This is a genomic window from Yersinia similis (assembly GCF_001053095.1).
GTDB classification, from domain to species: Bacteria; Pseudomonadota; Gammaproteobacteria; order Enterobacterales; family Enterobacteriaceae; genus Yersinia; species Yersinia similis.
The window spans coordinates 1-57,671 of the sequence record NZ_CGBP01000015.1; the positions used below are offsets into that span (position 1 = coordinate 1).

The following is a 57,671-nucleotide window of genomic DNA, read 5'->3' on the forward strand; positions in this document are numbered from 1 at the left end:
TCAGTGACAACTATACGGTTGGCGGCACAATAGGCGCACGGGTTAGCTGGTAAGTTGTTCCGGCAATACCTCCACGATCTGGTATCTGATTTGCTGGATTTCCATTGCGCCGTATCGATTCAGAATCTGTTTGAAATGCTACGTCCGGTAAGTAAAGACGAAACACTCAAACGGTGGGGTTTTTACGGCGAAATAGGCTCTTTTAATGTGAAAGACTTCACTCCGAGGTTATTGACAAAGTGCCCGCGACGGAGAGAACAGGCAGATCGTAAAGACGCCGTAAATACATCCATGTAGGCTCGAGCCGCGCCATCCCTGGCGCGGACGCTTTACTCCTCTGCCTATCCTCACCGTTCAAGATCACGTCATCGGGGTTTGTCAGCAGTCTGACTCCGCTTTTGTTTCCCGAACCTGAAAAATTCCGTAATGGTGGCTTCCCCAGTGATCTTGGCAAACGATCAGCCCGTCATTCAGTCCTCATCCAAATCCTCTTGGGTAACCGTAGTCAACCGCATCAAACGTGGCTCCAACTAACGGCGCAGGTCGTCAAGGTAGGCGGATCCTACAGGCACGCAGATCAGGCTGAGCAACGTGGACGTCGCCAGGCCACCGATCACCGTAACTGCCATGGGGATACGGAATCCTGAGTCAGCACCAAAACCAATAGCCGCTGGGATCATACCCGCCACCGTAGCCACCGTAGTCATCACGATCGGCCTGGCTCGGGCTGCACCCGCAGCCATTAGGGCAGTCTGACGGTCAAGCCCGTTTTTCATGTCATTCAGGGTGAAGTCAACCAGCAGTATGGCGTTCTTGGTGACGATCCCCATCAGCATCAGCATGCCGATGATCGCCGGTAGGTCGAGTGCGGCGCCGATGAGCCACAGGGCTGGGATCGCGCCGATCAGCGACAGCGGCAAGGTACAGAGGATGGTCAACGGCTGGAGGAAATCCCGGAACAACAGCACCAGAATCGCGAATATCGCCAAGATGCCAGCACTCATGGCGATGGTGAAATTGCTAAACATCTCATCCATGTATTCGGATTCACCATAGTTGATGCGCAGCACTCCCGGTGGCAGCGCGCTGAAGCTTGGTAATGCCTCGATCGCGTTAAGTGCTTGGCCCAGTGAGCCGGATACCAGATTTGCATCAAGGGGGATACGCCGTTGTCGGTCATAGCGTTCAATGCGCGACTCACCCTCAGCGTATGTGATATCTGCCACCGCCGCGAGCGGTACGGTGTTCTCCCCGGAAAGCGTAGGCAGGCGCAGCCCACGGAGCACATCGAGATCGGAACGTGCTTCGTCACTCAGGCGCACTCGCATCGGTAGTTGCCGGTCTGCCAGCAGGTAGCGCGCCGACAGCGAGTCGATATCACCTGTGGTGGCGATGCGTAGCGCATTACCAATAGCTTCGGTATTCACCCCCTGTCGTGCTGGAGCACTAGATGTTCACTGCCGTACAGGCAGCTTAGAAACCAAGGACGTGAACGCCAGATTGGCGAGCAGAGACAGATCGTGGTAATCGGTTAATTTAAAGGATTTATCAAAAATTTTAATGCAATAGGGAGGGTCAATATATTTCACGATGCGAGGGAATACAGAATAGGTATCGGGAAGGTTTTTCACGCTATCTTATCGAATCTAGTTAATAGAGCGATTCGCAAAAATGCCTGAAAATAAGAATTTGGCTCCTCTGACTGGACTCGAACCAGTGACATACGGATTAACAGTCCGCCGTTCTACCGACTGAACTACAGAGGAATCGTGTGAACGAGGCGAATAATAGCGGGGGGCGGTGTGTTTGTCAAAGTAGAAAACCACTTAATAGGATCGTTTGTTGAGAGAGTGAGCTTATTGGCTTGTTTTTCAGCAAAATGACTGATTTTATCTGCAGTTATCTCAGAAACTATGCGGTTTTGAGGGGATGATCGGGTAGCTGTCGTTTGTCAGTGAACGAATAGGCGTGTTTATCATATTTGTTGGGCCGAATGGTGGGGATTAGGGTAAGGCAGTGCTGTCGCTATTGAGTACATAACGGGGGAAGGGGGGAGAATAGGAATCTGTTATAGCGTCACTGTCACTGACTGGCTGTTTTTAACTTGATTACCCGCATCATCAAAATAAATATAACTGACGGTAAACTTGCCTTTGAGTGAGGTGGGAGGCTGTTCAAAATAATAGGGTCGAGTGGAGAATGGGCCGGTCATCATGTCCATTGACTGTGCTATCAGGTAGTTTTTTTGTTGGCTCTGTAACTGAATCTGACCAAAAGAGACAAAATAAGGCGTAGGATTATCAGCAATTACAACGTATTGATTATCAATGTTTTTAAGTGAGAAGCGTATCTTTCTCATGGCATCAGTAGGGGGCGGGGCTAAACCGTTTGGTCGATAAAAAATCTTCATTTGCGTATTCATTGCCATGGCAACTTGTGCATGAGCATCAATGTTACTTCGTTCTCTGGGCGGTATTTCATACAAATTCAACCAATAGACAGACTCCCGGTCACTGGGAAGGCTTTCGCCTTTATTGATGATGCGTAGTGCCTGAACCGATCCTGCCTGCATTTTAAACACGGCAGGCAATACCATAAAAGGGGCCTTAGCCTGATCAGGAGTACTGTCCACATCGCCGTTATCAATCCAGGTCTGCACGACGACGGGATAATTATTAGTATTAGCCAGCATAAGCGTGCGCTCACGTAATTCAGGCTGATAAATAATGCGGGTAGATCCGGCGATCAAACCGGCCAGTGCATCATAGCTGATCGTGAATAACAGTAAAAACAGGCTCAGCAATCTCATTGTATTTTCACCAGAACGTAAGCTGTAGCGTCTATTTTCCCAGTAGTAGGCGTGCCATTAGGCAGTTTTTTTAAGGTGGCGGTGAAGTTATGGACATAATTGTTGTAACCCGCAGAGTGGCTGCCATTAACACTGGCCCCAGTGAGTATCGGGTACCAGCCCGCATCGGCGGTAGTTAGGCAGTCCTGAGTCTGTGCACATCCCCCCCAACCAACAAAATTCATGGCACTGCCATTGCTATCGCTTAGGCTGATACCCACGCCAGTAGCGATACGGCTATCAGTCCCGTAACTGTCTGAGAGCAAGTAGCTCACTCCTCCTGCCGTATTCACCAGGCCTAATCCCAATGCTTTAAGGTAGCCGGCTAACGAGGTTTGGATCCCAATGGCCGTTTGGCCACTGGATGTCCCTGATTCGGTGCCTGATTGACACTCAATATCTACTGTGATTTCAGCACTACGTGTTTGGTTATCATTGAGTTCATTCACTGTAATGATCGGGAAGACTACATAAGGCGTAACATTGCGTACCACACAGGTATTTTTACGCGTCAGGGTAGCGATAGGTGACGTGTTCATACCAAATGCCATATAGCGGCCCGTTCCCCAAGTTTGGTAATTAGTCGCCGAATCATATCCTGCTTCTGGCACCGCCATGCCAGGTCCTTTGAAAACCACATAACCATTAGGTTGATTGCAGGTATAGCCGCCTGAGTAGTTGTCTTCCGCCGGTCCAGCGCAACCCCAACTGGTCGGGCCGGGTGAGCGGTCCACCGAGCCTGTTTTTTTCAACTCTGCTCGGATTTGGCTGAAGTGTTTACCTTTTATCTGGATTTTATTGTCCAAGATGTCGTACTTTTTTAATGGAATTTCTTGCCAGATACGGGTGAATTCAACACCTGAATCGACATGAATCAGTTTCAGCGCAGTATAGGGGAAGAATGTTTGAAAATAGTTATCACCCATATGGGTATAGCCGCCAACATTGCTGTCACCATTGGTAGCAAACACTTCAAATAAGCTGTCTTTATCGGCGATGTCACATTCATAGATAACGGCTTCTGGATCTGGCCACCGATGTGCAGGCACCAAGCTGATGACGTTGGAGGCCAAAATTGAATCGATGGGCTGAATATAATTACTGGTGATATTGATATTGCCTAAATACAGTGAGGCACCGTAGTTATCCCCGCCAATATCACTCCCTTTCCAGACACATTGTGCATGACTGGGTAAGGTAAAACCGAGCAGGCATAGTGAAAATAATACGCGGATTAAACGGCAGAATACCCGCCTATTTTGATTGCATCGATAAAGCGTGGTATTTCGAGTGATAATAGGATGCATGCAGTTTTCTCTGATTTATTGCTGTACAGCGACACACAAGGCATCGAGCTTATACAGCTGTTTATCGTTATCCGTCGGCTTACCTAGGTCGTAATCTAACTGACAGCGTTCTTTGCGACTCTCTCCCCACACTAATGTGAGGGTGCCACTGAGATCTTCCGCCCGTAGATAGGCTTGGCTGGACTGCCCGACCATACCCACGATGTCATTCTTATCGTTAGTACCCTTACCGTTGTAATTATAAACCACGGTTCCCATAGGCAATTGGCTGCCATCGGGCATTTTAATAGTGATTAACGCCGGATAACCGTTGAGGGTCCGGAACGTGACTTTCACCGTAGAGCCAGCATAGGGCGCAATCTGTCGCTCTCCATCCTGCAACTCAGTATTGAAATCCATCCCATCGGGATCGAGAGAAAGTGTGTTGTAGCGATAGGGTGTCAATGTCGGAACCAATGCATAGCCGAAGCGGTCGATACGGGCCCCTTGCCCATACATTACTTTGGCACCACTGGCACCTTTCGCTTCTATCAGTGCGAAAGTGTCGCTTAGGTAAGGGCCAAGCGTCACACCGCCACGGTGAAATGCGACCGATCCACGGGCGCTGGCAGAGCCTTGCCAGTAACCGGGACTACGTGAGGCACTGCCACTCAAACTGGTGGTCGGGAGCTGTTTTTGCAAACTGCCGCTTAGGGTATTTTCGTTGGTTGGCTCGTTGCGGGCAACATCCACACTGTAGCCTGCGGTTTGGTCACTGCCCATGGTTCCCGAAAGTGAGGTTTGATAGCTGGCCCCGCTGGTTCTGCTGTTTACTGCGCCAGCCGAGACGTAAGGTGCATACGAGCTACCCCCTAGTGGGAATGAAATTGACATTTGGGCCACAGTTTCACGGGTGGCTAGTGTATTCGCACCATTTGATGCAGGCATGCCACTGCCTGGGTCAACGAAGTAAATTTCATTTGCTCCTCCGGTTTTCTGCTGTGAAATAGCCAGATTGAAGCTGGTATTGCGCCAGAAGGTGTTGGAATAACCCAGTTGTAACTGTGAATCCCTTGAACGATCATCTCGATAATCTTGTGAGGAGGCAGTCAAATATAATGAACCGTAGCGGTGAAAATTTTGGTTGAGGGATATTTCAGCCCGGCTCTGTTGCCGGTAAGTACTGGAATTCCAGCCGCTGCCATTACTGGCCGCACGCACGCCCAGTACATCGCTTAAATCACGGTAACCGTCGGTTGAATAGCGGTAACCTGCCACGGATAACGTGGTATTGGTGGGTTGAAAGGTACGACTAAAAGAGGCTTTTGCCATCCAGCCTTGCTGTTGTTCCCCATCCGGTAAACGGGCACTAGAATAGGTTGTATTCAGACCTAACGCGCCAATATAGTGGGTGAAAACGCCGCCCAGCATGATGGCCTGATAACCCGAAGCCAGCCGTATCCCTGTGTTAGCTGTGATGGCATTACTGATACCCCTTTGGTAGGTCAACTCGCTAAACGTCTCGTTATTGCCAACATCGCGAACCTGCCCGGCCGCAAAGCTATAACGTGAGTAGCCGGGGCGTAGGGATTCCGGGACAGAGGCGAATGGCACTTGAAAGGTACTTATGCTGCCATCAGCTTCATTGATTTCAACCGTCAGGTCGCCCCCAAAATTGGTGACCGATAAATCATTAAATTCAAATGCGCCCGGTGATACCGTGGTTTGGTAAATCGAACGGTTATTTTGATAAACCGTGACTCGCGCGTTAGTTCTGGCAATACCACGTACAACCGGTGCGTAGCCTCGTTGCGATTCGGGTAGCATGCGATCATCTGTTGACAGCGCGACACCTAGAAAACCAAGACTGGAGAAAAACTGGCCGGAACTGAAGGTTTCACCCAGCGTAATTTCACTACCAATAGTGGGTAGGGCACGCTGACTGTACATACGATTAGATGTCCAGTTAGCCCCCCGGCTAGCGTCATAACGTAGGGACCCTTGCTGACGAAAACGCCACATCCCTATATTGATACCGCTGTTCAGGCTCAGATAAGTTGAGTTTGTGGTGCGCTTAATACCATCTTTGTTGTAATCCACATGATATTGATTCAAGTTGTAATTACTGAAACCAATCGTATCGCCTGCAGTGAGATTTTTCGGGTCAACATAGCCACGGGGCACGTTTTTAACAAACTTCTGAGGGATGGACAGATCAAAACGCAATTTAGCGTGATCAAATCGAAAGTCACTGGCCGGAAGTATGGATTGGAAGGCCAAACATTGCGTTTTAGGATCTGCCGTTTTCAGTGCCTCTTCTTTTACACCCGCTTGTAATAATTGCGCAACAGATAGACAAGGAGCAACACTGTTATGTTTATCAACAAACATCAATTTGATGCGGTCGACAAATTTGTTGTTCATATACATATCAACTTGATACTGGCCCGCGTCGTAGCTGTTTTTTTTATTAAAACGGGCAATCGATCCTAAACCGAGTGATGAACCGCGCACTAACGCATCGTCAAATATATAGTCGTCTTGATTGCTATTATCCGCCGCTGACGAAATATGCGTGACCAGCAAGCTTTGTGTCAGCAAGCATGATAGCCAGGAAGCTATTCTCACCAGCGATCCCTGTGTCTGGTGATATATTGGATTAGCATCAGCGGTAGATTACAGATAATAATTATTAGGAATGGTGGCACCGTAATCATTAACTACGTTCAGCATCAGCAATTCCCCTTTCTTGGCTTTAATCCCAATGGGCAGGGCCAAATCAGTGGTAGAGTCGGGCGCGAACATTTCACTGGTGGCAAACGAAACAGTTTTGCCGTTACTGACAATTTTGGCATCGCGCAGACTGATGTAATAACCTGTTGGGTTATGTACTTTAATTTTGTTACCTGTCGTTGTATCTAGGGTGACGCTTATTTTTTCACCTAGCGTATCGATATTTTCCTTTAACTCTGCAGGGCGGAAAAAGACTTTTAGTCGGTTATTGACGATCAAAACCAACTTATTATCTGGCTGCGTATCGGCTTTTAATGCGGGGATCTGTAAAAAGTTAAGATAAAAAACCGATTCACGATTTTTGGGTAAATTACGCGTAATGTAAGTCAAACGGACAACTTGCCCACTGTTGGCTTCCATCCGGAATATTTGTGGTGTCAGTGCGAAAGGAACATCACTTTTCGAGGGTGAAGATTGATTATTTCCATCGTCCATCCACAATTGGACTAAATTAGGATGGTCATCTTTATTACTCAACTGTAATACTTTTTCCCGCGAGCCTTCAGGATAAATGATACGCGTCCCTGTCATGACAACACTGGCTTGTACCGATAAGGATACGCTGGTGAGCAGCAACATCGAGCAGGCGATAATTTGGCGGGCAATCAATATCATGTTACTCACTTATCCTTGTTTTCTCTGGTCCATTAAGGCCCCGTTACCGGTGGGCCGACATATTCATGAAAATGCTCAGTTGCCATGAACTGTTAGGGGTAGGTGATCGCATATTGCGCAGAGGCAATAACACTGCCTGCGGTTGCCTGGCCTTCTTCTGTTATATATTGGGCTGACAGATCCTGTGATGCCGAAGTTGCGCCGGTGGCCAGGGTAATTCCTGGAACTTCAACACTGCCACCAGACATACGAATCGGGGTGCCACGGGGATCAATTAGTTGAATGGCGACATTTCTTGCTGTGCCAATATTGCCAAGGTTTCCGCCAGACGTGACATTCATGCCCTGAAAAACAGAGCTGATTTGGGTATCTTGAATCGCAATATTGCAGCCAGTGAGATTAATCGTAAAGTTGGTCTTTCCTGCCACCGCGTTGACTTGATTAAGGTTACTGGTTGAGACAGTCGGCAGCAGAACCACCGGGGTGTTGGCGGTACCATTGATATCCACCATACAGGTCTGTTCAGCGACTTCTCCCTGGAACTTTATGGTATTGTTCGCGGTTTCCGCAAAGGCTATACCTGGCAGGATAAATAGCATCAACGGCACTAAAGTTTTTTTCATGTTATTCCCGCTTAATATGGATGTACATTTTGATAACCACGCTATTCAGCAAAATGAATACTCATTGAGAGGAATAACATGGGCCGTTATCTGTATGTTGCTAATTTTGTTTCTGGCCGGAACCAGTCTAGGGGGAAATAGTGCAGAGTAGAATGAGAGACGTCCTTGTTTTATATGAGAAATTTCCCACAATCCCTGTAGGAACTTACCCTGGTAAAAAATAGCATAATTAAAAATCTATTCTATTTCATATAATTGAACGCCTTTGAGCGTTTGATGGGATAAATTATCTTTTTATATATAGTCGGTTATCATCATTGCTGAATCAAAAAGAAACGCCAAGAATACTGGCGCTTTTAATGGGAAAGTTACAATGTAACCTTTATTGTGACGAGTCTTAAGTAGCGGCTTTAGGATATTGAGAAATTAATGTGGCTAATAACTGATTAGATTCAATAAACAATGCCAGACAATCAGCGCCATGTGCAATCGCTGCTTGTTTATTCTGTGCATGCAATTGAGATTCAAATTTTATGCAACTTGCGACCAGTTCTTGGGCATCAATCAGTTGTACGCTGCCTTTAATGCGGTGAACCAGGCTTGCCATCTGTTTATAAATATCTGCGTGAGGGGGGAGGTCACTGCCTACCGTGCCATGACTACCTTCCGTACTACCCGGTCCTCCAGTATCCCCAGTTTCCACAGTATCCCCATCTTCCACAATGTCTTCGTCTTCTATACAGAGTTGGCGATAAAGTTGCGTCAATGCGACAGCATCCTGCAAATTGCTTTCCAGCAATGATTGCAATAATTGCAATTCTACCGCAGGGTTTCCCCCCGATAATGTCCGCAGCTTATTCTGTGCCGCAGATAGCGTATTGATCGGAGAGATTATGGTTGTGCTACGGGTAGCTGGAGTGTTTTCTTGATGATTTGTATCTTTTTTACTCAGATTATTTTCATTGTCGCCGCAGTCATTATCTTCTGTGCTGTGGCTATGATTGGTATTTGCAATCTGGCTCACGATATCTTTGCGCAGTAAGGTCGCCTGTAAAGTATCGATGGCCACGGGTTTGATCATGCAGGCATTCATTCCCGCATCAATGCAGCGTGCAGCACTTTCTTCGCGGGCGTCAGCAGTGCACCCAATCACGATGAGGTCTTTTAATGCTGGATTTTGGCGAATGTGTGCCGCGAGTTCATATCCATCCATCACCGGCATGCTGCAATCGGTTATTACCACATCAAAGTTATTGTGCTGCAATATTTGGCAGGCTTTTGCCCCATTCTCGGCGGTGACTACCCGCTCGATACCTATAAAGGCCAACTGTTGTTGAAGTAACTGGCGGTTTGCTGGTAAATCATCAACGACCAGAATCCGCAGGCTTCTCAGTTGATTCAGTTGTTCATCATCCACATGTGTTATCGCTGCATCTTGGGCTAAATCATCCGCGGTCGCAATATTTAGTGGCAGTGTGATAAGCAGGCTGGTTCCTTTGCCTAATTGGCTTTCCAGCGCTATTTTTCCACCCATTTTATGAATCAATTGGTGGCAGATCCATAAACCTAAACCGGACCCACCGAAGCGTGGTGATTTACCCTCATTGGCTTGACTGAATGGCTGGAATAAGGTCGCTTGGGCGGCAGGGGAGATACCAATACCGGTATCGGTGATATCAATATTCATCACACCATGCTGCTCGTCGCTTGGTTCCCAAGTAATATCAACAGAAACACTTCCTTGCTCCGTGAACTTCAACGCATTACCTAGCAAATTGCCCATCACCTGACGTACTCGCAGCATATCGACCATTAATAACGGCGGGATATGGTCATCCAACCAGCCGGAGAAACGTAACCCGCGCTCATTGGCAATAGGTTGATAGAGCGTAAACATCCGTTCCATTTCCTGATGGAAGTCGACCGCAGTTGGATGAATACTCAACTGACCAGCTTCAATTTTAGCCGAGTCGATGATGTCATCGAGCAGTAGCATCAGCGATTGAGCAGATTTAGACACTGTCACCAGCGTATCTTTTTCGACGGGTCTGTTACTGCGAATTTCCAGCTCCAATAGCCCCATAATCGCGTACATTGGGGTGCGCAACTCATGGCTGATAGTCGCCAGGAAAGTACTCTTGGTACGGTTAGCACTTTCGGCTTCAACACGGGCCGCTTCCAATTGCCGTTCGACAGTTTTGCGCTGACTAATGTCTAGCCAGCCGCCCAACAAACCTTGTTCCGCATTATTAAGAGGAATAATCCACAGAAAAATATCCCGTATCTCACCGTTTATTTCTACGGATAAGTCAACCAGCTGTGGTTTTCTATTGAGTAATACACTGCGGCAATATTTATCAATTTCGCGATCAAGCGGGCTGGTCATAGGCCAATGTGCTGGCTCATGAGTTTGATTGAGCATGTCGTAAAGCTTATCGCTGTGCACATCAGCAAAGAGGCTGTTATAAACGGCTAACTCACCACTCGCTGTGCGAATGAATACGGCAAACGGTAATGCATTGATGATTGACTCTTGTTGCAATAAACGGGCATGCAACAATTTAGCCTGACGGCGCTTATTGAAGACCAAATAGCAGAGATATAAGCCGAAGACCAAGAGCAGCCCCGAACTTATTTTCAGTGCTATCATCAGAAATTCGTTATCCAATGAGCTGTCATCAAAACTGATAGGTTTTGGTTTAAAAGTACTCCACTCACTGGTTAAGTTATCGAGTTCTTCCGGTGGGATAGACTCAATAACTTTATCAATAATAGTTTTTAATTCTGGCAGGTCAGGGCGAATGGCAAATGCCATCATTAATGGCTCTTCACCTGCTACTGCCACTGTTTTGATATTCGGGCTGAAATTTTGTGCTGACAGGTAGTTGGCGGTCATCATGTTTTTAACTACAGCGTCAACTTTCCCTTGCTGCAGCCAACGCACCAACGTCATGGTGTCGGGGGCTTCAACAAAAGTAATTCTTTGTGCTAACAGTGGGTTACCAATAATGCTGTTGGAGGCACTGCCTGCCTGGATCCCAACCCGTTTCCCTGCCAGATCCGCGACGTTATTGATATCAATGCGGTCTTCGCGGGTCATAATCCCCCATAGCGATTGGGCTATCGAAGAGGAGTAGAGATTGTTGCCATACTGACCATTGCGTACAGCAACAATTGGTAATAAATCGACCTTGCCGGCTTTAAAACTGCGAACACCTTCACCGGTATCCTTGGTATAGACCGGATCAAACTTAATCCCGGTACGGCGGGCAATGATATCAATAAGATCGACAGAAAAACCGGCCATTTCTCCGGTCCGGCGGTCACGAAAGATCAATGGTGCTAGATCGAGTGGGGCAATATAGGTCACCACCGGATGATGTTGGATCCAACTGATTTCTTGTTCTGTCAGCAGCAATTTAGCATCGATATTGTAGTGATGCTTGCTACCAAACCAGCGTTGTTGAATATCGCCAGTAGCACGGGTGGGTAATAATTCCAGAATTTGGTTGAGGTAATCGATCAGCTTCTGATTACTTTCCCTGGCCAGGAATGAATAAGGGGCAGGGTGATAAGGTGCAAAATTTCGAATTTGCAGCGTCAACAATTGCAGTTGGTCAATTAAGTAATTTGCCGATGTTGCATTAGCTACAAAGACATCAGCATTACCATAAGCAACGGCTAGCAATCCTTGCAATTGGTTGGGGTAAGCAACAATCCGATCTGCGTGATAATTAAAGAGAAACTCGGGGGATAGTGGTTCGTTATTTACAATAGCCACGGTTTCCGGATGTGTGCGTTTGGTCGGGTCCCAATTTTTGCTACGCACTTCGACATGCCGGTTTGTGAAGAAGGCATGGGAAGCGATTAGTCCCGGCTGGGCCAACATGGGAGTGCCTGCCATTAAATCAATTTGGCCATTCTCCAACGCATTTAATACCAGCCCGTAATCGCAGTAACCGATCATCTGAAAAGAGAGTTGGCTGGCATCACTGATTATCTTCAGATAATCCGCAACTATCCCTTCAATGGCATTATCATCGCGGTTAACCACAAAAGGTGTATTGGCGTCCATGACCACCCCGACTTTAACCGTGCGTCGGCTTGATTGACGGGTATCGGTGGCAGGGGTGAGCAACAAATCTTCATTGTAGCTGTTGGCAATACTGTGGATCGTCAAGGGTTGCCCAGTATCACATCCTTGACGGCCGGTCATTACAGATGCATGAAGCTGCCCGCTAATCAGTAGCAGGCAGCAGAGTACGGTACGCAAAGAAAACCAGCTACGTAAAGAAAACCGGGTACGTAAAAGAAATGGAGTATGCAGTGAATTACACCAAATTATGGGTGTGTGCATAATCGGCTAATTCAATGACAGAGCTGAGTCCTAATTTGGTCAAAATTCGGGTTTTATAGGTACTCACAGTTTTATTGCTGATAAACATTTCGTCGGCAATCTGTTTATTTGACAGGCCATTTACCAGATAACGCAAAACGTTAATTTCCCGCTCTGATAACAAACGCGCCCTATTGACAGGATCATGGCTAGAAGGTTGCCCAGCTAATTGGGTCAAGGTTTCGGATGGGAAGAAAGAATAGCCACGTAATACGTTTTGCGCTGCAAAAAGTATTTCACTGATGTCTTTATTCTTACTGATAAACCCATTGGCACCAGCTTGTAATGCCCGCACTGCAAAAACTTGCTCATTCTTGGCTGACAGGAACAGTGATTTACCGGTAAACCCACGTTGCTGCAATTTTTTTAGCAATGAGAAACCATCAAAATTGGGAAGCTCAATATCGATAATAACCAGATCAACGGGATTATTTTTTAGTTTTTCCAATGCTTCACTGCCATCAACGGATTCACTGATCGTCGAAAACTCTTTGCTTTGTGATAGCAATGCATGGATAGCGACACGAATAGCTGGGTGGTCATCAACTATCATCACTGATTTTGTCATGTACTCTCCGTAAACCGTTATATCTTGGGATTCGCAGAGTGAACTTACTGCTCCTCGCGTGCACCAAGAGACGCTAAATGTTTACCTAAGTGAAGTAAACAAGAACCCCTACTGTCGATGCCAAAAGTACTATTTCGGTGATTCTAATCTCTAATTATAGATTATCAAGAAAAGATTCTTTCTTACCTATCTGCAACATTCACTAAAAGTGACTGCAAGTGCTTCTGCTGCTTAGTTAGTTGATAATAAACGGGTTAGGATTTTTTTTAGCTAAATAAAAATAGACATTTTAGAAAAACCGAAAAGAATAGTTAACTCATTACGCTATGAGTAAATATACCCGATTTTTCAGCGTTTAGTGTAGGAAAATTCCTCACGTTAACTTGGGTGACACAATTGTATATACATATCATATAGATAGTAATTAATTTATTAATGTGTCAATCCGGGGTAACGCGATGAAATGGATTTAATTACATTAAATAGCTTGATGTAATCTGACGATGGCGTAGCACTAAAACTCTTGGAGAGACTTTAATAGGATAGGATTATTTGCTTTATAAACGGGAAGATAACGCCAAAAATGGCGATGTTTTTAAGCTTTGTCATCACGGTTCAGTTGCTCGCTGGCCCTAATGACTGTTTCAGCTACTTGCAATAAAGTTTGCTGGCGCTGCATTGCCATTTGTTGCAGGGTTTTATGGGCTTGCTGTTCGGTCATTTGACCATGTTGCATTAAATAAGCTTCCGCAAGATATTCGGTGCGTAATCGCTTATTTTTATTTTCCAGACGTTGGCGAATTTGCTGACCCTGTAGCACCAACATCAAGGATGAAAGTAATCCAGAAGTCCGGAATGGTGTTGCCAAGACCTGTGCTGCCTCAATTTCCAGTAAGTAATCCAAAATTGTTGGGCTTTCATAGGTCACAATGGCGATTAATGGCATAGGTTGTGGCGAGCGCAGCCAAGGCTGAGGTGTGCGCACCCATTGAGGGGTGGCGGCTAACACCAGCAATTGGCACTCAGGTGGCTCGGGGGGGGGCGGCAAAAAAGCTAACCTGACAGCCTATGCGCCCCAGTTGTTGCATCAATGCCTCATCGTCACGATCAATCTGGGTGGATAACCGCAATCTGCAACCTGTGAAGGCCTTAGTAGAGAAGATAAAGTCAGGCTGGCACTGTTTTACCTCAACCATAATGGCCGCAAAATCTATCTCACTTGCATCTAGTGGTACACAAAAGCCCGACGTAAATAGTGTTTTCCTTGTGGATCCAAGCTTTCGCTCCCTTGAGTTGCAGAGGTAAACGGAAGGAATGGGCGGCTTCAAATTGGGCAACCTCATCCGCAACGGGCATATAGTATGGCCCTTGCTGTAGCCCGATCAATAGATTGAAAGGAGCGCATTCACGGGCTTGAACACGGCCATACAGTGATTATGCATTCACACCAACATATTGGAATGGCTACCTTTAAAAGTCAGATGTCTATGGCAAGTTTAATGAACATTTATGGCTAATCGCCTTCCTACAACTCGAATTATTTAGGCTATAGAACAATACACAAACGTTGGAGTTCGGCTAATAAAATTATTAATTATCCAGGCTGTTGAAATATAACTAATTTTACTAAAGGTAGTAATTAAATGATTAAGAAATTAAATGATTAAATTGCCATGCAATTATAAAAGCCGGCAATGGCAATAAAGAGAATAATACAGGTGCCTTCCAGCCGTTTATTGCGGCAAACTGGCTGACGGTCAGTGGCAATGTAGGGTGGCAGGAGGGGAGTGCTAGCTACAGTGATACTGCGACCAGGCTAGAACTTCTGATTTTCACCGAGTCTTTAGGATGGATGGCGGTACATATTACTGTGTTTGTAAGCAGCGTTTGGGGGCGCTATTTTTATCAAATTAGCAGACCCCCATATTTTTTGATACAAAAATGCCTTAATGCATATGAATTGACGTTGGGTAAATTGTTGTTGGTGCCGATTACCAGAAAATCTTGATTGTCAGCAAGTGCTGTTTGCCAAAAATACTGTTTGCCAGATAATTGGCAGAGGGGTTATCTCAAATCAGATGCATTTTTCTGGCAGCCTGCGTTAGCTCATCCCGGAAATCAGGATGTGCCAGCTCAATGATTCTCAGCGCTCGTTCAGTTGAAGAAAGTCCTTTGAGGTTAACAGCACCAAACTCGGTAACGATATAGTGGGTATCAATACGGGGTGTAGTGACTGGTCCGTCAATGCGGGGAATAATACGTGAAACGGTACCTTTCGCCGCCGTTGAAGGCGTGGCGATGATGGATCTTCCACCTTTAGAGGCGTATGCCCCTCTGACAAAGTCCAATTGCCCCCCCGAAGCGCTGTATTGGTGTCCAAGCATATATTCAGAATTACAGGCACCTGTCAGGTCAATTTGCAGGGTGGCATTAATGGACACCACGTTGTCATTCTGCGCAATGATGCGGGGATCGTTAACATAATCGACCGGCCGGCTGAAAACTGATGGGTTATTGTTAAGGTACTCGTACATTTCCTGTTGCCCCATGGCAAAAGTGAAAACAGACATGCCCCTATCCAGTGTTTTACGCTGGTTCGTCACTACCCCCCTTTGAATTAAATCGACCAACCCGGGGTTTAACACTTCAGTATGGATCCCCAGATCATTGCGCTCTTTTAGTGTCCCACAAACGAGGTTTGGGAGCGCGCCTACCCCCATCTGTAAGCAGGCACCATCAGGTACGAGGTCAGCAATGATGTGGCTGATAGATGTATATTCAGGTATTGCTGAACGTACTGGCAATTCAATCAAAGGGACATGATTTTCTACAATGGCATCAACTTCAGTAATGTGAATCGCCGCTGCCTCCCCCTGAATGCGAGGCATATACCGATTCACCTCAACGATGAATTTTCTGGCTGAACGTGCAATCCGGGATGAATAGTCATTTCCAACACCGAGGCTAAAGTAGCCATGGCAATCCATCGGAGAAACGGTGTGCATGAACGTATCAATACCAATTTCTTCGGCCAGAAGACGTGGTGCTTGATGAAAGTTGGATGGGACATAATTGACGACTTTACGCCCCCCATCCTCTATGCCACGGCGAATGAGCGCCCGCTCCACAGCAGTGACGAACATGCTATAGGGCTTGATGCGGTTATTTAGCTCATAGCGCAGGATACTATCACCGGCAATTTTGGCCGTTTCATAGTAGTAAACTCGTAGATCGCCAACATCCCCCTTTGCAGCCCTGTCTGCCAGCGCATTCAGCAGCGCTGGTGGCTCAGCAGCAAACATCCCCATAGAGAGGTGACTGCCGGATGCAATAGAGGACACTGCCTCCTCAGGCGTGGTGAGTTTCTCGTCATACAATGCACGTATATCCATGATATAACCCTCTCTGTTTTTCTCAGTATCCTGCCACTTCTTCTGGTGAGTGACCGCGGCGATAAACCAGCATCGTGCGTTCGAAGCTCATCACCTCTATGCCATCTTGATTGATGCCACGGGTCTGCACTGTGACGATCCCCTGACCTGGGCGGCTATTTGACAGGCGTTTATGAAGTACCGTACTTTCGGCATAAAGCGTGTCACCGGCGAACACCGGATGGGTTGCTTTCACCTTGTCCCATCCAAGATTGGCCACGACTTTGGCACTGACTGTACGCACACTCATCCCGGTCAACAGCGCTAAGGTGAACGTTGAATCAACCAGTAGTTTCTTCCATTCGGTTTTGCTGGCATAAGCTGCGTCGAAATGAACCTGCTGTACATTGAGTGTCAGTAGGGTGAACCACACGTTATCGGCATCTAAAACGGTACGTCCGGGCCGGTGCTCAAAAACATCTCCGGGGGTGAAGTCCTCCCAGTAGAGGCCTGAAATCTCGCGGTAGCGGCAATCGCCAACTGTTTTATAAGCAGACAATAAAGAATCCATAGCAATTCCCTCCATCAGCTACAGTGAAGTGTAAAATACCGTTAAATCAATAGATAAGTGATATCAGTCAGAGAAACCTGCTCGGGTAAGTACCCGGCGGGCCTGACGCGCAACAGCCTCATCGATCATCATTCCGTTGACGGTCCCTACACCTTTGGTATTCTCGGCGAGCACTGATCGGGCATGGTGTATCTCTGCTACAGTGGGTGTAAATATTGTATTGATTGTGTTGATTTGTGCGGGATGAATGGCAGCTTTTGCAGAAAAGCCGAAATCAGATGCGCGAAGGGTCTCAGACTGTAGGCCTGAAATATCGTGGACATCAAAAAAAGGGGCATCAATAGCGGGAATGCCATTCAGCGCACAGGCGGATACTATCCGGGCACGCGCCAGCGCTAGCGGTTCCCAGGTGGGGGCTGCGCCAATATCGGCGGCCATATCCGCAGCACCAAATATCAATCCGGCCAGTTTGGGGGTGGCAGCAGCAATAGACTCAACAGCGTTGAGGCCACGTGCGGATTCAATGATGCCGATAAGGCGTGTATCAGAACCTGCGAACATCATTAGGCGATCCAGAATCTGCAAATGAGCCGCGGACTCCGTTTTGGGAAGGATTAGGTAATCGGGAAGTGCGCCACATTCGAGCAAGGCACGAATATCCTCAATACCGGCACGAGTATCCAGTCCATTGATCCGTAGTGCCAGCGGTAGTGATGTAGCAGGACGTGAAGAGAGATAAGAGATGGCTTTTCGTCGGGCTTGCTCCTTATCCGCCTGAGAGACCGAATCTTCAAGATCGATGATGGCGACATCTGCACCGTTTTTAGCTGCTTTAGCAAAGCGATCCGAGCGAGTGGCTGGCGTAAAGAGCCAACTGCGGGTTTGGTAAGTATCAAGATTAGACATGCTGTTCTTCCTCCAACTCCGCTTAGTCTATGGTCGCTGTTATCATTTATCCAATATATTATACTGTTGTGTTCAATTTCTTTTGGATATGAAGATGGAATTACGTCATATACGCTATTTTCTGGCTGTTGCTGAAGAACGACATTTCACCCGCGCTGCCGCCCGGCTAGGAATAGGGCAGCCTCCTCTCAGTCAGCAAATTAAGGATCTGGAGAGGGAACTCGGTGCGTTATTGTTCCGGCGGGTTTCTTATGGCGCGGAATTAACTGAGGCAGGTATTGCATTTCTGGATGTTGTCAAAGAGATACCTGTGATGGCAGAAAGAGCGACCCAAGCTGCGCAACGTGCTGTCAGGGGAGAACTCGGCGTACTCAGAGTTGGCTTTACTGCGTCAGCAGCCTTTAACAGCGCAGTGCCTACGGCGATCCGTGCCTTTAGACGTGCATATCCTGATGTACGATTACAGCTAGAAGAAGATAACACGACTCGACTGGCTGATGGATTGAATGAAGGATCGCTGGATGTCGCTTTCCTGAGGCCAGGCTTTGCTGGCAGCGAACGTTTCCACCTCAGGATGCTATCTGAAGAGCCGATGATGATTGTCATGGCGGAGAATCACCCGGCGGCATCGTATGAAAAGATTTCGCTCAGCACATTCAGGGATGAAACTTTCCTGCTATTTCCACGAGAGATTGGTCTGACGCTTTACGATTCAGTGATTGAGTCATGCCGTAATGCGGGTTTTGAGCCTACTATTGGCCAACTGGCACCACAAATCGCTTCGGTCATTAATCTCGTTGCGGCAGAAATGGGCGTTTCAATCGTTCCGGCCTCCATGAGTCAAGTGAAAGTTATTGGGGTTGTATATCGACACATTGCTGACCAGACGCCGACAGCAAAGCTGGCGTTGGCGTACCGGCGAGGGGATACATCGCCGGCATTAAGAAACTTTGTCCTGAAAGTGTTTCCTTGAATTTTCTCCGTAGGTTAAGGCGACTCAATAGTTTAAAACGACCCAATAGTAAAATTATTGGCTATCAATATCCGGCCTGCATACAGGATTAATATTCGAGTCGCCAATATCTTTTCTTGACCGAGATACATCGCAAACCAGCGTAATATGATCACGATGTGAATACCCAGAGAAAACGCCACCCAAGTGAGAGCGTTTATATCCGGTGATCTCCAATGGGCCTTGTTCAATAATTATTGACCAGTTATTCATGCGATCTTGTGGCCCAATGGGAATAAAGACATTCCACTCGCCTTGCGGAATAAAAGAGAAATGTCCCTTGGTATCGGTGGTGGTTGTCTGCACTTTTTGATCAAATTTTGCTAAAGAAACTTTCACGCCAGCCAATGTCTGCCCTTGATCTGTGATAACGCCGTTAATATGGGGGCTATCATAATTATGATATACACAGCCGTTTAAAAAGGCAGTACCTAATAAAACCGAAAACAGTGATAAAATTTTCTTGCATTGAATGTTTTTGTTAAACATTAATTAATAATCCTATTCTTCTAAATTATTTATCACTATTAGGCTGTAGTAAAGATTGGATATACTCTGTTGCTTGCTGTTGGTCTAATGCGTCACGTTCACAGAGTTCGATATCAAATGCTTTTAATGCGTCCTTAAGCTGATTAATTGACTGAGGGGTATTATGAATACAGAAAATATAAGCATTTTCAAACGGTGCGAGGTCAACTAACCTCAGTTTGTATTGTTGAAGATAAGAATTAATATGCTCTAAGTAAGGCAGTAGATATGGGAGCATAAAATAATCGACTTCTGCAGTCATAGGATCAATGCTATCCCAATCAATTTCATTAGCCAGAGACATGACAAAGTCACCTATATTTCCCGGTAAAGAGATACAGTCAAGGGACTTCAGCTCTGGCATGTATCCACAATATTCTTTCCATTCTTCATAAACCATAAGCTGTTGTTGGCTTAAATGGGTATAAAGCCAGTCCAGTACGCTTCCTTGATCCAATCTTTCGAGTTTATCCGCCTGTAAAGGCTCAACATCCAACAATGGTATACTTTGTGCTAACGCACTGATTAATTGGCTTACTGCGGTCATTATGTTCGTCCTTGGGCGCTAAATGACCATCATATACCACTTTACTTAGTATGGATAAGCAACAGGAACACAATTGTGAGGCGACGCTATTATACAAACAGGATGTTACCCGTATTATATTGCTGTTCACTGCGGCACTGGCAGCTTGGAAGGAACGGGACTTGAAGCATATGCCAGGATGGCATCGTCAACGCTATCATAAATAACTGAATACCATCCACACCCGCGTTAGAGCCGAATACCTGAAAATGACATAAATCCTAAGGACATCAACCCTGCGGTCATAAAGACGATGCCGAGCCCTTGTAATCCTTTTGGAATGTTAGAGTACTTCATTTTCTCTCGTAAACCTGCCAAGGATACAATGGCCAGCATCCAGCCTAAACCACAGCCAGTTCCGTAAACAAAAGATTCGGTGAACGTGTATTCTCGCTGAACCATAAAAATGGTTGCACCAAATATTGCACAATGGATTGTCAGTAGTGGTAAAAAGGCCCCGAGAGTGTGATGCAAGCTTGGCAAAAATCGCTCAAGTACCATTTCAAGTATTTGGACTAATGCCGCAAGCACCCCGATGAAGGTAATGAAATCAAGAAAACTAAGATCCACTCCATCAATCAGGGCATTCTCTCTAAGTATGTAGGTATAAATAAGATTATTGAGAGGAGTTGCTATCGCTAACAGGGCTGTAACAGTAAGCCCAAGGCCAAAGGCTGTTTCTACTTTTTTAGATATTGCCAGAAATGTGCACATTCCAAGAAAAAAATTTAATGCCATATTTTCAACAAAAATAGCTCTAATAAAAATGGTCAAATAACTCTCTGTCATTACGCACACTCCTGAATCGTCCATATAGAGTTACATTGTATCATTATGTTACTAATTATTTCTTAATATATTTCACATTAGCGGCTTTTTAGAATTATCTTGAAGGGCATATTTGGTGAGTTTTGTTATTTATACTGTGTACATAGCCTATCTGGGAGGGTGATGAAAACGAGCAATGCTATTTTTATTCTCTTCTGAATTATCTCGGGTAGTCGTTTTATTTTTTTGGTTTAAAAAGTGAATGGCTAGATTTATACCAAGCTAATGGAGATTGGTGTGTTTAATTCTTTTCTAATTGCCGCTTTGACATTGCAACAGAGTGCTGGCAAGAAGAACTGATCAGAGGTTATTGACAAAGTGCCCGCGACGGAGAGAACAGGCAGATCGTAAAGACGCCGTAAATACATCCATGTAGGCTCGAGCCGCGCCATCCTTGGCGCGGACGCTTTACTCCTCTGCCTATCCTCACCGTTCAAGATTGAGTCATCGGGGTTTGTCAGCAGTCTGATCACTACTCTGTAGTGATAGTCTTAACTGTGAACAAGGGTATCGGTGTATCAATAAGACCCTGTTAGTATTAACAATAGGGTAGAAAGTGAAATTATGTTGACGTAATGAGCAGCGCATTTTACTTTCCATAAATGCCAAATTGGTTGACCTTTGTGGAAGGACTGCAATGAATAAAATTATAACGAATCAGAGTCATCAATTTTCCTCACGAGTGAATGACCTTCACCCATCGCCAATTAGGGAAATACTGTCAGTTATTGATCGCCCGGGAATGATCTCGTTTGCAGGTGGATTACCCGCAGTAGAAAGTTTTCCTCATATGAGCCTTGAGGGGCTGCCTCAGCCGATGCTGCAATACGGAGCGAGTGAAGGGGAACTGGAATTACGTCAACAGATTGCTCAAAACTTGTGCGAGCGAGGTTTATCCTGTACCGAGGAGCAAGTGCTGATTATTTCAGGCTCACAGCAGGGAATAGATCTGGTCGCTAAGTTGTTTATTGACGAGGGAACTCCCGTCGCCGTTGAATCGCCTACATATCTGGCTGCGTTACAGGTATTCCGTTTTTTCGGTGCTCAATTTGTGGCTTATGATTCAACTCAGCCTGATATTGGCAAACTTCGCACCGAAAAACCTGCTTTTGCTTATACTATTCCGACATTCCAGAATCCAAGCGGTCACTGCCTTGACGCCGAACAGAGAGAATTACTGGCGAAGACTTGTGATGACATTATGTTACCGCTCTTTGAAGATGACCCTTACCATGATTTAGTGTATGACCCTTGTGAGCGTAAGCCAGTATGTGCTTTATTACAGCGCGCCTCGTGGATTTACCAAGGATCTTTTTCTAAAAGTTTATCCCCGGCGCTGCGTCTGGGCTATCTTGTCGCATCCTCAGAATTGATCCCCTATCTGACACGCTTAAAACAAGCAGCAGATTTACACAGTAGCCGGATCAGCCAATGGCTAGTATTACAGCAGTTGCGTAGCCCCAGGCATACTGAGCATATGCATGAACTGGCAGCCTATTACCGAACTCGCCGTGATGCATTTGAAATCTCACTACAGCGCCATTTTGGTTCTCTTGCGACGTGGAAAAAACCGGCTGGAGGGCTGTTCTTCTGGTTAACCCTTAATCGCTGCATAGATACTCGTCAACTCTTGCCTAAAGCACTGGCAAGCAACATTGCATTTATGCCTGGTGAGTCGTTCCTCCCTCATTCGTCTGAAGGCTGCGGTCAGTTACGGCTTAATTTTAGCCATGCGACGGAAGAGCAAGCGGATGTAGGGCTGAAAATATTAGCTGGTTTAGTGCAGGAACATTTATAAGATGGGTTATCGGTGAATCTCACTCACTTACTCAGTTATTTACTCATTAATTGAAGATGCTGAATAAATCGAAATAAATAAATTTCAATATCGTTACTACCATCACCCAAAGCGGCTACTTCTTCATCATTGGCTATATACCCAAAATAATTCGAGTTGCAGGAAGGCGGCAACTGAGTAAGTCCCGATGAGCTTATTTATTTTAAGGTCAACAACAAGTCAGTGACTGCGGTGACAACGGTTATTGACACTTAGCACCGGGAGCAGATTTGAATGCTGTTTGCAGCGGTGAGGCCCATGGATGGGCCGAATAACGAAAGCTGCCAACACACATACAACTTAAAATATTACGGGTATAAATTATAAAATCAATCCAGCCTGTAGGTGTAGTAACTGACCTACAGGCTGCTACAGCATGACAACCGTACTAGCCTACTGACTTTTGCTCATATAACTCTTTAGGCGATACATTTTGAGTATCAGGTTCTTCAAACAATATTTCTTGTGACCAAGCATCTATCGGCGCGGCCGCTACCTCACTGGCGCGTTTACGCAGACTGAACCACCCGGCGATCAATAGCAGAGTGAGCACGGGTATGCTAGCGATGGTCCAAGTGCCATTTGGATAGTCAAAGGCCATCATCACCAAAACGCCAGCCAAGAAGAGTAATGTCAGCCAAGATGTCACTGGCGCACCGGGCATTTTGAAGGAGACGGGTTTTGCCATTCCCCGTTTTATTGCCTGACGCAATTTCATCTGACAAATGATAATAAATGCCCATGAACTAATGATCCCCAAAGAGGCTATATTCAAGACAATTTCAAAAACTTGGGAGGGAACGAGGTAGTTAAGCAGTACACCCAAGACATAAATACCCACAGTGACCAAAATCCCTGCATAGGGCACGGATTGCGGACTCATTTTGGACATAAATTTAGGTGCCGACCCCCCCATTGACAGTGAACGGAGGATTCGTCCAGTCGAGTAAAGCCCGGAGTTCAAACTGGAGAGTGCTGCGGATAGCACCACTATATTCATAATAGTGCCAATGTAAGGGACCCCCAAGTTACTGAAGAATGTCACGAATGGACTTTGACCAGCTTGATAAGCATGCCAGGGTAGTAAGCAGACCAACAGGACGACTGAGCCAACGTAAAACAAACCTATACGCCATATCACGCTATTAATTGCTTTTGGCAGCATTTTTTCGGGGTCTTTACATTCACCAGCCGCAGTGCCAATTAATTCAATACCGGCGAAGGCGAATATAACGCCTTGTACCATTATCAAGGCAGGTAAGAGGCCGTGAGGGAAGAAACCGCCGTTATCGGTGATCAAATGAATACCGGTTGTATGACCCGCGACGCTCTGACCCGTACCGAGGAAGATCACACCGACAATCAGAAACAGGGCAATAGCAGCAACTTTAATCAGTGCAAACCAAAACTCCATCTCGGCGAACCATCTCACTCCAATCATATTCATGGTAGCGACAATCGATAGTGCACCTAGGGCAAACAGCCATTGTGGAACATCAGAGAATGTCCCCCAATAATGCATATAAAGCGCTACTGCAGTGATATCGACGATGCCTGTCATCGCCCAGTTGAGGAAGTACATCCAGCCCGCGACATAGGATGCTTTTTCTCCGAGAAATTCACGGGCGTAAGAAACAAAGCTGCCACTGGTAGGGCGATGTAAGACCAACTCCCCCAAGGCCCGTAGAATGAAAAATGAGAAAATCCCACAAACCAGATAAACCAGTGCTAATGCTGGCCCAGCCATTTGTAAGCGGGCACCTGTACCCAAAAATAGTCCTGTTCCGATGGATCCGCCAATGGCTATCATTTGTATATGACGTAGGCCCATACTTTTGTGGTAACCCGTATCATGGGAATCTAACCAGCGTTTTTTCGCGGCGTGATGGGTCTCCGCAGAGTGTTTTCCTGACATCATAAACTTTCCCTATATTCTTGTCTGTCGGCAATCATTGTGAATGTACTACAGCAAATGATTGCTAAAGGTTAATGCATAAATAGCGTCTTAGCGCCTTCAGTTATTATGGTTTTTATCAATACCAGTGGTTCACGGGGGGGCATGCTATCGTTTCTTCTGGGATGAGGCAAAAAAATATTCACTTATAAATTATTTTTTTTGCTGTATTAGTGAAGTGAGTAATCATTTACTCATGATTAAATGATAACCATCACGGGCGCTATGAAGTGAAACCATTTACTATAGTTATTCATGAATCACCACTAATTTTGTAACCATATGTTAGATAAGGTAAAATTAAATAAACCGTTAACCGCGAGTATAAATTATATTTGTACAATTTTATACTTAATATATTTAAAGATTAATTTTTTTATTGAAAATATAATGATGGATTATATTGCACTTTATCTTATTGCGTATGTATCTAACCCATGGGATAAGATTGACTTATTTTCATAAATTATAATTTATTTAATTAAACAAGCTTAATATGTATAAAGACATCAATGATGAATGGATTATTATGAGAAGCATTAATGTTAAATAAATAATTGTTCGCCTTTAATTATTAACCGCAATAATGGGGTCACTGCATAAATAAAGGCGGAAATGCCTGAACCGCGATCGATTTTTTAACCCCACTCAATTTGTTAGCTACTGCCCTCTTTTTAACCATCATCGGAAGTACTAACGTGGAGGAGAGGCGATGATTAACTCAAGTGCTTTTTCTGCCAGTTCCTCATACACGGTGGAGGATAAACTGTTGTCAGTGATAACCACGTCGAATGCCGTGAGTGGCAATGCCAGATAAGTCGCAACCTTGCCGTATTTTGATGCATCAGCCAGCAATACACGCTTACTACTAACCTCACTGATGGCGCGCTTTACCGGTACTTTATCTTCATCCGGCGTGGATATGCCACGCAGGCCCCAGCAGGAGGCGGAAATAAAGGCAATATCTATGGACAGGTTTCTCAGGGAGTGCGCGGCAGCCTCTCCAATACAAGAGCGATTTTTACGACACAGCGTCCCGCCGGAGTGGATCATCCTGCATTGGGAGGACTCGATCAAAAAGTTAGCAATAACAAAGTCGTTGGTTACCACTAACAGATCATCTCTGGCCTCCAGTTGTCTAGCCAATGCCAGCGTTGTGGTGCCTGCATCAAGATAAATACAGCTATTACGGGGAATATGCAGAGCAGCCGATGTGCCAATAGCCTCTTTTTGGCGGCTAAACATCATCGTTTTATCCTGATGAGAAGGTTCAATTGCCAGCCGTTGTGTCGAACGCACACCGCCTGATACGGACAATACTGCACCTTGCTCTTCTAATTTCTGCACATCGCGGCGTATGGTCATGTGCGATACCCCCAAACGTTCCGTTAGTTCAGAGATGCTGACCACGCCACGTTCAGCTACCAGTGCCAATATTTTTTGATGACGTTCAATCGGTATCACGTGTACCCCTCACTCAGGTTAATATACGAGAGAATAGATGATGATAATTAATGTGATTATATGCCAGCAATAAAAATACATTTCTCATTTTTTAACGTTAATTTTCACCTGTCGCCTAGTGGTCTATGCTACTTAATGTGACAAAGACGTATGTGAAAGTGTAATTAATTAAATCTACTGCTAAATATTACCGAGAAAAACAAAATAAGTGGTGTTAAATTTTGTTGCACCGTCATTATTGAATGCTAACTATTGTGGTTTCACTCACAATGATATGCATAATATTCGGGTTATTTATCATCTGAAAAATAAAATCATCACCCAAATTAACATTGAAGAGGTTAGGGGCGATTGTCGATGACCTCATTTGTACTATATATATCGCCAGTCTCCAGCGAGCAAGCCATGACCAGGCAGTGTTGAGAAAAATAGTTTTAGCGTTTCATTAGCTTATCAGTCTATGTGATGGCCGGTACCTTCCTGCCTTGCGCAAGCCGGGAAAGTTACCAATATACCCAAAATAATGTGAGCTTCAGGAAGGCGGCAACTGAGCGACAAATTGGTCGGGAACCCATTTGAGCAACAATTATGCTGCCCGAATGTTTATCGATAACGTGCGCTATGCAGCATATATATTTTCTGAATGTAGTAATAACGTCATAATTGAGGTATCAAGCTTGAAAATAGAGTCTGGCTCTCTCTTTGCTGTCAATACTACATGTGGAGCGGGTTAATCTTATTGGGCGTTATAATGTAGTTGCGCAACTAAATACCTTCTATACTCAAATAATGGCGAGTCAGCTGCAACCGTTTAATTACATTCATGGTGCGCTTCATGGGGACTATTCAAATTACATTGGCACCTGAACGCTATAAATTAGATGAAGAGGAGGGCAATTATCCGTATTTATTGATTCTGTTTGGTTGTATTACTGTGCTGGTTGGGGTGATTGTGAGTATCAGCCATGAGTGGCTGTAACACAAGTATTTGCTTGGGGGTAACCTCTGCCAGCCGCCGCGACCTATATGGCGGGGTAATCCCATCTCTCCATAGTAGACTTTTGAATTATTGAAAAAAAATCTCATGGCAAGTCTATTTTATGTGAAGATTTATCACTTTATTGAGTTAACAATAGACCATTAAAGGTGTAAGGTTAAAGGCCGTGACGTGTTAATTTTTAGACTTTAATTAAAGTATTTTACGCCAGTTATTTTTCTTTTATGCCTTGTATTGTCATGGAACGCTAACTGCATCGACACAGGCTTCTATTTTTCGAACAGACATAATCAAATTGTTGATAACAAGTGATATACAGCTCTCTCAACCTACGTTATCTTACGATAAGAATTTCATGACGAAATTATAAAAAGAGTAGGGAGAAAGAGTGCGATGACTCGTTGTCACTATTACATTTTATTTAAAACTCAATCAATATTCCTGGCGCTCTAAATAGGTTCTAGAACTAAAAAGATAGAAAATAAACAAAAGGTGAATGGAGATAACAGATATGCCGACAGATGATAGCAATAACGGAATTATCGACTACGTATCAACGGGTCATCTACCTGACCCGGAAACAGTGGTTAAATTAGTGCAAGAAGCCCATAAGCGATTTAGTACAGATACTGCTGGTGTGGTTTCTAATGTTTATCCGGCATTAGAACGAATTCCTGCTGATCTCTTTGGCATTTGCATGGTTGGCACTAACGGCAAAGTCCACGCCGCTGGCGATGTGGATTATGAATTCACCATTATGAGTGTTTCCAAACCCTTTGTTTTTGCACTGGTTTGTCAGGCTATTGGGGCGAATACAGTCCGTGAAAAACTAGGGGTTAACAGTACAGGTATGGCATTTAACTCGGTAACGGCCATTGAGCGAGCACCGGATGGCCGTACAAATCCAATGGTTAACTCTGGTGCGATTGCTACGACCAGCCTGGTACCTGGCGCGACCAGTGATGAACAATGGAAATTCATTTATGACGGTTTGTGCCGCTTTGCTGGCCGCGAATTAACACTGAATGACGAAGTATATCAATCAGCTTGCGAAACCAATTTCCGTAATCGCGGTATTGCTAATGTGCTGCAAGGTTATGGGCGTCTGGGGTGTGATCCTATTATCGCCACTGATCTCTATACACGCCAGTGTTCACTGAATGTCAGTGCCCGAGATTTGGCTGTGATGGGCGCAACATTAGCGGACGGCGGCGTTAACCCACTGACTCGTGAGCGAGTGGTGGATAATGATGTCTGCCATTATGCATTAGCCGTAATGGTAACGGCAGGGCTGTATGAGACCTCTGGAGACTGGCTCTACGATATTGGCCTGCCCGGTAAAAGCGGTATTGGTGGCGGAATTGTGACGGTGTCACCTGGTAAAGGAGGGTTGGGGACGTTCGCACCGTTACTCGACAGTGCGGGTAACAGCATCAAAGGGCAACTTGCCGCTCGGTTCTTATCACGCAGTCTTGGGATGGATATGTTCGTTTCTGAGCCTTACACCGAAAAGAATTGATCTGTGGGATATCGATGTTGTTCTGAAAGCCAGACGGTCTTGGAAATCAGAGCATGTCGAAAATTAAGTTGTTCTAAAAACAAAGAATAGATCAAAAGGATATAAAATTTATGGCAAATCAATCAGTTTCTCGCACAGGTGCGGAAGTTAAGGAATCCTGGGTGCCGATGATTACCATCGCGCTAGCCCAGATCCTGATGTCATTCAACGTGGCCTCCCTACCTGTTGCGTTGGGCGGGATGGTAAAGAGCTTTAATGTGCCACCAACCACTATTGCCACGGCGATAGTTATGTACTCATTGTCGGTTGCAGGCTTTGTGATGTTGGGTGCCAAACTCAACCAACGCTTTGGGCCATTGATAGTATTCCGCTGTACAGTACTGTTATTCGGTATGGCTCAGGTCATGATGACATTCAGCCCGAATGTCACGGTGATGATCGGTTCACAGGCACTTAGTGGTCTGGCAGGTGCGGCATTGGTACCGGCACTGGTGGCGTTAATTGCTGAAAACTACCGTGGGTCTCAACAGGCCACCGCACTGGGGGCATTAGGTTCTGCTCGCGCGGGGGCGGGTGTTGCTGCGTTCCTGATCGGTGGTATTTTGGGAACCCATATCGGCTGGCGTCCAGCGTTCGGTATTTTGATTGTGCTATCTGCTATCGTTTTTGTACTGAGCTTCCGTCTGAAAGCAGATAAAGGCCGCCCAGAAGTGGGTATTGATGTTATCGGTGTCATTTTAGCTGCATCTGCGATTATTTTGTTGTCGTTCGGCTTTAATAACCTGAACCGTTGGGGCTTTGGTCTGGTTCGTGATGGTGCGCCGTTTGACCTGCTCGGTTTCTCGCCTGCGCCGTTTATGATCGTGCTGGGTATCGTACTGGGTCAGGCATTTGTGGTCTGGACCCGCCGCCGTCAAGAGCAAGGTAAAACGCCATTACTGGCGCTGGACGTGATTACATCACCCAGTGAGCGGGCGGCGGTATTTGCCATGTTTGCGGTGGTTGCGCTGGAAGCCATGCTGAACTTCTCTGTTCCGCTGTATATACAAATCGTGCAGGGCAGTTCGCCAATGGCAACGGCTATCGCTATGATGCCGTTTAACCTATCGGTATTCTTCTCTGCGATGTTGATTGTGCGTTTCTACAAGAAACTGACTCCGCGTAAAATTGGTCGCTACGGTTTCATTACTTGTACTTTGGCGCTGCTGTGGCTGGCATTCGTGGTACGTAATAACTGGAGTGAATGGTCGGTCTTGATTGGTTTGGTGGTGTTCGGTATCGGACAAGGCTCACTAGTCACCTTGCTGTTTAACGTACTGGTTAGTGCATCACCAAAAGAATTGGCAGGCGATGTGGGTTCTTTACGTGGTACGACCAACAACCTGGCAAGTGCCATCGGTACCGCGGTTGCAGGTGCATTGTTGGTGGGCTTGTTAAGCGCCAACGTGATGCGCGGTGTAGCTGAAACGCCGATTCTGACGGATGAGATCCAAGCTCAGGTCAATATGGATAGCATCAACTTCGTCAGTAATGATCGCCTGAACAGTGTGTTGTCTCAAACCACCGCTACTCCAGAACAGGTTGCTGAAGCCGTGCGGGTGAATGAAGAAGCACGGTTACGTGCGCTGAAATTCGGCTTGCTGGTTATGGCACTGCTATCGCTGTTGGCTATCTTCCCGGCTGGCCGCTTACCTGACTATCTGCCGGGTGAACTGCCTGCTGATAATCTGGATAAAAAAGCCAGCAAGTAAGTTGCTGTTAAAATGTAATTTGTTGAAATATAAGCTGTTGAAATAAAAAGGACTGGCAGTGTGTTGTGAAAGCAGCCACTGCCAGTCTTTCTTTCTTTCTTTCTTTTCTTTCTTTTCTTTCTTCTCTTTCTGACCGCTGCTACTTATTCCCTCTATAACCCAAAATCCATTTATATTCATTCATACCAAAACCTATCTATGCAGGTAAGTGACAGGGGTGAACGAAGACAGGGCAACGTACATGCGGCTCGAAGTATGACGGGGATATAACTTGAAGCCATGATGTTGCTTTAGCGACTCGTATTATCTTCAATCTGCATAATTATCTTCAGTCGGTGGAGACACTTTCCCTATATTGGTGGGGTAAATTGCGCACCAGTACGCATTTTTTGAAAAAATTTCAGAAGGTTAAATGTTTCTTGATGCTGATCAAGACACATTTCTCTTGGTTAGTGGTAATGTTAATAAATCTCATTATTAACTTCATGTACATTAATTATTATGCGCATTTGGCACAAATTCTTGCTGCTCTTCTGTTGTTGGGTGTTATCTGGTCCGCTAGTGTGGGCTTCTGCAGATTACTCACTGTGGATTAATGATATTCAATCCCGGTTAGATAAAACGGCTCAGTTGTATCAACAACAAAAAACTGATGAAGCCCGAGCAATGGTGCAGATGGCGTATTTTGAGGTGTTTGAAAACCTCGAGGGGGCGATTCGTATCAATATTTCCGCACAAAAAAGTTTCCAGATGGAAGCGGCCTTTGGTGAAATAAGGCGGATGATGGGTGACGGCAAATCACAGGCTGACGTTAATAATAAAATCAATTGGTTGAAAGGCGAACTAACGGGTGTATTGCCCGTGCTGGTTGATGGACACAAACTCACGGCTGAGCAGCAACACGCTGCTTATGAAAACAGCGATATTGCCGTGTATTGGCAACAGAGCTTCAGAATAATTGATGATTTATTGGCGCAAGCCATCAGTGAATATCAGGATGGCCAATATGCCGAAGCCAGCCAAAGTGTGCAGCAGGCGCATTATCAGGGATTTAAAAACTCTGAAATGGAGATGTCGGTACGGGTAAATCGCTCGGCACAGCAAGCCGCGGGGATCAATCAGCAATTTACCGCATTGATCGATTTGACGCGCCAGCCCGATAAAATGACCGAAGTGGCTTATCGTGTCACCGGGTTGCTACAAACCATTGAAGATATCTTACCGGGCTTACCAACCACTCGCGAACAACAACAAGTTACTGTTGGCCAACCAACCTCTTCCGACTCCATCCTAGAGACACATGCTAATGCTGATTGGGCGCAGGTATCCAGCAAAATTAATCAAGCGATTACTGAGGCTATCGGGCAATACCAGCAAGGGAAAATAACACCGGCAATGATGGCAGTGCAGGATGCCTACTTTGACTTGTTCGAAGCCAGCGGCATGGAAAACAAGGTGGGGTCGCGTGATGCAGCATTTAAATCAACGTTAGAAGGCCACTTCACCCGCTTAGTCGGTTTAATGAAAGCCGAGAAACCGGTTGAGCAACTACAAGCAGAAGCGGTTGCATTGCAAAAAAATCTGGTCAATGCCGCAGAGATGCTGGGTGATGGCGGGGAGACTGACTGGAGTCTGTTCATTTACAGTTTGTTGATCATTGTACGTGAAGGGCTGGAGGCATTACTGATTGTTGCGGCCATTGTCGCTTATCTGGTGAAGAACAATCATCAGGATAAATTGCCGTTGATTCGTCAATCGGTAGTGGTGGCACTCATCGCCAGCGTATTAACGGCATTCATCTTCCAGTGGCTGTTTGCCAACTCCGGCCAAAGCCGTGAGTTGTTGGAGGGATTCACCATGATGATTGCAGTGGTGATGCTGTTCTCCATGAGTTACTGGTTGTTATCGAAGGCTGAAGCCCGTAATTGGAAGGCGTACCTCGAAGGGAAATTCGCCAAATCACTTAGCAGTGGCTCAATGATTGGTTTATGGCTCACTAGCTTCCTGGCGGTATACCGTGAAGGAGCGGAGACCGTACTGTTCTATCTCGCATTGATAGGCGATGCCAGCACCACCAGCGGCCACTTATCGGTTTTGGCCGGTTTTGGTGTTGGCTGTGTGATCTTGCTGGTGGCTTATTTAGTGATGCGCTTTACCGTAGTCAAACTGCCACTCAAACCGTTCTTTATATTTACCGGTGGCTTTATGTACCTGATGGCATTTGTCTTTGCCGGTAAAAGTGTTTTGGAACTGATCGAAGGTAAATTGTTTGAACCAACTTTACTGCCTGGTGTACCTGAAATTAGTTGGTTGGGCATCTATCCTTATCTGGAAACCCTGATCCCACAAGGCGTGTTACTGATTGCAGCATTGGTTGCTCTTTGGGTTATGCAATGGCGTGGTCGTGCGGTTCACCACTGAGGGACTGTTGACCACAAGAGGTATCGTTGACCATTGAGGGCGATTCACCATTTAAGGGATATCCACTATTCAAGAGTATCCCCCATTAAGGGTTTACGACGCGAAGCCCTGAATTAGCAGTTTGGCAAAATGCCGCTGTGAATAACGACAACATAATTATCATTTGATACCAGAGGGTATGTCCTATGACTATGAAGAAAACAATTATTGCCAGCAGTATTATTGCCAGTATTTTTGCCGCACCTGCTGCTTTGGCGTTTAAAGAATATCCTGCAGGCGAGCCTATCAAAATTAATGATATGGAAATCGCTGCTGTTTATTTACAACCGATTGATATGGAACCGCGTGGGATGGGTTTACCTGCGGCAAAAGCCGATATCCATCTGGAAGCGGATATTCACGCCACCGAAGGTAATAAGAATGGCTTCGGTGCAGGTGAATGGATGCCGTACCTAACCATCGCTTATACTTTGGTCAATACCGATACTGGCGATAAACAGGAAGGGACATTCATGCCGATGGTTGCCAGTGATGGCCCGCACTACGGCGCAAATATCAAGATGATGGGGGTGGGTAACTATAAAGTCACTTATCACATCAGCGAACCGTCTAAAGCAGGTTTACATCGTCACACTGACAGTGAAACCGGTGTTGGTCGTTGGTGGAAACCTTTCGATGTGAGCTATGACTTTAAATATGTCGGCTTGAATTGATAACCGTGGCCGTGATAACTGATACACAGTGGTCGCGGCATCGTTTTAAAAGTTATTATATTGTTTTAAAAGTTATTATATTGCTTTGGAAAAAACATTGTATTTAGGATCAACGTGTTGTCTTTAAAGCTACGGTGCTATTTTGACGATAACGGTATCGCCTTGACGCGAGATGGTCAGTTTAACCATGGCTATCAATTCCATTTAAATAATCAGTCTATGCTATGCAGTGATAACTGGCAGGTGCTGTGACTTCCTAGCCCAAGGGATGCCAATGAGTTATTTTTTCATATCCGTACTACAAGCCTTTTTACCTGTGGCACTGTTATTGGGGCTGCACTGGGCTATTCGGCCAGCACTGGCATTGAATCGGATAGTGTGGATAACCATACTGATGGCCACCGTTGGCATCTGGGCGGGTAATTATTATCCAAAATCGCAACAGTGGCAGTTGGCATTGGCAGGGATTCAACTCCTCTCACTACTGTTATTTTTATGTAGCCAATTTATACGGCGGGTATCATTAGGCTATTTCTGGCAAGCATTATTGGTCTTTGGTGCGGCATTGAATTGGGGCCATAACCCCAATCTAGGGGCACTCACTAATATCCATGTTATTAATACTGACTTATTACTCAATCTGGCTGCCACCGTGGTGGCATTTGGCTGGGTTATATTCTGCGCAGTATTATTATTGATGATGGTACAGCAGTTGCCACGTTGCCGCGGACCATTGCTGGCAGCACTCACTCTGCTATTGATCTTGCCTATCAGTGGTGATGTCTTCCTGCTGCTTATGAAGTTACAAGTGGTGCCGCTAACCAAATCACTACTTAGCTACGTGGCTCTGGTGACCAACGGGCATGCATGGCTTAACTATATTTGTGCATTATTATTAGCATTCACAGCACTTTACTATCTGTGGCCGTGGAGCCAGTCCCGCCGTGTGGTCAGTCAAACTTCAGAAGCCATTGCCAAACGTAAAGCGCTGGCAGAGTACCGCAATGTCCGGCGAGTTTTGTTTTTATCGTTGCTGGCATTGGTGGTGGTCGCTGCCGCTCAATTTTATTGGGATAAAGTTGCCTCGCAACCCCCTCAGTTATCAGAAGCCTTGCCCGTGACACTGTCGGCTGATGGCTTGGTCCATATCCCGGTTGAGCAAGTCCGGGATGGCAAACTACACCGCTTTGTCTGGATCGCTGATGACGGCAAAGCAGTTCGCTTCTTTATTATCAACCGCTATCCAGACCGGCTGCGCCTTAGTGTAGTCTTCGACGCCTGCCTCTTGTGCGGCGACCAAGGCTATGTCATGGAAGGTAATCAGGTAATTTGTGTTGCTTGCTCGGTACATATCTTCATTCCTTCCATCGGCAAAGCCGGTGGTTGTAACCCGATACCTTTGGAAAATTGGAAGAGTGATGATAACGAGTTAATTATTCCCAGAGCCTCTTTGGCGGCGGGCGTCAATTACTTTACTACGGTGGTCACACTGGATGTCGTTGATCCAGTTGATAAGAGCCATCTGACCAATCAAAAATCTGAGTATAAATACAGCTATGGTGGGAAAACCTATTTCTTCTCCTCCGAAGCGAATTACAACCGTTTCCGCGACCACCCAGAACAGTTTGTCACGCCGGTAGCCGATGAAGGTGATGCCAGCGATGATATACAGGAGAACCCATAATTATGTTATGGCTGATGCTGAAGCAATCGTGGTTTAGAAACGTTCGGCGTAAATCGCTGGCGGTATTTACGGTGTTTCTTGCCGCCGGGCTTATCTCTTCACTGCTGGCTGTGTCGATCGATATTGGCGATAAAATGTCCCGTGAGCTTAAGTCATACGGTGCCAATATATTGATAGAACCTGCCGGTCAAGTTGCACTGCCGTCGCTGTTTGGCGAACGAAGTAATCCACTAGTCGGGCAGGATTTTCTTGACCAAGCTGAACTACCCAATATTAAAGACATCTTTTGGCGCAATAATATTGTCGGTTTTGCCCCGTTACTCAGTGGCGAAGCCGAAGTGAATGGCCATATTATCTCACTGCTGGGTACCTATTTTAATCAACCCGTTGATGTCCCCGATGAAGAGGATTATCACACTGGTCAGCAGATAATTAGCCCATATTGGCAAGTGGTCGGTGATTGGCCACAAGAGCCGGTTAAGGCTGGGGCCACTGAGGTTCAGGCGCTGTTGGGTAAGCAATTAGCGCAGCAAACCGGTTGGAAGGTGGGTGATGTGCTGTCTCTTAAAGGCACATCAGGACCGTTGATGGTGAAGATCAGTGGTGTGTTGAGCAGTGGCGGTGAAGAGGAGGGGCGCTTGGTTCTGCCATTAGTCGCCGTGCAATCTCTGCTCGGATTACCTGGAAAGGTCCAGGCGGTGCGTGTGTCGGCACTGACGGTACCGGAAAATGAGCTATCACGTAAGGCGAGGGATAATCTTGAAGCGCTTAATGCCGAAGAATACGATCTCTGGTATTGCACTGCTTATGTTTCGTCAATTGCCCATCAATTAGAAGAGGCGATATCCGGCTCAGTGGTGCGGCCTATCTGGCAAGTCGCCGCGTCAGAAGGCGTGGTGATTGAGAAAATACAACTGTTGCTGGCGGTAGTCACGTTGGCGGCTTTGATCGCCGCTGCTATGGGCATTGCATCATTGATGACCAGTACCATTATGGAACGGGCAAAAGAGATTGGTTTAATGAAGGCACTGGGCGCTCGTCAGTGGCAAATTTTAATGCTGTTTTATCTTGAAGCCGTCATCAGTGGTCTGATTGGTGGTTTGGCCGGGTGTCTGGCTGGCTGGGGGTTAGCCAAAACCATTGGGCTGATGCTGTTCGGGACACCGCTCAGTTTCGTCTGGATGGTGGTGCCTTGTGTACTGGTGCTATCGGTATTGATAGCTGTGTTTGGCACCTGGTTCCCCGCTCGTCGTATTGCTCGCCTCTACCCGGTGGAGGTGTTATATGGCCGGTAATCATCATAAAGGCAATGATGGCATAAAAGGTAATAATGGCATGTTTTGGCGGTTGGTGCTGCGTGCGCTTCGTTTACGTATGCAACGTGTCAGTGTCGTATTTGCCGCGCTGACCGTTGGCGCGGCGATTGTCACCGCAATGTCGGCAGTCTATTTCGATATTAATGCCAAAATGAGTCAGGAATTACGGACATTCGGCGCTAATTTTTATATTGGCCCAGGCCATGGCAATTCCTTTGCACAACAGACTTTTCAGCCGATCATTGATGCCGCGCCGAAAGGTCTGATTAATGCTTCCAGTCCCTATATCTATGGTATGGCCCGTACCGAACTGGAAAAAGTGGTTTTGATGGGGGTCTGGTTTGAATCCTTGCAACAGTTAGTGCCCTATTGGCAGGTAACCGGCAATTGGATCGGGGTCAGTTTTGATGATCGCAATGCGATGATTGGTGTCAAACTGGCGGAGCGTTTGCATGTCAACGTAGGCGATACCCTAACATTGGTGGGTGAAGGGACCCGCCAACGCTTACAAGTAAAAGGTATTGTTGAAGCGGGTGACGCGACCGATAACATGCTGATCGTCAATCTGGAGCTGGCGCAAAAGTGGCTCAATCAACCCGAGCGGATCAGTAATGCATTACTGAGTGTAAGCAACGATGTTGGGCAGGTAGAAACCTTTGCCAGTCATCTACGTGAACAATATCCAGATCTGGAAATTCGGCCAATTCGCAAAGTATCTGCCTCTGAGGGGCAAGTTCTCGACAAGATCAAAGGGTTGATGGGGTTGGTATCGGTGGTCATCCTTATTCTCTCCTCTTTGTGTGTCAATACCACGTTGATAGCGATAGTCGGTGAACGTTCGAAAGAATTTGCGTTGCAAAAAGCACTGGGCGCCAGTGGGCGTGACATTATCCGCCAAATGTTGACTGAAACGATGATTATTTCGCTGGCCGCTGCGGTCTGTGGTGCCGTGTTAGGGTATTTGCTGGCTCAGGTCTTGGGGCAGGCGGTGTTCAGTGCGGCAATTACATTGCGTGCACCAGTATTGCCACTCACCTTGGTGCTCTCGCTGTTTATTGCCGCTGTGGCGGCGATTGTTCCCACCCGACGGGCTATTCATATTGAACCCGCTAAAGTTCTTAAAGGAGAGTAGCGAATGACCTCGTCAATCACAGGGATGAAACCTAAACATCTGACTGATGCCGTTATTGAAACCCGACATTTGTATAAGCGCTTCGGCCAAGTTACGGCACTGGAAGACATTAATATTCGTATTAACCGTGGTGAGTTTCTGGCTATTATGGGGGCATCAGGCTCGGGAAAAACCACATTAATGAATATCCTGACCTGCCTGGATACCGTAAGTGAGGGCCAAGTATTACTCGACGGGATTGATGCCGCAGGTTTGGATGAAGAAGGCCGCCGGCAATTTAGAGCCGATAAGATAGGGCTGGTTTTCCAGCAATTTCACCTTATTCCTTACCTTACAGCTTTAGAAAATATCATGTTGGCCCAGCATTATCACAGTGTGGTCGATGAAGAGGCCGCCAGACAAGTATTGGAACAGGTGGGTATGACACCACGTATGGGCCATTTACCTAGCCAATTATCCGGTGGCGAACAGCAACGGGTGTGTATTGCGCGTGCGTTGGTGAATCAACCACCGATCATTTTTGCCGATGAACCGACCGGTAACCTAGATGAAGAGAATGAACAGCGAGTATTGGAATTGCTAAACCATATCCATCGTCAAGGTCGAACCATTGTCATGGTAACCCATAACCCAGATTTAGGCCGTGTTGCTGACCGGGTTATCCGGCTGCAACATGGTAAATATCTTGATGAAAAGAGTCGCCATCATGTGGCGTAATTGGGTGAAGATCATTGTATTGTGCAGTTCATTATTGCTGCTCATTGCCTGTAAGCAGGAAAAACTCGCCATTGGTGAAGTGGCACCTACGCTGGCCGCTTACGATTTACAAGGGGGGCCCGTCGCGCTAGAGCAATGGAAGGGCAAACTGGTCTATCTCAATTTCTGGTCAGTAAATTGTGGAGGGTGTTTAGCTGAAATGGCGACATTGAATCAATTGAGCCAGGAATATCAGGATCAGATCGTGGTGGTCGCCATTAACACTGACCCTGATCAAGTGGATATTGCTCCGATATTAGCGCAGCACAATATCAATTACCCGGTCATCCGTGATCAATTGGGCATTACACAGGAACGTTATCAGGTTATAGGCACCCCAACATCGTTTTTGATTGACCGCAATGGCAAGGTCATTGAATGGCACCAGGGGGTACGTAACGAGCAGGAACTGGCCGCTTTATTTAAACAGAAGGTGTCAGAGAAACAATGATAAAAGTATTGCTGTTAGTTGCGAGTATGGGGGTATTCAGCGTAGCCGTGCAAGCTGCTGACGGTGAATATATCTATAAGCAAACATGCTCAAGTTGTCACGGGCGTTCGGCAGATAGGAGAGGCCTTGATAAAGCGCCTCCATTGATTTCATTATCCAGAGATGAAATTGTTGAGGGGTTGACGGCGCGGCGTGATGGCAAGATTATTGGCCGAGGTAATAAGGCCAAAGCTCACCTTAGTAATGATGATATTCAAAAGTTGGCTGACCACATTTTGCGTCTGAAAACCACGAAGCCTAAAACACCTTAATTTACTTCGTTAAGGCACTATTCTCATATTTCGTTAAGGTACTATTCTCACAATATTTGACGCGGTGGAAATTTGAGGCAGGCCATCAACAGCGCATTATCCCTTTATGATTTAGTGACTTCATTTGATAACGTGGATGCGGTACTATATGTTGCATATTAAATGCATCTTTAAGTTATCTAAGGAACATCACTATGGAAAACACCTCTGCACAGCTAGCATCCACACTGCTATGTTATAAGAAACTTCCCGTTTGGAACCGTGCTGGCGTACCGGCAATGTTTCAGGAAAAGCACAATACTAAAGTGGGCACGTGGGCAAAACTGACAATTTTGGCTGGAGAGATGGATTTCTTAATTCTTGATGAAGCCGGTAATACCGTGGAAAAGCACCAGTTCTCCTGCGATCAACAACCACCATTTATCGAGCCACAAGTCTGGCATCGCATCGCTGCCTGCTCAGATGATTTGCAATGTCAGCTCAGTTTCTACTGCCAGCCAGAAGATTTTTACCATAAAAAATATAATTTAACCCCGACCCATTCTGAAGTCATTGACGCGGTAAAAACAGTTAAGCCGGGCAAGGCACTGGACTTGGGGTGTGGCTCTGGACGCAACTCGCTGTATCTGAATCTATTGGGTTTCGATGTTACTGCCGTAGATAAAAATAACGACAGTATTGGTAATTTACAGCAGATCATTGATAAGGAAGTCCTGAAAGGGATTACTGCCAGCAGCTATAATATTAATGAGGCCAGTCTGGATGAGCGTTACGATTTTATTCTATCAACCGTGGTCTTGATGTTCCTGCAACCAGAAAGAATCTCACATATTATCAATAATATGCAGGAGTGTACTTTGCCCGGTGGCTATAATCTGATTATATCCGCAATGTCGACCGATGACTTCCCTTGTACCGTACCTTTCTCTTTCACATTCCAGTCTGGTGAGTTAAAAGATTATTATCAGGATTGGGATATCCTCAAGTACAACGAGGATGTCGGGCAATTGCACAAGACCGATGCACAAGGTAACCGGATAAAACTACGTTTTGCGACTTTATTGGCAAAAAAGCCCTCATGATTGTGTAACCCCGTGTATACATTGCCGACATCAGAACGGTTCTTAAGGGTTATAAATTAACATTTATGCAACTTCACGTAAGGCATGTATAAATAATAGCGGTGTTGCTACATGATATTAAAGAACGAAGGATAAGAACGTGGGTAAAGAAAAAATTGAGCATTTAGAAGCAGTAAGCCACAAAGCCCGCGTAGTCATGGAGCGTGAGGGGATTGATGCGTTGGTGGTGACCGTTTGTGACAATTTCTATTATCTCACGGGTTTTGCCAGCTTCTTTATGTATACCTTCCGGCATACCGGTGCGGCGGTTGCGATCATGTTTCGTGATGCGAACATCCCTTCACAAATCATCATGAATGAGTTTGAGGCTGCCAGTACGCATTTTGATATGCCGAATAGGGTGCTGAAAACGTTCCCTGTGTGGGTTGATGTTGATGACCCACGTAATCCGCATCATCATCATAAAAAACGTGATCGGCCTATTGGCCCACCAGTGGAAGCTGTCTTTAGTTTAGTCAAAACCGCACTTGAAGATGCGGGAGTGCTGGATAAGACGATTGCCATTGAATTACATGCGATGTCAAACGGCGGTAAAGGTGTATTAGATAAAGTTGCACCTGGACTGAAATTAGTCGATTCAACGGCATTGTTCAATGAAATAAGAATGATTAAAAGCCCGTGGGAAATTGAACACCTACGAAAAAGTGCTGAAATCACTGAATATGGTATTGCCAGCGCGGCTAAAAAAATACGGGTAGGGTGTACGGCGGCTGAATTGACCGCTGCATTTAAAGCGGCGGTAATGTCGTTCCCAGAAACGAACTTTTCACGCTTTAATCTGATCTCGGTGGGGGATAATTTCTCACCTAAAATAATCGCAGATACGACACCTGCCAAAATGGGTGATTTGATTAAGTTTGACTGTGGAATTGATGTTGCTGGCTACGGTGCTGATCTGGCAAGAACGGTTGTGCTCGGTGAGCCGGATAAACTGACGCAGCAGATATATGACACCATCAGAACGGGTCATGAGCATATGCTATCAATGGTGGCACCGGGGGTGAAATTAAAAGCGGTTTTTGACTCCACGATGGCGGTGATTAAGAAGTCAGGTTTACCTCATTATAACCGGGGCCATCTTGGGCACGGTGATGGTGTGTTTCTGGGCCTTGAAGAAGCGCCTTTTGTTAGCACACAGGCAACTGAAACGTTTTGTCCCGGTATGGTCTTAAGCCTTGAAACACCTTATTACGGCATTGGGGTTGGCTCAATTATGTTAGAAGACATGATCTTAATTACTGAGAGTGGCTTTGAGTTTTTAAGCAAACTGGATCGTGACTTGCGCCGGTATTCTTAATTTATTCATTGTATCGTAGGCCGGATAGAACAGATTTATCTAATTTTTGCTGAATCTGTTTTCATCGTGCCGCCCTGTCAGGTTTTTAAGGTGGTAATAAAATTATTTATAATAAATAGCGAGTTAAATTACGAAAGTTGTTTAATTAATTATTTCGCTAGATTATTTCTGTGATAATTGAAATTGTAATGATTCAATATATGATTATAACGTCGTTGATAATCTTCCTTGCGGAAGAGTTGCCACTTTTGATTCATAGTAATCGCAGAAATACATAAAAAAAACTAATAATATTTAGTGCGAAAATTGATAAATGTCCCTTGAAATCTGTCCAGTAAACAAATTACGCAGTTCTTCCAACAGAACACTGTATCGCAGCATTTACTTAGTAAAAATATTTACTCTTAATTTTTTGCACATTTAAAGAATATTAACCTAGGAATATTCTTAATCTTGTTTTAATTAACGTCTCTGTTACATTTTCACCTCCATTAATCGCTGCAATAACAATATCCTATAATGACTCGGCAACAATAATCCCTTCCAGCTAACCTATGTGGCGTGGTGTAATACATTCTAAGAACTCCACTTCATCATCATTCCATAATGAAAAATGTATGTTCAGGAAGTCGCTTTCCTTGATCATCAAACAAGTTGCTGGCTTAAGGGTTATATAATGTATAACGCATTTACAACACTGCTGCGCCCGTTGCACTGGCACAGAATGACTTTATTAACGCTATTTATTTCTGGCTTTGCCGTTAATCCTGCTATGGCGGATACGCAGTATGACTCATTAATCATTCGTGCCAGAACCGGTGATACTGCGCCGGTGTTGGACTATTTACAGAAAGGATCTAAAACGGGTCCACTGCAGAGTGGGCAGGTTGATGACTGGCTGCAAATTGCAGGTTGGGCAGGGCGCGACCAAGAAGTGATTGATGTTTATGAACGATATCAATCCTCCATGAATATCTCGTCCAGAGGTTTGGCTTCTGCCGCTCGAGCTTACCGCAACGAAAAGCGTTGGGATCAGGCTTTGGCCTTGTGGCAAAGCAGCTTAAAGAAAGACCCCACCAATCCTGATCTTATCAGCGGTATGATCATGACTCAGGCTGATGCCGGACGCGGTGGTGTTGTTTTAAAACAGGCAACAGAATTAGCCGAGCGTGATCCCTCAGTACAAAATTACATGACGTTGTCTTATTTAAACCGGGCAACCGAGCGTAATTATGATGCTTTGCAAGCCTCCAGCGAAGCGGTGCGATTGGCACCAACGTCTGATGAAGTACTCAAAAATCATCTCGAAATCTTACAGAGAAATCGTATTGTTGAGCCAGCGTTACGGCTTGCTAAAGAGAACCCAAATTTGGTTTCTGCTGAGTATTACCGGCAGCTTGAGCGCGATGCTGCCGCTGAACAAGTTCGGATGGCGGTGCTACCAACACGCAGTGAAACTGAGCGTTTTGACATAGCGGATAAGGCGTTAGCGGATTATCAGAATTTATTGACCCGTTGGGGTAAAGATCCAGAGGCACAGGCTGACTACCAACGCGCACGCATTGACCGATTAGGGGCGTTATTGGTCCGTCATCAGACGGTCGATCTGATCAACGAGTATGAAGCGATGGAAGCTGAGGGCTATAAAATGCCTGACTATGCTCGCCGTTGGGCGGCTTCTGCCTATATTGACCGAAGGTTGCCGGAAAAAGCAGCGCCTATCCTCTCCAGCCTCTATTATTCAGACGGTAAAACCTTCCGTAACAGCGACGATTTGCTTGATGCCGATGATCTTTACTATTCACTGAATGAAAGCGAACAACTTGATAAAGCCTACCAATTTGCGGTCAATTATAGCGAGCAAACGCCGTATCAGGTTGGGGTTTATGGCCTGCCGGGCAAAGAACCGAATGATGATTGGATTGAAGGCCAAACGCTATTGGTTCAATCATTGGTGGCATTGAATGATCTGCCCACCGCACAAAAAAAATTGGAAGATTTATCCAGCACCGCACCCGCTAATCAGAATTTAAGGATCGCATTAGCCAGTATTTATCTGGCCCGGGATTTACCGCGTAAAGCGGAGCAAGAATTGAAGGCCGTGGAATCATTAGCACCACGCAGCCTTATTCTGGAACGTGCGCAGGCTGAAACTGCGATGGCGCTACAAGAATGGCATCAGATGGCGTTACTGACTGATGATGTGATTAGCCGTTCCCCAGAAGATATCCCCTCTCAAGAATTAGATCGCCAACGTAAAGTCCATAACATGTATGAACTACGGGTGAGTGGTAACCGCGTTATCTCCTCCAACAGCCCGGTGAGCGGCAATAAAGATTATGGGGTCGAAACGCTCCTTTACAGCCCACCTATTGCAGAGAATTGGCGCGTATTTGGTGGCGGCAGTTATAACAATGGGCAGTTTGAAGAGGGGACGGGGATTAGCCGGATTTTGCGCTTAGGTGGTGAATGGACCTCCCGTGACCATTGGGTTGAAGGGGAAATTTCCAATCAGAATTATGGCAATGGCAATAAAGTCGGGGCCCGTTTATCAACCTGGTACGACCTTAATGACCACTGGCGTGTAGGGGGGCAGGTTGAACGTTTAGCTAAAGACACGCCACTACGGGCACTGAAGAATAATGTGACAGCTAATAGTGCTTCTGCTTACGTTTTCTGGAAAGCAGATGATAAACGTGATGCTGAACTTAGCGTGACGCCGTCGCGTTTTTCTGACGGTAACAACCGTTGGGAATATGAATTTAACGGGCGTCAGCGTATCTGGACTGGGCCTTACCTAACGGCAGATTTTAATCTGGGGTTGGCAGCCAGCCAAAACAGTAAAGAAGATGTGATTTACTACAACCCGAAACGTGATTTTGCTTACGTTCCGGCAGTGACTCTCAATCACATTATGTACCGGCGGTACAAAACCATCTGGAGCCAGCAAGTCCAACTGGGTGTGGGAGGGTACTGGGAGAAAAATTACGGTAATGGCTTGGTGACCACGGCGGGCTATGGCCAACGTGTTCAATGGAATGATGTTATCGATACCGGTGTTGCTGTGGTTTATGACAAGCGTCCTTACGATGGTAAACGTGAGCACGATGTTACGCTTTCTTTCGATTTAAATTATCGTTTTTAAGGGAATTGGACCATGGCGAAGCTATTAATTTTTATCAAATCGCTCATTGTTGGGATGATGATCGTGTCCACGATGGGGTGTGCGGAGAAGCCAACGTTCGTTCCGCCTGCACAACGTGCATTGCCGCAAAGTGAAAGACCGTGGCAAAAGAATACATTTGTTGTGATTGCTTATCATGACGTTGAAGACGATTCAGCCGATCAACGCTATCTGTCGGTAAGAAGTAGCGCATTAAATGAGCAGTTTGTGTGGTTGCGTGATAACGGTTACCACGTGGTTTCTGTTGATCAAATTTTGGCAGCCCGTAATGGTGGCCCTACATTGCCGGATAAGGCGGTGCTCCTCACCTTTGACGATGGTTACAGCAGTTTTTATCGGCGCGTTTATCCCTTACTGAAAGCATACAAATGGAGTGCCGTATTAGCGCCAGTGGGCACTTGGATTGATACCGCCACAGATAAAAAAGTGGATTTTGGTGGCTTAAGTACTGACCGGGATCGTTTTGCCACCTGGAAGCAGATTGCTGAAATGTCTAAATCAGGGTTGGTTGAAATCGGGGCGCATACTTACGCTTCTCACTATGGTGTGATTGCTAACCCACAGGGTAATACCGAACCGGCTGCTGCCAACCTAAAATATGATCCAAAAACAAAGCAGTATGAAACTGTCGAAGCTTTTAAGCAGCGGATGGAGAAAGACGTTACGTTGATCACTCAGCGTATTGTCCAGACAACAGGGAAACAACCACGGGTTTGGGTTTGGCCATACGGTGCGCCGAATGGCACGGTACTCAATATTTTACGCCAACATGGTTATCAACTCGCCATGACCCTGGATCCTGGTGTGGCTAATATTAATGACCTGATGAATATACCGCGTATTTTAATCAGTAATAATCCTTCACTGAAGGACTTTGCCCTCACGGTCACCAGCGTGCAGGAAAAAGATATCATGCGGGTGGCTCATGTTGATTTGGATTATCTCTACGATCCAGACCCGGCTCAGGAAAAAGAGAATCTCGATAAGTTGGTTCAGCGGATTTCTGACCTACGTGTCACTCATGTTTTCCTGCAAGCATTTTCTGATCCGAAAGGTGACGGCAACATTCGTCAAGTTTACTTCCCTAACCGTTGGATCCCGATGCGTCAGGATTTGTTTAACCGGGTGGTATGGCAACTGGCTTCACGGCCTGATGTTGAAGTCTATGCCTGGATGCCGGTATTGGCGTTTGATATGGACCCGTCTTTACCACGGATCACGCGCATTGACCCTAAAACCGGTAAAACGAGTATCGACCCAGATCAATATCGCCGCCTGTCACCTTTTAACCCTGAAGTAAGACAGCGCATCATTGATATCTATCGGGATATGGCCTACAGCGCGCCGATTGACGGAATTATCTATCACGATGATGCGGTGATGTCTGATTTTGAAGATGCTTCTCCCGATGCTATCCGGTCCTATGAAAAAGCGGGCTTCCCCGGTTCGATTACCACGATACGTCAAGATCCAGAGATGATGCAGCGGTGGACTCGTTATAAGAGTAAGTATCTGATTGATTTTACTAATGAGTTGACCCGCGAAGTCCGTGATATCCGTGGCCCACAGGTAAAATCGGCGCGTAATATTTTCGCTATGCCTATTTTAGAACCAGAAAGCGAAGCATGGTTTGCACAGAATCTTGATGATTTCCTCGCTAACTATGATTGGGTCGCGCCAATGGCCATGCCGTTAATGGAGAAAGTGCCGTTATCTGAATCTAATGAATGGTTAGCGCAGCTAGTCAATAAAGTTGCGCAACGCCCCGGTGCTTTGGAGAAAACTGTGTTTGAACTGCAATCTAAGGACTGGACCCAACCGGAGGGCAATAACGCCATCAGCGGCCCGATATTGGCGGGATGGATGCGTCAGTTGCAGTTAAATGGCGCGCAAAATTTTGGTTACTACCCGGATAACTTTATCACTGGCGAACCACCGCTAAAAGATGTCCGCCCTGTGCTATCTTCTGCCTGGTACCCTTTATATGATCGATAGAATTATTGCTTTACTCATCCTATGTCTGGTGCTGAGTATCCCTGCGGGAATGATTTTGCTCTTTACCGGCGATGTACTGTTGAACTTTGTTTTCTTCTATCCACTTTTTATGTCCGGTATTTGGATAACCGGGGGTATCTATTTCTGGTTACGCCGGGAGAGGCACTGGCCGTGGGGCGATGATGTCCCCGCACCAGAGCTGAAAGGTCATCCGCTCGTGTCTATCTTAGTCCCTTGTTTCAATGAGGGGTTGAATGCACGGGAAACCATTCACGCAGCACTGGCACAGACCTACACCAATATTGAAGTTATTGCTATTAACGATGGCTCCAGTGACGATACCGCACAAGTCCTAGATGCGCTGCTTGCTGAAGATCCACGCTTGCGCGTCATTCATCTGGCTCATAATCAGGGTAAAGCGATTGCCCTGCGTATGGGGGCCGCCGCCGCCCGCAGTGAATATCTGGTCTGTATCGATGGTGATGCCTTGTTGGACAAGAATGCGGTGCCTTATCTGGTCGCGCCACTGATTGCGAATCCGCGTACTGGCGCGGTGACCGGTAACCCACGTATTCGTACCCGTTCGACATTGATTGGCCGTGTTCAGGTCGGGGAGTTCTCTTCGATCATTGGCTTGATTAAGCGGACACAGCGAGTCTATGGTCAAGTGTTTACCGTCTCTGGTGTGGTCGCCGCTTTCCGCCGTAGAGCACTGGCGGATGTTGGCTACTGGAGTCCGGATATGATCACGGAAGATATTGATATTAGTTGGAAACTACAGATAAAACACTGGTCTGTCTTTTTCGAACCCCGTGGATTGTGCTGGATTTTGATGCCTGAAACCCTACGCGGTCTGTGGAAACAACGTCTACGTTGGGCGCAAGGCGGTGCGGAAGTATTTTTGAAGAATATGTTCAAACTTTGGCGTTGGCGTAACCGCCGGATGTGGTTGCTGTTCCTGGAATATTCGTTGTCGATCACTTGGGCATTCACTTACCTATTTAGCATCATTTTATACTTATTGGGGCTGGTTATCACTCTACCTCCGGGTATTCATGTTCAAAGTGTCTTTCCGCCAGCCTTTACCGGGATGGTATTGGCGCTGACATGTCTATTGCAATTTGCTATTAGTCTGGTGATCGAACGCCGCTATGAACCTAAATTGGGTCATTCCCTGTTTTGGATTATCTGGTATCCCATGGTTTATTGGATGCTTAACTTGTTTACCACGGTGGTGTCATTCCCGAAAGTGATGCTCAACACCAAGCGTAAGCGTGCGCGTTGGATAAGCCCTGATCGCGGCATTGGGAGGGTAAAACCATGAGTACACCCCTGATTTTTACGGAACAGCGTCTACTACCGCGCTGGATTGACATTATCATTACGGTATTAGCCTGGTTTGGTTTTATCTTCCTGCTGGTGCGAGGCTTTTTGGAAATGATTAGCAGAGCGCCACATATGGGGCCGATACCGTTGAGAATTTATATTCTAAGCGGTTTGACGACGATTGCATTATATGTGGCGATAGCGGCATTTAATGCCGTCGTACTGATTATCTGGGCCAAATACAATCAGGCCCGTTTTCAGGTTGAACGCCGTGGTCACCGACCCGGTCTGGATGATGACGAACTGGCAAGCAGCATGGCGCTTTCACCTGAGTTGATCGCTCAACTCAAAGGCGGCTCGTGTCTCACGTTATACAATGATGAGTACGGGCATTTATTGGACGTGAAAGAGGGGCTACAGTTGCCAGAGGTTGCTACAGTGATCCATTTACGCCAGGGGTAAGGCGCACCACCCTATTATGAATCCGTAAAAGTTCTGGATACTTGAGTGAGTATTATCAGGTATTCAGGACGTATTTTGTTTAATGCTATAGCCAGCTTATGGCGTCATCAGCAAACCTATTAATTATTTGAAAACACATTCAATTACAATTACCTAAAAATAGACTCTATTACCTAAAATCTCCCCATCAATCCCCCAAATTTTTGGCGTATTCACTCCGTCAGTGGGGTTATTATTGCGCTTTGATATTTATGTTTGGATACGCAGCTTATTATGACGTATTGGGTTAGATGAATAGGGGGCCGCTTTGGGAAGGGAAGTGACCAACGTGTGCTGTTGTTTATAATAACATCATATATATTGCTATGCTTTTTGCAGCGTTACTGTTATTTCTCAATAATGGATATGACTTTGCAGATGACATAAAACGGGAGCATAGCGTGAAACAAAACCCATTTGGACAAACTATTGGTGCGGAATTACCGCATTGGTACTCTGCCCAGTACCCTCAGCGGGAGATGATACCCGGCCATTTTTGTTCTCTGGAGCCTGTGAACGCTGATAAGCACGAAGCGTCACTGTATCAGGCTTACCACGCAGTGAGTGACGGGCAGGACTGGACATATTTTTATTGTGAACGTCCTGAGAATAAAGATGATTTCCATCACTATCTGCAAACATTGATCCATGCAAAAGATGCCGTTCATTATACGGCGGTTGATTCTCAGTTAGGCCATGCATTGGGTACCGTTGGTTTACAACGCATTGATGAAAAGAACGGCGTGATTGAAATTGGCTCGGTTAATTGGTCACCCCGTTTAAAACGTAACACTGCGGGGACTGAAGCGATATATCTGCTATTACACTATGCATTCGATAAATTAGGTTATCGTCGTTGTGAGTGGAAATGTGATTCCTTAAATGAGTCATCAAATTCAGCAGCCGCACGTTTTGGTTTTCAGTACGAAGGGCAATTTCGGCAGGCTCTCGTCACTAAAGGACGTAATAGAGACACTAACTGGTATGGCATTATCGATAAAGACTGGCCATTAATTAAACAGGCATTTAAGGACTGGCTGATGGCCGAAAACTTTGATAGCCAAGGTAAGCAAAAAGTGCGTTTACAAGATCTAAGAGGCCGCCACTCATGATCTGTAATATCATTAACAGCCAATGCTATTTATTTGTTTTTTAATAGATTAAAAATATTTCGCCTTTGCAGATGAAACCAAGAAAAAAAGTAAGGGCGAAATCATTATAGTTTTTCGTGCAAGGAGACGGTGGGGGGTGTTAATAGCGGAGCATCATGTTAAAAATGAATGAGTGTGAAAAACGAGCAAGTGAGGTTATTATTTTTTTACATTCAAAAATCGCGAAATTGGCCAGTGTCATTATACTGTAATCATCTGGCGGTATTTTTCACACGGTGCAAAGTTTAGGCTGGTATACCTTAAATAATTCGAATTGTAGGAAGACGGCCACAAAGTGAACTCTTCGGCGCTGACATAAGCAAGTGACCGGGGTGAACGAAGAGAGCCAATGCAGATGCAATTTGGGGTATAGCGGATAGAGTTATCACTGCGGGGATCGCTAATGGTAGAGTCCATGATTGGGCTGTCAAAACAAAATCAAAGATTGATTCAAGCGACTCGTTGTTACGAGGCCTTCCTCTCCGACACCCAATTTCCTACAGTACGTTTATTATCTCCTTTTGATATTTTGTGGTTGTTCTCTGCGTTAATGGCGCGTAATACTCCCCTTGCGATACTGTTTTCATCCAAGCCCTTATTCGGCTTTGGTGTTTATTGCTATGCGCATTTTTCATTGGCTATTATTGGCTGCAAAGGAAGCCAAAACCTCATCCGTATGTGAAACATAATCGCACCAGCAATGGCTGCTGCGGTAGGTGAAACAAACAGTAAGGTGCCACTATGGGAAGACAGAAAGCAGTGATCAAAGCTCGTCGTGAAGCGAAACGCGTGATTAGACGTGATTCACGTAGTCATCGCCAACGTGAGGAAGAAAGCGTGACATCGTTAGTGCAAATGGGCGGTGTTGAATCCATAGGTATGGCGCGGGATAGCCGTGATACCTCGGTTATTCAGGCGCGAACGGAAGCTCAAGGTCATTACTTATCAGCCATAGAAAGTAAACAGCTCATCTTCGCCACCGGTGAAGCTGGGTGCGGTAAAACCTATATCAGTGCTGCAAAAGCAGCAGAAGCTTTAATTCATAAAGAAGTTGATCGAATCATCGTCACGCGACCTGTGCTACAGGCAGATGAAGACCTGGGTTTTCTGCCTGGTGATATCTCTGAGAAATTCGCGCCTTACTTCCGCCCGGTGTATGACATCTTACTGCGTCGCCTGGGCTCGTCATTTATGCAATATTGCTTGCGACCTGAAATCGGTAAAGTGGAGATTGCGCCTTTTGCCTATATGCGCGGGCGTACCTTTGAAAATGCGGTGGTGATCCTCGACGAGGCACAAAATGTAACCGCCAGCCAAATGAAGATGTTTCTGACCCGTCTCGGTGAAAATGTCACGGTCATCGTTAATGGCGATATAACCCAATGTGATCTGCCTGGAGGCGTGAAATCGGGCCTCAGCGATGCACTGGAGCGTTTTACTGAGGATGAGATGGTTGGCATCATCCGTTTTGATAAACAGGACTGTGTCCGTTCTGTACTCTGTCAGCGAACATTAAATGCTTATTCATAGCGTATAGGTTATAAGTCAACTAGCCTATGAATCAGGATCTAACAAAAAAGGGCAAGTGTTAACAGCGCTTGCCCTTTGCTTTGTTATTCAGATGGTTGCTACAGCATGATGGTCATCATATAAGCGGCAAAAAGCGCCAGATGGGCGGTGCCGTTGAGAACATTGGTTCTGCCGGTAGAGAACGAAATTTTCGACAAAATCAGTACGCTAACCATCACCACAATATGTGGCGCTTCAAGTCCGAAATTCAGTTCCTGACCCGTTAACACGGCGATCAGTGTAACGGCTGGAACGGTCAGGGAAATAGTCGCCAGTACTGAGCCAAAGAACAGATTCATGGCACGCTGTACCTGATTTGCCAGTACCGCTTTCAAGGCGCCCAAGCCTTCTGGAGACAGGATAAGCAGGGCTATCAGGAAACCAGTAAATTTCGCAGGGGCATTTAATTCAGTTAATAGTGCTTCCAGCGGGTTGGCATCAAATTTAGTCACGGCGATCACGGCGATCAAATGTATCAATAACCAGACTGTATGCCACAGGCTGCTGTGAGAAGAGGGTTTACCGTGGTGAGGATCATCGCCTTCATCTTCATGTTCATATACAAACAAGCTTTGGTGTGTTTTAGTTTGAATTATTAGGAATACACCGTACATTGCTGCTGAAATTGCTGCGACGACTAATGATTGTGCCACGGTAAAATTGCCGCCGGGCAGGGTGCTGGGTAAAACCAACACAATCATCGCCAGCGGGAAGATAGCCATCAGATATTGTTTGATACCCACAAGATTAACGTGTTGGGTTGCAAATTTACGCCCACCCAGCAGCAATGAAACCCCAACCAAACCGCCGATAACAATCATAATGATAGAGTAGAGAGTATCGCGCATCAGTGCTGGTGCCGCATCGCCCGTTGCCATCATAGCCGAGATTAGGCTGACCTCGAGTACCACCACCGACAAACTCAGAATCAACGACCCATAGGGTTCACCCAAGCGGTGTGCCAGCACGTCAGCATGACGCACGACACTGAAAGCACTGCTCAGAATACCAACCAATGCAATCAAGTTAATTATAATAATGGCAGCGAAATTGCTGGTATTACCCCAGATGTTAAGAATAATTAGCGCAAGAATTGGTAGAATAAGGGAGTATTCTTGGTGGCGGGATTTAGATCGGCCAGGATCATGTTGCGACTTCATGTTGAGAAGGCTCCTAAAAAGCTTTACTGTATTAAACGGGCATTAGACCAGTTTAACGATAAATAAGTGCCATATTGCAGGCTAAGTAGTCATAAGAGTAACAAATAACAGGAAATTGTCGCAGCAAATTTACAAGATTTTAACTGAAAAAATAAGCAGAGGGAGGGGGCGAATGGACATAATGCAGGGATGTACATTGATTTAATAAGGATTAGTTTATTCTCTCTATCTATCAATATAGCCCATGGCTTCATGGTATGTGTGATGATAATCCTCTCCATCAAGATCTTTTCACCAGTAGGCGGGCAAGCGCATACCGTTGCAGGAATTCCTCCCTTTTTTACGGCATAAGTAACAGCGTCACTGCATGATACTTTTATCTTCACTCGCCAGTGTGACCATTCACGTGTTGTATTTAAGTGACGCGTCTTATTGACATAACGTGCCGTATAGAAATTAGTGGTTTTGGCGTGCTTCAATATAGATTATCAGTCAAGGTCATTATTATCGGGGGTGAATTGCACTCGAACCTCAGTACCGCCTCCCTCTTTCTGACTGATTTTACAGTGCCCATGTAAACTGTTGGCGCGATCTTGCATGATCATCAGACCGTAATGATTTGGCTGTTTACTGGCTTGCTCTATCCCACAACCATTATCGGTTATGAACATCACCACATCACCTTGTTCTAAGTTGACGTTAACCGTGGCTTCGCTGGCATGGGCGTGCTTATAGATATTATTCAGCGCCTCACGGGCAATATTTACCATATGAATTGCTTGATGGTTTGGCACCTGATCTGGAGGTAATTGATATTTGAAGGTAATCGATAGACCAGCTCTTTCGCTGAACTCATTTACCAGAGCTTGTAACGCTGCCTCCAAAGTGGCTTCATTTAGTTTCAGACGGAATGTGGTCAGTAATTCACGTAATTGACGGTAGGCGATGTTGAGTTCATCACGCATTTGTTTTATCAATAGTTTGCTGTTTTCCGGTAAGTCCGGAGTTTGCATTTGCAAACAGCTGATCTGTATCTTCAGGCAGGAAAGGGACTGAGCGATTGAGTCATGCAGTTCCCGCGCAATGGCGGAACGCTCCTCCATTAACAGTAATTGTTGCTGATGTCTGGCCTGGCTCTCTAACGCCAGTGTGCTGGTCAGTTGCTCAACCAACATATCGACCAGTTGCTGTTGGTCAGAATTGAGTGGTTTATCGGGGGGTTGCTTTACCAGTAATAAACCATATTGGCCAAGTTTATCGCTTAAACTCCAACTCAGTGATTGCCATAACTCAGGGTGGCTGATGGAGCAGACAGGGCCGCTGATCGTTAATGACGCTGAGCGGTTTTTAGGCATTAGATATTCTGCATCCGCATTGTGATTGACATGGTCACGATACAGATAGTTTTCATACAAACAAATTTGTACATTTTCTAGTGTGGTCAACGTTTGCAACTGTGCAATGACGGGGGCTAAACGCTCACTTAATGGCTGATGAGTATGCAGTTGGCGGCTACTGTGATAAAGGAACGCCAGAACCTTATTTTTCTGTTGTAGATCCGCGGTTTTATTTGCGACTCGCTGCTCAAGATCGCCGTAGATCAATGACAACTCTTGCGACATTCTATTCAATGCCGTCCCCAGCATCCCCATCTCGTCACGCTGATAGTCCAGCGTATAGCGTTGGCTAAAATCACCTCGGCCAATAGCATTCGCCATTGAGATTAACTTCAGCCAAGGGCGCAGTAACCGGCGGCGCAGATAATAGATCGTTGCCAACAAGAGGCTGAGTGTCAGGAGGCTGAATACCAGCGGGATCAGGGTAACCTGTAAGAGCCGTTGTTCCGTTTTATGGTCAATGGCTAATACCAAAGCATCAAGTTGGCGAACAAAATCCGCCACACTGGCCGCCACCTCATCAGGGTGTTTGGCTTGTTGTAACTGAGGCTTCAGCGTGTCTTGCCAGTAACGCTCAGTTTGCTGATATTGGTCAATTAACCCTTCCCGCAGTAGCGCTTGTTGCAGGTCGTGACTGGTTTTGTCTTGCTCTAATGCCACCAGATAAGATAGCTCCTCGTTATCTAGCGGGATCATTGAAAGTAACCTGTAGCTCTGCATACGCAATGAGCCTGCTTGGTTGATGGCATGGGCATTGCCCTGAATGCTTTGTGCCATCCATGATGAGATAACCATACCCGCCAGCCCTAGCATGCCCAGCAGTATCATCAACAAAGCAATCTGATTAACCAATGGGATCAGATAACGTTTCATCGTGTGGGGGGATTCCTTTGACCAATAAGCGCCGTTACCTTACCGTTTTTAGCGCCGAAGTGTTAGCGCTAATGGGATTTCATACCGGCGGCCGTCATCATCATGCGAAACAGTATGGAAACGGCCAATAGTGTCAGCACGCTGCCACACCAGATAACGATCAGCCAACCCATTTTTTTCCACCAAGGGGATGTTGCTCGCGATGCTTGTTCCATCATCACCGTTAATTTAACCGATGCTTTTCCACATAATGTTTTTTCGCGCATTGATATTCCAACATACTATTATTTGAGAAGCGGGCAGGTCTGGCGAACCCGTCCGTATGGACCGTTCACTACTCAGTGATAGCCTTGCTCATGATTGATCTTCCCCCGGAATACGTAATAGCTCCAAAAGGTGTAGCCCAAGATTATGGGGATAATAAAGAGTGCGCCGACCAACATGAACCCCAGACTTTGCGCAGGCGCGGCGGCTTGCCATAGTGTTACCGCGGGTGGAATGAGATAAGGCCAAACACTGATCCCTAACCCGCTGTAGCCGAGGAAGACCAATAATAGGGTGAGCAAGAAGGGGGCATAATGACCCCCCTGTCTAACGGAATGCAATAACGCCCAACTTGCAATTAACACCAAGAGCGGAACCGGCAGGAACCAGAACAAATTCGGCAATGTGAACCAGCGTGCCGCAATCTGTGGGTGTGACAGCGGTGTCCACAGGCTGATGATGGCAATAATGAGCAATATCAATAACGTCAGGGGCGTTGCCAATTTATGCATCACCTGCTGCAGGTGGCCTTCAGTTTTCATGATAAGCCAGGTACAGCCGAGTAATGCGTAAGCGATGACTAAGCCGACACCACAAAATAGCGCAAAGGGGGTAAACCAGTCGAACGGCCCACCACTGTAACTGCGGCCAGTGACAGGGAACCCATGAATAAAGGCTCCTACTACCATTCCTTGAGTAAATGTGGCAACCAATGAGCCACCAATAAAAGCCTTGTCCCAGATAGGCTGTTGTTCGAGGGGGGCTTTAAAGCGAAACTCAAATGCAACACCACGGAATATCAAGGCCAGTAACATCAGTGTCAGCGGGATAGCCAACGCATCCAGAATAACGGCATAAGCCAGCGGAAAAGCACCGAGTAGCGCGGCTCCCCCCAGAACCAGCCAGGTCTCATTGCCATCCCACACGGGAGCCACGCTGTTCATCATTAAATCCCGGTCACGGCTATTTTTAACCAGCGGAAACAAGATGCCGATACCTAAATCAAAGCCATCCATGACCACATACATCATGGTGCTAAAAACGATAATGACAAACCAAATCAAGGGCAGATCGATTCCCATAATTAACTCCTGCTTATTTGATTTTCGTCAGTGCCAAATGGTTCACTGACCGCAGACAGTGGCCGTGACGGGGTATTCGTTTGACCGGGTCCTCCTCTACCTTGTTGAGTCCCTATATGAGCTGTGGGGCCTTTACGGATCAGGCGCATCATATAGGCGTAGCCCACGCCAAATACTGAGCTGTACACCACAATAAAGACCAACAGGCTGATGCTCATATGCATTTCGCCATGAGAGGACACTGCGTCGCTTGTTCGTTGTAGACCATAGACAATCCACGGCTGGCGACCGACTTCTGTGGTAAACCAGCCTGCCAAAATGGCAATCAAGCCCGATGGACCCATCCATAAGACGAAATACAGGAATGGGCGCGATTGATATAAACCATCGCGCCAGCGCAGCCAAAGACTCCAACCCCCCGCCAGAATCATTAACATGCCCAATCCGACCATAATGCGGAATGACCAGAATACGATGGTGGCATTGGGGCGATCTTCTGGGGGAAAAGATTTCAGCGCCGGGATCTGTTTATCCAGACTATGGGTCAGAATCAGGCTACCTAAGTAAGGTATCTTCAGTGCGAAATGAGTTTTCTCCTGCTGCATATCCGGCCAGCCAAACAGGATCAGAGGCGTAGGTTCGCCGGGCGTATTTTCCCAATGCCCCTCAATAGCGGCAATTTTTGCCGGTTGGTATTCCAGTGTATTCAACCCGTGAGCATCACCGATAACAGCCTGAAGAGGTGCGACAATCAATGCCATCCACATGGCCATCGATAACATTTTCCGCATGGCGGGGATATCCCGTTTATGCAGTAAATGCCAGGCGGCTGAGGCACCGACAAAAAAGGCCGACGCCAGGAACGCGGCGGTGGACATATGTAACAACCGGTAGGGGAATGATGGATTAAAGATCACTTTCAGCCAATCTACCGGGAGCACTTGCCCGTTAATGATTTCAAAGCCTTGTGGTGTCTGCATCCAGCTATTGGAGGCGAGGATCCAAAAGGTAGACATCAAGGTACCCAGCGCCACCATGCAAGTGGCAAAAAAATGCAGGCCGGGACCCACGCGATCCCAGCCAAACAGCATGACGCCCAAGAAACCCGCTTCGAGGAAGAACGCCGTCAGGACTTCATATGTCAGCAGTGGCCCGGTGATACTGCCTGCGAATTCGGAGAAAAAGCTCCAGTTCGTTCCAAACTGATAAGCCATCACCAGACCGGAGACCACGCCCATACCAAAGTTGACGGCAAATATTTTTGACCAGAAATGGTACAGATCCCGATAATCCTCATTTTTGGTTTTTAACCATAACCCCTCCAATACGGCGAGAAAACTGGCTAATCCGATAGTGATCGCGGGGAAGATAATATGGAACGAAATAGTGAAAGCGAATTGGATTCGAGCCAATTCGAGAGCGGTTAAGCCAAACATAGCGACCTCGCTACAAACATGCTACTGCCTCATCAATCGATAAAATAAATCACGCTG

44 protein-coding genes, 1 tRNA gene and 1 pseudogene are annotated in these 57,671 nt (G+C 46.1%); 22 read left to right on the plus strand and 24 right to left on the minus strand.

The features are described 5' to 3' along the window. Nucleotides 1–530: 530 nt before the first annotated feature. The 13 genes from AC971_RS12345 to ripC form a co-directional block, all read right to left on the minus strand. On the minus strand, nucleotides 531–1,427 hold the full coding sequence (locus AC971_RS12345; RefSeq protein ID WP_025383664.1) for an efflux RND transporter permease subunit: 897 nt from the start codon (nucleotides 1,425–1,427) through the stop codon (nucleotides 531–533). Nucleotides 1,428–1,690: 263 nt separating this feature from the next. After that, nucleotides 1,691–1,766 (minus strand) — tRNA-Asn (locus tag AC971_RS12350). A 302-nt stretch (nucleotides 1,767–2,068) separates the two neighbouring features. Further along, on the minus strand, nucleotides 2,069–2,809 hold the full coding sequence (locus AC971_RS12355; RefSeq protein WP_025383665.1) for a fimbrial biogenesis chaperone: 741 nt from the start codon (nucleotides 2,807–2,809) through the stop codon (nucleotides 2,069–2,071). Then, the gene (locus tag AC971_RS12360) at nucleotides 2,806–4,083 is read right to left on the minus strand and encodes a fimbrial protein (protein WP_025383666.1); all 1,278 of its coding nucleotides are present in this window, start codon (nucleotides 4,081–4,083) and stop codon (nucleotides 2,806–2,808) included. Before AC971_RS12360 ends, AC971_RS12355 begins: the two co-directional genes overlap by 4 nt. A gap of 87 nt (nucleotides 4,084–4,170) precedes the next feature. Then, nucleotides 4,171–6,735 carry a fimbria/pilus outer membrane usher protein gene (locus AC971_RS12365; protein ID WP_025383667.1) on the minus strand — a complete coding sequence of 855 codons (2,565 nt, stop codon included), beginning with the start codon at nucleotides 6,733–6,735 and terminating at the stop codon, nucleotides 4,171–4,173. 75 nt (nucleotides 6,736–6,810) lie between these two features. Then, the gene (locus tag AC971_RS12370; protein WP_025383668.1) at nucleotides 6,811–7,542 is read right to left on the minus strand and encodes a fimbrial biogenesis chaperone; all 732 of its coding nucleotides are present in this window, start codon (nucleotides 7,540–7,542) and stop codon (nucleotides 6,811–6,813) included. 92 nt (nucleotides 7,543–7,634) lie between these two features. Further along, nucleotides 7,635–8,165, minus strand: a complete 531-nt coding sequence (locus tag AC971_RS12375; protein ID WP_025383669.1) for a fimbrial protein — start codon at nucleotides 8,163–8,165, stop codon at nucleotides 7,635–7,637. 397 nt (nucleotides 8,166–8,562) lie between these two features. After that, nucleotides 8,563–12,381, minus strand: a complete 3,819-nt coding sequence (locus AC971_RS12380; RefSeq protein ID WP_038402223.1) for an ATP-binding protein — start codon at nucleotides 12,379–12,381, stop codon at nucleotides 8,563–8,565. A gap of 115 nt (nucleotides 12,382–12,496) precedes the next feature. After that, on the minus strand, nucleotides 12,497–13,129 hold the full coding sequence (locus AC971_RS12385) for a response regulator transcription factor (protein WP_002212073.1): 633 nt from the start codon (nucleotides 13,127–13,129) through the stop codon (nucleotides 12,497–12,499). 595 nt (nucleotides 13,130–13,724) lie between these two features. Next, a complete protein-coding gene (locus tag AC971_RS12390; protein ID WP_038402225.1) occupies nucleotides 13,725–14,177 on the minus strand; it encodes an ANTAR domain-containing response regulator in 453 nt (150 codons plus the stop codon). A 1,021-nt stretch (nucleotides 14,178–15,198) separates the two neighbouring features. Continuing rightward, entirely contained in the window at nucleotides 15,199–16,521 is a 1,323-nt protein-coding gene (ripA, locus tag AC971_RS12395) for an itaconate CoA-transferase RipA/Ict (RefSeq protein ID WP_025383671.1), read from the minus strand. Nucleotides 16,522–16,543: 22 nt separating this feature from the next. Continuing rightward, nucleotides 16,544–17,071: a (R)-specific enoyl-CoA hydratase RipB/Ich gene (gene ripB / locus AC971_RS12400; protein ID WP_025383672.1), complete on the minus strand. Its 528-nt coding sequence runs from the start codon at nucleotides 17,069–17,071 to the stop codon at nucleotides 16,544–16,546. Nucleotides 17,072–17,134: 63 nt separating this feature from the next. Next, a complete protein-coding gene (gene ripC, locus AC971_RS12405; RefSeq protein ID WP_025383673.1) occupies nucleotides 17,135–17,977 on the minus strand; it encodes an itaconate degradation C-C-lyase RipC in 843 nt (280 codons plus the stop codon). Nucleotides 17,978–18,071: 94 nt separating this feature from the next. On the opposite strand from ripC, the gene ripR reads away from it, so the two are divergent. After that, nucleotides 18,072–18,950, plus strand: coding sequence for an itaconate degradation transcriptional regulator RipR (ripR, locus tag AC971_RS12410; protein ID WP_025383674.1), 879 nt, complete (start codon nucleotides 18,072–18,074; stop codon nucleotides 18,948–18,950). 54 nt (nucleotides 18,951–19,004) lie between these two features. Here ripR and AC971_RS12415 read toward each other — a convergent pair whose 3' ends face one another. The 4 genes and pseudogenes from AC971_RS12415 to AC971_RS25185 form a co-directional block, all read right to left on the minus strand. Next, entirely contained in the window at nucleotides 19,005–19,478 is a 474-nt protein-coding gene (locus AC971_RS12415; protein ID WP_025383675.1) for a transthyretin-like family protein, read from the minus strand. A gap of 25 nt (nucleotides 19,479–19,503) precedes the next feature. Continuing rightward, the gene (locus AC971_RS12420) at nucleotides 19,504–20,064 is read right to left on the minus strand and encodes a hypothetical protein (RefSeq protein WP_025383676.1); all 561 of its coding nucleotides are present in this window, start codon (nucleotides 20,062–20,064) and stop codon (nucleotides 19,504–19,506) included. A gap of 228 nt (nucleotides 20,065–20,292) precedes the next feature. After that, on the minus strand, nucleotides 20,293–20,892 hold the full coding sequence (gene nqrE, locus AC971_RS12425; protein ID WP_025383677.1) for an NADH:ubiquinone reductase (Na(+)-transporting) subunit E: 600 nt from the start codon (nucleotides 20,890–20,892) through the stop codon (nucleotides 20,293–20,295). Nucleotides 20,893–21,234: 342 nt separating this feature from the next. Continuing rightward, nucleotides 21,235–21,303, minus strand: a pseudogene (locus AC971_RS25185) (gluconate 5-dehydrogenase); the annotation flags it as partial. A 265-nt stretch (nucleotides 21,304–21,568) separates the two neighbouring features. Between AC971_RS25185 and AC971_RS12430 the strand changes: the two are divergent. Continuing rightward, nucleotides 21,569–22,729, plus strand: a complete 1,161-nt coding sequence (locus AC971_RS12430) for an aminotransferase-like domain-containing protein (RefSeq protein ID WP_038402227.1) — start codon at nucleotides 21,569–21,571, stop codon at nucleotides 22,727–22,729. 427 nt (nucleotides 22,730–23,156) lie between these two features. Here the strand turns inward: AC971_RS12430 and ansP are convergent, their stop codons facing one another. Both ansP and ygbI read right to left on the minus strand, forming a co-directional pair. Further along, nucleotides 23,157–24,686 carry an L-asparagine permease gene (ansP, locus tag AC971_RS12435; RefSeq protein ID WP_025383679.1) on the minus strand — a complete coding sequence of 510 codons (1,530 nt, stop codon included), beginning with the start codon at nucleotides 24,684–24,686 and terminating at the stop codon, nucleotides 23,157–23,159. A gap of 729 nt (nucleotides 24,687–25,415) precedes the next feature. After that, a complete protein-coding gene (gene ygbI / locus AC971_RS12440; protein WP_025383680.1) occupies nucleotides 25,416–26,186 on the minus strand; it encodes a DNA-binding transcriptional repressor YgbI in 771 nt (256 codons plus the stop codon). 835 nt (nucleotides 26,187–27,021) lie between these two features. On the opposite strand from ygbI, the gene AC971_RS24315 reads away from it, so the two are divergent. The 20 genes from AC971_RS24315 (at nucleotide 27,022) to phoH (ending at nucleotide 51,363) form a co-directional block, all read left to right on the plus strand. After that, nucleotides 27,022–27,165 (plus strand): hypothetical protein, encoded by a 144-nt coding sequence (locus tag AC971_RS24315; protein WP_155408958.1) that lies wholly within the window; start codon nucleotides 27,022–27,024, stop codon nucleotides 27,163–27,165. A 529-nt stretch (nucleotides 27,166–27,694) separates the two neighbouring features. Beyond that, complete coding sequence (gene glsA / locus AC971_RS12445; protein ID WP_025383681.1) at nucleotides 27,695–28,702, plus strand: glutaminase A; 1,008 nt, start codon at nucleotides 27,695–27,697, stop codon at nucleotides 28,700–28,702. Nucleotides 28,703–28,812: 110 nt separating this feature from the next. Beyond that, complete coding sequence (locus AC971_RS12450) at nucleotides 28,813–30,453, plus strand: MFS transporter (RefSeq protein ID WP_025383682.1); 1,641 nt, start codon at nucleotides 28,813–28,815, stop codon at nucleotides 30,451–30,453. Between the two features lie 501 nt (nucleotides 30,454–30,954). Continuing rightward, nucleotides 30,955–32,874 carry an FTR1 family iron permease gene (locus AC971_RS12455; protein WP_025383683.1) on the plus strand — a complete coding sequence of 640 codons (1,920 nt, stop codon included), beginning with the start codon at nucleotides 30,955–30,957 and terminating at the stop codon, nucleotides 32,872–32,874. 185 nt (nucleotides 32,875–33,059) lie between these two features. Next, nucleotides 33,060–33,587 carry an iron transporter gene (locus AC971_RS12460; RefSeq protein WP_025383684.1) on the plus strand — a complete coding sequence of 176 codons (528 nt, stop codon included), beginning with the start codon at nucleotides 33,060–33,062 and terminating at the stop codon, nucleotides 33,585–33,587. 274 nt (nucleotides 33,588–33,861) lie between these two features. After that, the gene (locus tag AC971_RS12465) at nucleotides 33,862–35,271 is read left to right on the plus strand and encodes a Fe-S-containing protein (RefSeq protein ID WP_025383685.1); all 1,410 of its coding nucleotides are present in this window, start codon (nucleotides 33,862–33,864) and stop codon (nucleotides 35,269–35,271) included. Between the two features lie 2 nt (nucleotides 35,272–35,273). Beyond that, a complete protein-coding gene (locus AC971_RS12470; RefSeq protein WP_025383686.1) occupies nucleotides 35,274–36,566 on the plus strand; it encodes an ABC transporter permease in 1,293 nt (430 codons plus the stop codon). Between the two features lie 40 nt (nucleotides 36,567–36,606). Further along, nucleotides 36,607–37,719, plus strand: coding sequence for an ABC transporter permease (locus AC971_RS12475; RefSeq protein WP_038402676.1), 1,113 nt, complete (start codon nucleotides 36,607–36,609; stop codon nucleotides 37,717–37,719). Nucleotides 37,720–37,722: 3 nt separating this feature from the next. Further along, nucleotides 37,723–38,436, plus strand: a complete 714-nt coding sequence (locus tag AC971_RS12480; protein ID WP_038402229.1) for an ABC transporter ATP-binding protein — start codon at nucleotides 37,723–37,725, stop codon at nucleotides 38,434–38,436. Next, nucleotides 38,426–38,926 (plus strand): TlpA family protein disulfide reductase, encoded by a 501-nt coding sequence (locus AC971_RS12485; protein WP_025383689.1) that lies wholly within the window; start codon nucleotides 38,426–38,428, stop codon nucleotides 38,924–38,926. The genes AC971_RS12480 and AC971_RS12485 overlap by 11 nt, the downstream gene beginning before the upstream one ends. Continuing rightward, nucleotides 38,926–39,237, plus strand: coding sequence for a c-type cytochrome (locus tag AC971_RS12490; protein ID WP_038402677.1), 312 nt, complete (start codon nucleotides 38,926–38,928; stop codon nucleotides 39,235–39,237). The genes AC971_RS12485 and AC971_RS12490 overlap by 1 nt, the downstream gene beginning before the upstream one ends. A 194-nt stretch (nucleotides 39,238–39,431) precedes the next feature. Next, nucleotides 39,432–40,319, plus strand: a complete 888-nt coding sequence (gene tehB / locus AC971_RS12495) for an SAM-dependent methyltransferase TehB (RefSeq protein WP_025383691.1) — start codon at nucleotides 39,432–39,434, stop codon at nucleotides 40,317–40,319. 139 nt (nucleotides 40,320–40,458) lie between these two features. Beyond that, nucleotides 40,459–41,676, plus strand: a complete 1,218-nt coding sequence (locus AC971_RS12500; protein ID WP_025383692.1) for a M24 family metallopeptidase — start codon at nucleotides 40,459–40,461, stop codon at nucleotides 41,674–41,676. Between the two features lie 676 nt (nucleotides 41,677–42,352). Further along, nucleotides 42,353–44,821, plus strand: a complete 2,469-nt coding sequence (gene pgaA, locus AC971_RS12505) for a poly-beta-1,6 N-acetyl-D-glucosamine export porin PgaA (RefSeq protein ID WP_025383693.1) — start codon at nucleotides 42,353–42,355, stop codon at nucleotides 44,819–44,821. A 12-nt stretch (nucleotides 44,822–44,833) separates the two neighbouring features. Continuing rightward, nucleotides 44,834–46,855: a poly-beta-1,6-N-acetyl-D-glucosamine N-deacetylase PgaB gene (gene pgaB / locus AC971_RS12510; RefSeq protein WP_025383694.1), complete on the plus strand. Its 2,022-nt coding sequence runs from the start codon at nucleotides 44,834–44,836 to the stop codon at nucleotides 46,853–46,855. Then, nucleotides 46,845–48,179 carry a poly-beta-1,6-N-acetyl-D-glucosamine synthase gene (gene pgaC / locus AC971_RS12515; protein WP_025383695.1) on the plus strand — a complete coding sequence of 445 codons (1,335 nt, stop codon included), beginning with the start codon at nucleotides 46,845–46,847 and terminating at the stop codon, nucleotides 48,177–48,179. Before pgaB ends, pgaC begins: the two co-directional genes overlap by 11 nt. Further along, entirely contained in the window at nucleotides 48,176–48,643 is a 468-nt protein-coding gene (pgaD, locus tag AC971_RS12520) for a poly-beta-1,6-N-acetyl-D-glucosamine biosynthesis protein PgaD (RefSeq protein WP_025383696.1), read from the plus strand. Before pgaC ends, pgaD begins: the two co-directional genes overlap by 4 nt. Nucleotides 48,644–49,194: 551 nt before the next feature. Next, nucleotides 49,195–49,794 carry a GNAT family N-acetyltransferase gene (locus tag AC971_RS12525; protein WP_025383697.1) on the plus strand — a complete coding sequence of 200 codons (600 nt, stop codon included), beginning with the start codon at nucleotides 49,195–49,197 and terminating at the stop codon, nucleotides 49,792–49,794. A gap of 442 nt (nucleotides 49,795–50,236) precedes the next feature. Further along, nucleotides 50,237–50,515 carry a hypothetical protein gene (locus AC971_RS12530; protein WP_025383698.1) on the plus strand — a complete coding sequence of 93 codons (279 nt, stop codon included), beginning with the start codon at nucleotides 50,237–50,239 and terminating at the stop codon, nucleotides 50,513–50,515. 59 nt (nucleotides 50,516–50,574) lie between these two features. Beyond that, nucleotides 50,575–51,363 (plus strand): phosphate starvation-inducible protein PhoH, encoded by a 789-nt coding sequence (gene phoH, locus AC971_RS12535; protein ID WP_025383699.1) that lies wholly within the window; start codon nucleotides 50,575–50,577, stop codon nucleotides 51,361–51,363. 98 nt (nucleotides 51,364–51,461) lie between these two features. Here the strand turns inward: phoH and chaA are convergent, their stop codons facing one another. The 5 genes from chaA to AC971_RS12560 form a co-directional block, all read right to left on the minus strand. Then, complete coding sequence (gene chaA, locus AC971_RS12540) at nucleotides 51,462–52,562, minus strand: sodium-potassium/proton antiporter ChaA (RefSeq protein ID WP_025383700.1); 1,101 nt, start codon at nucleotides 52,560–52,562, stop codon at nucleotides 51,462–51,464. A gap of 488 nt (nucleotides 52,563–53,050) precedes the next feature. Further along, nucleotides 53,051–54,832: a nitrate/nitrite two-component system sensor histidine kinase NarX gene (gene narX, locus AC971_RS12545; protein WP_025383701.1), complete on the minus strand. Its 1,782-nt coding sequence runs from the start codon at nucleotides 54,830–54,832 to the stop codon at nucleotides 53,051–53,053. Nucleotides 54,833–54,900: 68 nt separating this feature from the next. After that, nucleotides 54,901–55,050: a DUF2474 domain-containing protein gene (locus AC971_RS12550; RefSeq protein ID WP_071825557.1), complete on the minus strand. Its 150-nt coding sequence runs from the start codon at nucleotides 55,048–55,050 to the stop codon at nucleotides 54,901–54,903. A gap of 120 nt (nucleotides 55,051–55,170) precedes the next feature. Then, nucleotides 55,171–56,178, minus strand: coding sequence for a cytochrome d ubiquinol oxidase subunit II (gene cydB, locus AC971_RS12555; RefSeq protein WP_025383702.1), 1,008 nt, complete (start codon nucleotides 56,176–56,178; stop codon nucleotides 55,171–55,173). 2 nt (nucleotides 56,179–56,180) lie between these two features. Then, the gene (locus tag AC971_RS12560) at nucleotides 56,181–57,614 is read right to left on the minus strand and encodes a cytochrome ubiquinol oxidase subunit I (RefSeq protein WP_025383703.1); all 1,434 of its coding nucleotides are present in this window, start codon (nucleotides 57,612–57,614) and stop codon (nucleotides 56,181–56,183) included. Nucleotides 57,615–57,671 lie beyond the last annotated feature (57 nt).

Excerpts from the sequence above, each read along its gene's own strand:
- AC971_RS12355 (WP_025383665.1), bottom strand. The coding sequence starts at position 2,809 with ATGAGATTGCTGAGCCTGTTTTTACTGTTATTCACGATCAGCTATGAT.
- AC971_RS12370 (WP_025383668.1), bottom strand. The coding sequence starts at position 7,542 with ATGATATTGATTGCCCGCCAAATTATCGCCTGCTCGATGTTGCTGCTC.
- AC971_RS12375 (WP_025383669.1), bottom strand. The coding sequence starts at position 8,165 with ATGAAAAAAACTTTAGTGCCGTTGATGCTATTTATCCTGCCAGGTATA.
- AC971_RS12380 (WP_038402223.1), bottom strand. The coding sequence starts at position 12,381 with ATGACCGGCCGTCAAGGATGTGATACTGGGCAACCCTTGACGATCCAC.
- AC971_RS12385 (WP_002212073.1), bottom strand. The coding sequence starts at position 13,129 with ATGACAAAATCAGTGATGATAGTTGATGACCACCCAGCTATTCGTGTC.
- ripA (WP_025383671.1), bottom strand. The coding sequence starts at position 16,521 with ATGGATATACGTGCATTGTATGACGAGAAACTCACCACGCCTGAGGAG.
- ripB (WP_025383672.1), bottom strand. The coding sequence starts at position 17,071 with ATGGATTCTTTATTGTCTGCTTATAAAACAGTTGGCGATTGCCGCTAC.
- ripC (WP_025383673.1), bottom strand. The coding sequence starts at position 17,977 with ATGTCTAATCTTGATACTTACCAAACCCGCAGTTGGCTCTTTACGCCA.
- ripR (WP_025383674.1), top strand. The coding sequence starts at position 18,072 with ATGGAATTACGTCATATACGCTATTTTCTGGCTGTTGCTGAAGAACGA.
- AC971_RS12415 (WP_025383675.1), bottom strand. The coding sequence starts at position 19,478 with ATGTTTAACAAAAACATTCAATGCAAGAAAATTTTATCACTGTTTTCG.
- AC971_RS12420 (WP_025383676.1), bottom strand. The coding sequence starts at position 20,064 with ATGACCGCAGTAAGCCAATTAATCAGTGCGTTAGCACAAAGTATACCA.
- nqrE (WP_025383677.1), bottom strand. The coding sequence starts at position 20,892 with ATGACAGAGAGTTATTTGACCATTTTTATTAGAGCTATTTTTGTTGAA.
- AC971_RS12430 (WP_038402227.1), top strand. The coding sequence starts at position 21,569 with ATGAATAAAATTATAACGAATCAGAGTCATCAATTTTCCTCACGAGTG.
- ansP (WP_025383679.1), bottom strand. The coding sequence starts at position 24,686 with ATGATGTCAGGAAAACACTCTGCGGAGACCCATCACGCCGCGAAAAAA.
- AC971_RS24315 (WP_155408958.1), top strand. The coding sequence starts at position 27,022 with ATGGGGACTATTCAAATTACATTGGCACCTGAACGCTATAAATTAGAT.
- glsA (WP_025383681.1), top strand. The coding sequence starts at position 27,695 with ATGCCGACAGATGATAGCAATAACGGAATTATCGACTACGTATCAACG.
- AC971_RS12450 (WP_025383682.1), top strand. The coding sequence starts at position 28,813 with ATGGCAAATCAATCAGTTTCTCGCACAGGTGCGGAAGTTAAGGAATCC.
- AC971_RS12455 (WP_025383683.1), top strand. The coding sequence starts at position 30,955 with ATGCGCATTTGGCACAAATTCTTGCTGCTCTTCTGTTGTTGGGTGTTA.
- AC971_RS12460 (WP_025383684.1), top strand. The coding sequence starts at position 33,060 with ATGACTATGAAGAAAACAATTATTGCCAGCAGTATTATTGCCAGTATT.
- AC971_RS12465 (WP_025383685.1), top strand. The coding sequence starts at position 33,862 with ATGAGTTATTTTTTCATATCCGTACTACAAGCCTTTTTACCTGTGGCA.
- AC971_RS12470 (WP_025383686.1), top strand. The coding sequence starts at position 35,274 with ATGTTATGGCTGATGCTGAAGCAATCGTGGTTTAGAAACGTTCGGCGT.
- AC971_RS12475 (WP_038402676.1), top strand. The coding sequence starts at position 36,607 with ATGTTTTGGCGGTTGGTGCTGCGTGCGCTTCGTTTACGTATGCAACGT.
- AC971_RS12480 (WP_038402229.1), top strand. The coding sequence starts at position 37,723 with ATGACCTCGTCAATCACAGGGATGAAACCTAAACATCTGACTGATGCC.
- AC971_RS12485 (WP_025383689.1), top strand. The coding sequence starts at position 38,426 with ATGTGGCGTAATTGGGTGAAGATCATTGTATTGTGCAGTTCATTATTG.
- tehB (WP_025383691.1), top strand. The coding sequence starts at position 39,432 with ATGGAAAACACCTCTGCACAGCTAGCATCCACACTGCTATGTTATAAG.
- pgaA (WP_025383693.1), top strand. The coding sequence starts at position 42,353 with ATGTATAACGCATTTACAACACTGCTGCGCCCGTTGCACTGGCACAGA.
- pgaB (WP_025383694.1), top strand. The coding sequence starts at position 44,834 with ATGGCGAAGCTATTAATTTTTATCAAATCGCTCATTGTTGGGATGATG.
- pgaC (WP_025383695.1), top strand. The coding sequence starts at position 46,845 with ATGATCGATAGAATTATTGCTTTACTCATCCTATGTCTGGTGCTGAGT.
- pgaD (WP_025383696.1), top strand. The coding sequence starts at position 48,176 with ATGAGTACACCCCTGATTTTTACGGAACAGCGTCTACTACCGCGCTGG.
- AC971_RS12530 (WP_025383698.1), top strand. The coding sequence starts at position 50,237 with ATGGTAGAGTCCATGATTGGGCTGTCAAAACAAAATCAAAGATTGATT.
- phoH (WP_025383699.1), top strand. The coding sequence starts at position 50,575 with ATGGGAAGACAGAAAGCAGTGATCAAAGCTCGTCGTGAAGCGAAACGC.
- chaA (WP_025383700.1), bottom strand. The coding sequence starts at position 52,562 with ATGAAGTCGCAACATGATCCTGGCCGATCTAAATCCCGCCACCAAGAA.
- narX (WP_025383701.1), bottom strand. The coding sequence starts at position 54,832 with ATGAAACGTTATCTGATCCCATTGGTTAATCAGATTGCTTTGTTGATG.
- AC971_RS12550 (WP_071825557.1), bottom strand. The coding sequence starts at position 55,050 with ATGATGGAACAAGCATCGCGAGCAACATCCCCTTGGTGGAAAAAAATG.
- cydB (WP_025383702.1), bottom strand. The coding sequence starts at position 56,178 with ATGGGAATCGATCTGCCCTTGATTTGGTTTGTCATTATCGTTTTTAGC.
- AC971_RS12560 (WP_025383703.1), bottom strand. The coding sequence starts at position 57,614 with ATGTTTGGCTTAACCGCTCTCGAATTGGCTCGAATCCAATTCGCTTTC.